The 41,071-nt window shown below is 70.2% G+C and carries 35 protein-coding genes and 7 pseudogenes; 14 read left to right on the forward strand and 28 right to left on the reverse strand.

Annotated features, from left to right (window positions below; translation table 11 throughout):
• Positions 1 to 270 precede the first annotated feature (270 nt).
• On the forward strand, positions 271 to 528 hold the full coding sequence (locus ACIA6T_RS34350) for an HU family DNA-binding protein (protein WP_399450431.1): 258 nt from the start codon (positions 271 to 273) through the stop codon (positions 526 to 528).
• 43 nt (positions 529 to 571) lie between these two features.
• Here ACIA6T_RS34350 and ACIA6T_RS34355 read toward each other — a convergent pair.
• Positions 572 to 1,150 (reverse strand): annotated as a pseudogene (locus tag ACIA6T_RS34355) (Dps family protein).
• A gap of 207 nt (positions 1,151 to 1,357) precedes the next feature.
• Between ACIA6T_RS34355 and ACIA6T_RS34360 the strand changes: the two are divergent.
• On the forward strand, positions 1,358 to 2,236 hold the full coding sequence (locus ACIA6T_RS34360) for an ABC transporter substrate-binding protein (RefSeq protein ID WP_399450432.1): 879 nt from the start codon (positions 1,358 to 1,360) through the stop codon (positions 2,234 to 2,236).
• Between the two features lie 59 nt (positions 2,237 to 2,295).
• Here ACIA6T_RS34360 and ACIA6T_RS34365 read toward each other — a convergent pair whose 3' ends face one another.
• The 3 genes and pseudogenes from ACIA6T_RS34365 to ACIA6T_RS34375 form a co-directional block, all read right to left on the reverse strand.
• Positions 2,296 to 5,061: a SpoIIE family protein phosphatase gene (locus tag ACIA6T_RS34365; protein ID WP_399450433.1), complete on the reverse strand. Its 2,766-nt coding sequence runs from the start codon at positions 5,059 to 5,061 to the stop codon at positions 2,296 to 2,298.
• Positions 5,062 to 5,339: 278 nt separating this feature from the next.
• Positions 5,340 to 6,140, reverse strand: a pseudogene (locus ACIA6T_RS34370) (transposase family protein).
• A 212-nt stretch (positions 6,141 to 6,352) separates the two neighbouring features.
• Positions 6,353 to 6,706, reverse strand: a complete 354-nt coding sequence (locus ACIA6T_RS34375) for a DUF1330 domain-containing protein (RefSeq protein ID WP_399450434.1) — start codon at positions 6,704 to 6,706, stop codon at positions 6,353 to 6,355.
• A gap of 446 nt (positions 6,707 to 7,152) precedes the next feature.
• On the opposite strand from ACIA6T_RS34375, the gene ACIA6T_RS34380 reads away from it, so the two are divergent.
• Both ACIA6T_RS34380 and ACIA6T_RS34385 read left to right on the forward strand, forming a co-directional pair.
• Positions 7,153 to 7,758, forward strand: a complete 606-nt coding sequence (locus ACIA6T_RS34380) for a dihydrofolate reductase family protein (RefSeq protein WP_399450435.1) — start codon at positions 7,153 to 7,155, stop codon at positions 7,756 to 7,758.
• Between the two features lie 266 nt (positions 7,759 to 8,024).
• Positions 8,025 to 8,264 (forward strand): annotated as a pseudogene (locus ACIA6T_RS34385) (transposase family protein); the annotation flags it as partial.
• Between the two features lie 606 nt (positions 8,265 to 8,870).
• On the opposite strand, the pseudogene ACIA6T_RS34390 reads toward ACIA6T_RS34385, so the two are convergent.
• From ACIA6T_RS34390 to ACIA6T_RS34400, 3 genes and pseudogenes are all read right to left on the reverse strand, one after another.
• A pseudogene (locus tag ACIA6T_RS34390) lies at positions 8,871 to 9,337 on the reverse strand (IS630 family transposase); the annotation flags it as partial.
• A gap of 30 nt (positions 9,338 to 9,367) precedes the next feature.
• Positions 9,368 to 10,273: a hypothetical protein gene (locus ACIA6T_RS34395; protein WP_399450436.1), complete on the reverse strand. Its 906-nt coding sequence runs from the start codon at positions 10,271 to 10,273 to the stop codon at positions 9,368 to 9,370.
• A gap of 314 nt (positions 10,274 to 10,587) precedes the next feature.
• Positions 10,588 to 10,923, reverse strand: coding sequence for an EthD domain-containing protein (locus ACIA6T_RS34400; protein ID WP_399450437.1), 336 nt, complete (start codon positions 10,921 to 10,923; stop codon positions 10,588 to 10,590).
• Positions 10,924 to 10,990: 67 nt separating this feature from the next.
• On the opposite strand from ACIA6T_RS34400, the gene ACIA6T_RS34405 reads away from it, so the two are divergent.
• Entirely contained in the window at positions 10,991 to 11,365 is a 375-nt protein-coding gene (locus ACIA6T_RS34405) for a MerR family transcriptional regulator (RefSeq protein WP_399450438.1), read from the forward strand.
• Between the two features lie 92 nt (positions 11,366 to 11,457).
• On the opposite strand, the pseudogene ACIA6T_RS34410 reads toward ACIA6T_RS34405, so the two are convergent.
• Positions 11,458 to 11,763 (reverse strand): annotated as a pseudogene (locus ACIA6T_RS34410) (transposase); the annotation flags it as partial.
• 367 nt (positions 11,764 to 12,130) lie between these two features.
• Between ACIA6T_RS34410 and ACIA6T_RS34415 the strand changes: the two are divergent.
• Positions 12,131 to 14,899, forward strand: a complete 2,769-nt coding sequence (locus ACIA6T_RS34415) for a hypothetical protein (protein WP_399450439.1) — start codon at positions 12,131 to 12,133, stop codon at positions 14,897 to 14,899.
• Between the two features lie 68 nt (positions 14,900 to 14,967).
• On the opposite strand, the pseudogene ACIA6T_RS34420 reads toward ACIA6T_RS34415, so the two are convergent.
• The 6 genes and pseudogenes from ACIA6T_RS34420 to ACIA6T_RS34445 all read right to left on the reverse strand — a co-directional run.
• Positions 14,968 to 15,072: pseudogene (locus ACIA6T_RS34420) on the reverse strand (PPOX class F420-dependent oxidoreductase); the annotation flags it as partial.
• Between the two features lie 13 nt (positions 15,073 to 15,085).
• A complete protein-coding gene (locus ACIA6T_RS34425; protein ID WP_399450440.1) occupies positions 15,086 to 15,598 on the reverse strand; it encodes a hypothetical protein in 513 nt (170 codons plus the stop codon).
• Positions 15,599 to 15,839: 241 nt separating this feature from the next.
• A complete protein-coding gene (locus ACIA6T_RS34430; RefSeq protein WP_399450441.1) occupies positions 15,840 to 16,457 on the reverse strand; it encodes a dirigent protein in 618 nt (205 codons plus the stop codon).
• A 1,489-nt stretch (positions 16,458 to 17,946) separates the two neighbouring features.
• Positions 17,947 to 18,171, reverse strand: coding sequence for a hypothetical protein (locus tag ACIA6T_RS34435; protein WP_399450442.1), 225 nt, complete (start codon positions 18,169 to 18,171; stop codon positions 17,947 to 17,949).
• A gap of 278 nt (positions 18,172 to 18,449) precedes the next feature.
• Positions 18,450 to 19,607 (reverse strand): serine hydrolase domain-containing protein, encoded by a 1,158-nt coding sequence (locus tag ACIA6T_RS34440; protein ID WP_399450443.1) that lies wholly within the window; start codon positions 19,605 to 19,607, stop codon positions 18,450 to 18,452.
• A 34-nt stretch (positions 19,608 to 19,641) separates the two neighbouring features.
• Entirely contained in the window at positions 19,642 to 20,733 is a 1,092-nt protein-coding gene (locus tag ACIA6T_RS34445) for an alpha/beta hydrolase (RefSeq protein ID WP_399450445.1), read from the reverse strand.
• Between the two features lie 161 nt (positions 20,734 to 20,894).
• On the opposite strand from ACIA6T_RS34445, the gene ACIA6T_RS34450 reads away from it, so the two are divergent.
• From ACIA6T_RS34450 to ACIA6T_RS34460, 3 genes and pseudogenes are all read left to right on the forward strand, one after another.
• Positions 20,895 to 23,327, forward strand: coding sequence for a helix-turn-helix domain-containing protein (locus tag ACIA6T_RS34450; RefSeq protein WP_399450446.1), 2,433 nt, complete (start codon positions 20,895 to 20,897; stop codon positions 23,325 to 23,327).
• A gap of 258 nt (positions 23,328 to 23,585) precedes the next feature.
• A pseudogene (locus ACIA6T_RS34455) lies at positions 23,586 to 23,681 on the forward strand (IS5/IS1182 family transposase); the annotation flags it as partial.
• An 873-nt stretch (positions 23,682 to 24,554) separates the two neighbouring features.
• A complete protein-coding gene (locus ACIA6T_RS34460; protein ID WP_399450447.1) occupies positions 24,555 to 24,962 on the forward strand; it encodes a hypothetical protein in 408 nt (135 codons plus the stop codon).
• Between the two features lie 479 nt (positions 24,963 to 25,441).
• Here ACIA6T_RS34460 and ACIA6T_RS34465 read toward each other — a convergent pair whose 3' ends face one another.
• The 6 genes from ACIA6T_RS34465 to ACIA6T_RS34490 all read right to left on the reverse strand — a co-directional run bounded on the left by ACIA6T_RS34465 (position 25,442) and on the right by ACIA6T_RS34490 (position 29,055).
• The gene (locus ACIA6T_RS34465; protein ID WP_355566328.1) at positions 25,442 to 25,684 is read right to left on the reverse strand and encodes a DUF6411 family protein; all 243 of its coding nucleotides are present in this window, start codon (positions 25,682 to 25,684) and stop codon (positions 25,442 to 25,444) included.
• 392 nt (positions 25,685 to 26,076) lie between these two features.
• The gene (locus ACIA6T_RS34470; RefSeq protein ID WP_399450448.1) at positions 26,077 to 26,208 is read right to left on the reverse strand and encodes a hypothetical protein; all 132 of its coding nucleotides are present in this window, start codon (positions 26,206 to 26,208) and stop codon (positions 26,077 to 26,079) included.
• Positions 26,205 to 26,603 (reverse strand): hypothetical protein, encoded by a 399-nt coding sequence (locus ACIA6T_RS34475; RefSeq protein WP_399450449.1) that lies wholly within the window; start codon positions 26,601 to 26,603, stop codon positions 26,205 to 26,207. Before ACIA6T_RS34475 ends, ACIA6T_RS34470 begins: the two co-directional genes overlap by 4 nt.
• Positions 26,604 to 26,606: 3 nt before the next feature.
• Complete coding sequence (locus tag ACIA6T_RS34480; protein WP_399450450.1) at positions 26,607 to 26,933, reverse strand: STAS domain-containing protein; 327 nt, start codon at positions 26,931 to 26,933, stop codon at positions 26,607 to 26,609.
• Positions 26,930 to 28,252 carry a PP2C family protein-serine/threonine phosphatase gene (locus ACIA6T_RS34485; protein WP_399450451.1) on the reverse strand — a complete coding sequence of 441 codons (1,323 nt, stop codon included), beginning with the start codon at positions 28,250 to 28,252 and terminating at the stop codon, positions 26,930 to 26,932. The genes ACIA6T_RS34480 and ACIA6T_RS34485 overlap by 4 nt, the downstream gene beginning before the upstream one ends.
• Positions 28,252 to 29,055 (reverse strand): alpha/beta fold hydrolase, encoded by an 804-nt coding sequence (locus tag ACIA6T_RS34490; protein ID WP_399450464.1) that lies wholly within the window; start codon positions 29,053 to 29,055, stop codon positions 28,252 to 28,254. Before ACIA6T_RS34490 ends, ACIA6T_RS34485 begins: the two co-directional genes overlap by 1 nt.
• A gap of 261 nt (positions 29,056 to 29,316) precedes the next feature.
• Here ACIA6T_RS34490 and ACIA6T_RS34495 point away from each other — a divergent pair, with 261 nt between their 5' ends.
• The gene (locus ACIA6T_RS34495) at positions 29,317 to 29,607 is read left to right on the forward strand and encodes a hypothetical protein (RefSeq protein ID WP_399450452.1); all 291 of its coding nucleotides are present in this window, start codon (positions 29,317 to 29,319) and stop codon (positions 29,605 to 29,607) included.
• Between the two features lie 139 nt (positions 29,608 to 29,746).
• On the opposite strand, the gene ACIA6T_RS34500 is transcribed toward ACIA6T_RS34495, so the two are convergent.
• The gene (locus tag ACIA6T_RS34500) at positions 29,747 to 30,286 is read right to left on the reverse strand and encodes a hypothetical protein (RefSeq protein WP_399450453.1); all 540 of its coding nucleotides are present in this window, start codon (positions 30,284 to 30,286) and stop codon (positions 29,747 to 29,749) included.
• Positions 30,287 to 30,618: 332 nt separating this feature from the next.
• The gene (locus ACIA6T_RS34505; protein WP_399450454.1) at positions 30,619 to 31,206 is read right to left on the reverse strand and encodes a LamG-like jellyroll fold domain-containing protein; all 588 of its coding nucleotides are present in this window, start codon (positions 31,204 to 31,206) and stop codon (positions 30,619 to 30,621) included.
• A 164-nt stretch (positions 31,207 to 31,370) separates the two neighbouring features.
• Between ACIA6T_RS34505 and ACIA6T_RS34510 the strand changes: the two genes are divergently transcribed.
• The gene (locus ACIA6T_RS34510) at positions 31,371 to 31,613 is read left to right on the forward strand and encodes a hypothetical protein (RefSeq protein WP_399450455.1); all 243 of its coding nucleotides are present in this window, start codon (positions 31,371 to 31,373) and stop codon (positions 31,611 to 31,613) included.
• A 97-nt stretch (positions 31,614 to 31,710) separates the two neighbouring features.
• Here the strand turns inward: ACIA6T_RS34510 and ACIA6T_RS34515 are convergent, their stop codons facing one another.
• From ACIA6T_RS34515 to ACIA6T_RS34530, 4 genes are all read right to left on the reverse strand, one after another.
• Entirely contained in the window at positions 31,711 to 32,925 is a 1,215-nt protein-coding gene (locus ACIA6T_RS34515) for a glycosyltransferase (protein ID WP_399450456.1), read from the reverse strand.
• Positions 32,922 to 33,722 carry a MerR family transcriptional regulator gene (locus ACIA6T_RS34520; protein ID WP_399450457.1) on the reverse strand — a complete coding sequence of 267 codons (801 nt, stop codon included), beginning with the start codon at positions 33,720 to 33,722 and terminating at the stop codon, positions 32,922 to 32,924. The genes ACIA6T_RS34515 and ACIA6T_RS34520 overlap by 4 nt, the downstream gene beginning before the upstream one ends.
• Before the next feature lie 181 nt (positions 33,723 to 33,903).
• A complete protein-coding gene (locus tag ACIA6T_RS34525; RefSeq protein ID WP_399450458.1) occupies positions 33,904 to 34,572 on the reverse strand; it encodes an NUDIX domain-containing protein in 669 nt (222 codons plus the stop codon).
• Positions 34,569 to 34,946 carry a DUF4406 domain-containing protein gene (locus ACIA6T_RS34530; protein WP_399450459.1) on the reverse strand — a complete coding sequence of 126 codons (378 nt, stop codon included), beginning with the start codon at positions 34,944 to 34,946 and terminating at the stop codon, positions 34,569 to 34,571. The genes ACIA6T_RS34525 and ACIA6T_RS34530 overlap by 4 nt, the downstream gene beginning before the upstream one ends.
• Positions 34,947 to 35,221: 275 nt before the next feature.
• Here ACIA6T_RS34530 and ACIA6T_RS34535 point away from each other — a divergent pair, with 275 nt between their 5' ends.
• Positions 35,222 to 36,007: a DeoR/GlpR family DNA-binding transcription regulator gene (locus tag ACIA6T_RS34535; protein ID WP_399450460.1), complete on the forward strand. Its 786-nt coding sequence runs from the start codon at positions 35,222 to 35,224 to the stop codon at positions 36,005 to 36,007.
• Between the two features lie 1,073 nt (positions 36,008 to 37,080).
• Here the strand turns inward: ACIA6T_RS34535 and ACIA6T_RS34540 are convergent.
• Entirely contained in the window at positions 37,081 to 38,121 is a 1,041-nt protein-coding gene (locus ACIA6T_RS34540) for an NAD(P)-dependent alcohol dehydrogenase (protein ID WP_399450465.1), read from the reverse strand.
• 242 nt (positions 38,122 to 38,363) lie between these two features.
• Between ACIA6T_RS34540 and ACIA6T_RS34545 the strand changes: the two genes are divergently transcribed.
• Positions 38,364 to 38,648 carry a hypothetical protein gene (locus tag ACIA6T_RS34545; protein WP_399450461.1) on the forward strand — a complete coding sequence of 95 codons (285 nt, stop codon included), beginning with the start codon at positions 38,364 to 38,366 and terminating at the stop codon, positions 38,646 to 38,648.
• Between the two features lie 180 nt (positions 38,649 to 38,828).
• Here ACIA6T_RS34545 and ACIA6T_RS34550 read toward each other — a convergent pair whose 3' ends face one another.
• Positions 38,829 to 39,263, reverse strand: coding sequence for a hypothetical protein (locus ACIA6T_RS34550; protein ID WP_399450462.1), 435 nt, complete (start codon positions 39,261 to 39,263; stop codon positions 38,829 to 38,831).
• 163 nt (positions 39,264 to 39,426) lie between these two features.
• Here ACIA6T_RS34550 and ACIA6T_RS34555 point away from each other — a divergent pair, with 163 nt between their 5' ends.
• On the forward strand, positions 39,427 to 40,527 hold the full coding sequence (locus ACIA6T_RS34555; RefSeq protein ID WP_399450463.1) for a serine hydrolase domain-containing protein: 1,101 nt from the start codon (positions 39,427 to 39,429) through the stop codon (positions 40,525 to 40,527).
• The last annotated feature ends 544 nt before the right edge of the window (positions 40,528 to 41,071 follow it).

Genomic DNA, 41,071 nt, shown 5'->3' on the forward strand with positions numbered 1-41,071 from the left:
ATCGCCGACGGCACCCCGGTCGGATGACCCGGAACAGGGGTGTGCCCCGAGCGGACCTGCCCGCCGGCGGGGCTGTCGTGCTCGGGATGGAGTGGGCGATGTACCCGCTGAGCCTCCTCGCAGAGCCGTTCGGCGCGGCTCCCGCCCGGGTCGCCGTCCTGCCGGGACCTGAGCGGTCGCCGTCCGCGTCGTCTGCCCCTCGGACGGGGCGGCGAGCGGCGGAACACGGTGACGGGAATGTCGTCACACACTGCCCCCGAAGGGGAAGCCATGGACAAGAACGCCCTGGTCGAAGCCGCCGCACGCCGAACCGCGGACACGGATCAGCACCTGGCGGCGGAGCAGGTGGAGCGGGTGGTCGACGCGCTCTTCGGCACCGTGGAGCACCCCGGAGTGATCGCCGAAGGGCTCAAGAGGGGCGGGACCGTCACGGTGCTCGGGTTCGGTACCTTCCACCCCGACGACGACCGCGTCACGTTGTGGCCGGGCCAGGCACTGAAGGAGTGTGTCAGCGGCGCCGTCGGCTGACCACCCACGGGAAGGAACGGGGCGCGGCTCGTTCCCGTCCCGGTCAAGGCTGCTCGCGTGCCTGGTCCGCCGCCTGTCCTGCGGCGCCGGTCTCCGTGGTGGCGCCGCAGGTGCTGAGCCTGCCGCCGCTGGACTCCAGGTGGGCGCGTACGAACGACTGGAACGGCTCCAGCCCCCGCAGTTGCTCGATGTGCATGTCCTGGGTGACCGGGTCGGACGTCTCGGTGGCCTGCATGGCCTCACAGTGGTCCTTGATCACACCCGTGCAGACGAGGTCCGGGGCACCGAGGTGCTCGATGGCTTCGGCCCGCCCGATCGAGTAATCGTTCCAGGTGCGCTCGTCGACCAGGGCACCGGGAGTTCCCTTGGGCTCACCACCGAGGGCGGAGATCCGCTCGGCGAGGTCGTCGGTCATGGACCGCACCTCGTCCACCTGAGGGTCGAGCATCTCGTGGACCGCGATGAAGTGCGGACCGACCACGTTTCAGTGGACGTGCTTCGACGTCAGGTGCGGATAGTTCAGCGCGTGCAGGCGCAGCTGCAGCATCGCCACGATCCGGCTGCTGTCCTGCGTGCTCGTACCCGGCACGGTGTACGAGAGGTCGGAACCCCGAGAGGCCACGGCACCACTCCTCTGTTCGTCCTATGCGGCGGTGAACACAAGAGCAGGCCCGGGACGGCCCGTCGCGTGGCCGCGCACGACAGCCCGCGACTGTCACCGGAGCGGAGCACCCCGCCGGGCTGCGGGCCGCCCTCAGGCTCGGGCGGTCGCATCGTGTGTGGTGATTTATGGTGACGTCAGGAGCATGTCCCTACCGGAGGTGCAATGATGCGCGCCGCGGCAGCGATCGTCTCCGGGGCTGTCAGTGTGGCGCTCATCGCCGTGACGTCGGCGTGCGACCAGGGCGGGTCGGAGCCGTCGAACGTCCGTTACGGTGACTGCCCGATCTCAGGACGATACGGGGAGTTCGACCTGTCGCCCGAGACGGCGGGCGCCCTCACGGTCAAGACGACCCTGCCCGCGCCCGGCTGGTGGAACGGCGACACGCCGGACTCCGTGACGAGCGGATACGAGTACTGCATGGCGGCCAACATCGCCTACCGGGCCGCTCTCGACCGGGTGGCGGTGAAGAACGCCCCCTTCCCGGAGGTCGTGTCCGGCCGGACCAAGGACTTCGACCTGGCCCTGGCACAGATCACGATCACCCCGGAACGGAGCAGGGTCGCCGCGTTCTCCCCGCCCTACCTCTCCTCGACCCTGGGACTGCTCATCAGGGACGGCGAGCAGATCGACGAGGACAACATCCGCGACGTCCGCATCGGGGTGGCCGAGGGCACCACGGGCGAGGAGTTCGTCGCGAACCGCCTCAAGCCGACCAAGCCCGTGACCGCGTTCGCCAACGACCCGGATCTGGTCACGGCGCTGGAGAAGGGGCGGATCGACGCGGTCGTCCACGACACGACGATCCTGCTGGCGTATCCCCAGAAGAAGGAGGACAGGGTGCGCCTCGTGGGCCGGTACAGGACCGGTCAGAGCTATGGCGCCCTGTACCCGAAGGGGTCACCCGACGAGGAGGAGCTGGACCGGATCATCAAGCAGCTGATCGACGACGGGACGCTCGCCAAACTGTCGGCCGTCTATCTCGGGGCCGCCTTCGGCCAGGATCCGGTCAAGATCCCGTACCTCACCGTCGACGACGGCTCCTGAACACCGCCGGGCGGGCGCACCCGTGAGGGGAGCACCGGTTCCGTGACCCCGCTCCCTCCTCACAGCCCGGCCGTCAGGAGACCGCTCAGGCCCCCGGCGGTACCGGTGTCCAGTGACTGCTCAGCCCAGATGATCTTCCCCCTGTCGGTGTACCGGGTGCCCCAGCGGCGCGACAGCTGGGCCACGAGGAACAGGCCACGGCCCCCTTCGTCGGTGATGGCCGCACGGCGCAAGTGCGGGGAGGTGCTGGTGCCGTCGCCGACCTCGCAGATCAGACTGTCGCCGTCGCGCAGCAGTCGCAGGCTGATGGGGCTCGCTCCGTAACGGATGGCGTTCGTGACCAGTTCGCTGAGGATCAGCTCGGTCGTGAAGGCGGTCTCGCCGAGCCCCCAGGACTCCAGCCTGCCGGTCGCCTCGGCCCGGATCCGGGAGACGGCGGCGGGGTCGTCGGGCACCTCCCACTCCGCGACCCGGTCCGGGTCCAGCAGCCGGGTCCGTGCGACGAGCAGGGCGATGTCGTCACTCGACCCGTCGCCCAGCATCGCGTCGAGCACCACGCGGCAGGTGCCGTCCGGGGTGGCTCCGTCCGTACGGAGCAGTGCCTCCCTCAGCATGCCGAGCCCGATGTCGATGTCACGCCCTCGGGCCTCGACCAGCCCGTCGGTGTACAGGACCAGTCGGCTGTCGGCGGCCAGCCGGAGTTCGGCCGTCTCGACCGGCAGACCCCCGCCCACACCGAGCGGCGGGGCGACGGGGATGTCGGGGAAGGTCACGGAGCCGTCGGCCGACACCAGCGCCGGACCGGGATGACCGGCCCGGGCCAGGACACACCGCCCGGAGACCGGATCGTAGACGGCGTAGAGGCAGGTGGCACCGGTGACGGCCTCGGTGTTCCCCTCGGCCGCCGCGTCCTGGTCGATCCGGGTGATCACATCGTCCAGGTGCGCGAGAAGCTCGTCCGGAGACAGGTCCAGCGAGGCGAAGTTGTGCACCGCGGTTCTCAGGCGGCCCATCGTCGCGGCGGCGTGCAGTCCGTGGCCGACGACGTCACCGACCACCAGGGCGACCCGGGCCCCCGGCAGCGGGATGACGTCGTACCAGTCGCCGCCCACGCCCGCCTGGGCGGGGAGATACCGGTGCCCGACCTCCAGGGCGGACAGCTCGGGGAGCGCCCTGGGCAGCAGGCTGCGCTGGAGGGTGACAGCCGTGGTGTGCTCGCGGGTGTAGCGGCGCGCGTTGTCGATGCACACGGCCGCCCGCGTGGCGAGCTCCTCGGCGGGGAAGAGGTCGTCCGACTCGAAGGGGTCCTGCTCCGAACGCCAGAACTCCACGACGCCCAGCAATTGCCCCCGAGCCTGGAGCGGCACGGAAATCATGGAATGGATCCCGTATTCGATGGCCTTCCGGGTCTGCTCCGGGTCCTGGGCGCGCCATCCGTCGGCCATGGCGAGGTGCGGCACCAGGACCGGACGACCGGTGGTCATGCCTACGGACACGGGGTTGTCGGACACGTAGCGCAGGGGCGTCCCGACCGGGTTGAGCGGCGCCTCCTCCCGGATGCCCGCGACTGCGATCCGGCGCATCTCCGTACGCGTTTCCGTCGGCTCGTCACCGAGCAGCACGGGCTCGACCAACTCCACGGTGGCGAAGTCGGCGAAGCGCGGGACCGCCACCTCGGTCAGCTCCTCGGCGGTGCGTTTCATGTCGAGGGTCGTCCCTATTCGTGTGCTGGCCTCGTACAGCAGTTGCAGGCGCCCGCCCGCCACCTCCGCCCGGCCCGCGAGGGCGCGCAGCTCCGTGGTGTCCCGCAGGGTGGCGACGACACCCCCCTTCGGGCCCACCGGCCGCAGGCTGACCGCGAGCAGGAGGTCCCCGGCGAGGAAGACCTTGTCCGTGACCGACCGGGCCGATTCCAGCAGCCTGGCCAGGGCCGGGCTCATCCCGAGCGCCGTGACCGGCTTGCCCTCGGCCTTCGGCGGCAGGGCGAGCAGCCGGCGTGCCTCGTCGTTGACCAGCAGCAGCTTCCCGTCGACGTCCGTGATGATCACGCCTTCGCGCACCGCGTGCAGCACCGCGTCGTGATGCTCGTACATGCGGGTCATCTCCACCGGCAACAGACCTCGGGTCTGGCGTCGCAATCGCCCGCTGACCAGCGCCGACCCGCCCGCGGCAAGGAGCAGCGCGACACCGCCGGCCGCGAAGAGCACAGGGAGCTGGTGCTGCACCACACTGGTCACCTTGTCCACCGTGACCCCCACGGTGACGAGGCCGACCGCGGTCCCCTCCTCGTCGAAGACGGCCACCGTCGAGTCGACCGCCTTTCCCAGACTGCTGTCGAACGTGGTCTGGTAGGGCTCACCTTCGAGCGCCTCGCCGTAGGAGGCGGAGACGTGCTTCCCGATCTGGTCCGGGTCCGGGTGGGTCCAGCGGAAGCCGTAGGGGCTCAGCGCCACGACGTAGTCGACACCGGTCTTCTTGCGCACTGCCTCGGCATGGGGCTGAAGCGCGGCGGTCGGGTCATCGCTCCGCATCGCCTCCGCCGTGCCCGGCGCCTTCGCGAACGACTCGGCCGCCACCAGCGAGCGATCACCGGCCTCCCGGATGGCGCTGTTGCGGCCCTGGATCACGAGCGCCACCACGGCCGTGACGATGAGCAACAGCACGACCACCAGTTGCAGCAGGAAGACCTGACCGGCGACGCTGCGAGGATTCAGCAGGGACAGGACGCGTCGGCCGGCCGAGCCGCGCTGCCCCTCCGGGCCGGCTTCCGACGGCACCCGGCCGCCCCGCCGGCCCACCGGGACGTATTGCCGAAGCTTACCCATTCGTCCAGTATCAGTGACCCATCCGGCGTGCGCGGCTCAGGACGGGCCTGCCGGGCGGTGCCGCAGTGCACAGGGAGAGTGTCCGTCCGGACCCCTCGGCGGGCGAGGCGCGGCAGCCCTGCCCCGCGCGCGGCGCCCGCTCCGGCAGAACCGCACTCCCGGTCCATGGGGCGGGGGCCACCTGCGCTGCGCCAGGGCCGCACCATCCAGGCCCTTGTCGCCGCCGCTTCGGCTGCGGCGTCGCGGCGCGCGTCACCTGGCCGATGGCGCGCCGATCACTACGAGCCTTTTCCCACCTCGGGTTGAGGCTGGTGAAGAACGAGAACGGTCTTCACGACGCCGGTGATCCGATTGGTACTGCAGCGGAGCTTCCGCAGAAGGCACCAGCCCTTCGGGGCAGCCATGGCCTGTTCGCCGAGACAGCGGATCCTGGCGTGGGTGCTGTCGTGCCGCCGCTTCCAGCGTTTGAGTAGACGGCCCCTGAACGGCACCCGGACGAGGCGTCCGGCGTCCTGGTAAGCCTTGTCCACCCAGCGCTTCACGTCGGCCTCGGCAAGCGAGTCAATGATGCCGTGCTACCGCGCGGCGGTCAGGTCATGGGGCGATCCGGGCAATGCCGGTGAGGCCCACAGCGGTCCGCCGAACGGGTCGGTGAGGACCTGGACGTTCGTGCCGTGACGTTTGTGTTTTCCGGAGCAGTACGGGTGTCGGCTGTGTTTCCGGAGCAGTACGGGTGTCGGCGGCGATCCGGTCGATCGGCAGCAGGGTGCCGTCCGGGATCGCGGAGGCTTTCGCCCGTACGGTCTTCATCGCCTCGGGCAGGGTCGGAGCGGCGGCGGCCAGGACGTCGATCACCTCACGTATGTATCGGTACACGGTCACGACGCCGATACCGAACCCGGTGGCGAGCCGTGCGTAGCTGTCCCCGCACCTCAGGTGGGCGAGGGCGAGCAGGGCCTGACGGCCGACAGGCAGCCGTCGCCACCGGGTCCCGATCTCTCGCTGCCGGGACGGAGCCGCGTGGTCAGGTAGCGCAGGGCGCCGCTGGACAGATCGGTCGACGAGGGACAGACGAGCACGCGAAGCTCCTGGCGGACACGGGTGATCTCGATTGAGGACCCGTCTACCAGGGGCTTCGCCGTCCCGTACCGCCGGCAACCTCCAACACCTCGCCGCCGCCGTCAAGTTGGAAAAGGCTCAATGGTTCGTTGAAGTTCGGACCTGACCGCCGGTGTTCGTGCTCGTCGGTGTCAGCGGAGGCGGACGCGGTTGACAGAGCCTGTGCAGCGTATTAGGTATTTCGCCCGGGCGTCCCTGCCTGGAGTTTCTCCGCACGTTCAAACGGGTCGTACCCGGGACCGACGCCCTCGACCAATACGAGGTCTCCGCTGATGTGGTCGGCTCGCAACCGCAGGATCTTCTGGTACTCGGCGGACTCGTACCAAGCGCGGGCCTCGGCCATGCCAGGAAACTCGATCAGCACCATGCTGCCCGGCCAGCTTCCCTCTACCACCGCCGTCGGCGGGCCGTGGATCAGAAAGCGGCCATGGAACGGATCGAGGGTGCCCTGGATCCTTTTGAGGTACTCAAGGATGTCCGGGTGGTGGCGACGGTCACGTAAGTGCGCGAACCCATATGCGGGCATGTCCGACCCCTTCATTCGTTCCGACAGGAGAACGCAAACGTAGCCAGGAGCGTCGCGCGCCTCAATGACTTCAGAGGTAAGCGCCGGTCTTCTGAGTCAGGGATTCTGTTCAAATGTGCAGATTCGCCTGGTGGCACGTATGGGGCGGCCGAAGGCCAGGGCCGCTTCAGGTTCCGGGATCGCGTAGATCGTCGGGGGCGTTCGCGGGTGGGGCTGAGCTGGGGCTTTGACAGAACTCACACCGCTGCTCCCCATCGCGTGGGGATCATTGCCCGACTGTGTGCAGAGCGCAGTCATGCGGGACTCCGGGTCCTCCGAAGCAGTGCCGCCCCGCCGACCTGACCAGCTGCAGCGTCATGGGTTTTCTCGTCACTCCACAGCACGACCGATGAGTTTGTGGCTCCCGGCCGGTCCAAGCTCGTGACATCCCAGGAAAGGACACCGCCATGTCGGAGCTTCTCGTCGACTTCATCACCTCCCTCGACGGCCACGCATCGGGAGAGGGATGGCCCGGGTTCTGGGGCCTCGAGGGCCCGGAGTACCTCGCATGGCTCGGCAAGCAGCCCGGGGCCACCTACCTGATGGGAGCGAACACCTACCGCCTGATGTCGGGTTTCGCCGCAGGCGAGGTCCCGAACGGCCAAGACGAGTTCAGGCCCGAAGAAGAGGCATCCGTCGACGAGCTCACGCAAGCGTCCAAGGTGGTGTTCTCCTCCTCGCTCGAGGAGCCATTGACGTGGGCCAACTCCACGCTCGTCCGCGACGACGCCGTCGAGGCGGTCCGCGCCATGAAGTCGAGTGGCTCGGGGCTCCTCAGCACGATCGGCAGCCTCAGCCTGTGCCGGTCCCTGCTACGAGCCGGACTCGTCGACCGCTTCCGGGTCGTGATGTTCCCGGTGATCACCGGGAACACGGGAAAAGAACGCATCTACGACGGCTATCCGGACGTTGCCCTCGAGATGGTCGAGCACCGTACCTTCGACGGCCGCATCCAGCTGGTCGAGTACAAGCCCCGCGTGCTCGAGCACCCGCCGCTCGGCGTCCCTGCGTGACGTCGCCCCGTCCGCCGGTCCGGACGGCCGCCAGGCCGGCGCCGGCGGGCGCGGAGCAAGACCTCACAGGGGGCGAACGGCCAACGTCAGGACGCCCGCTCCATCGTCGCTGTGCGGCGGGAGTCGACGCCGCAGCAGAACAGGCACGGAGTCAGTGATCTTGTCGGTGTCGAAGCCAGCTGATCACGAAGAGGTCCCCTGCCTGCCCGCTCATCCTTGCCGTCCTGACCGAACTGGGTCCACTCGACGAACACGGCATCGGGTGTCTGCACGCCCAGCTCGAGCGCGTCCCTGACCCGCGCTCGCGCCGCGGCCGTTGGTATCCCCTGGTCAGCGTGCTGCTGATCTGCTCGTGCGCGGTGGCCTCCGGCGCGCGGACCATCGAGGAGATCGCCGAGTGGGGCCGGCGCGCCGCCGTCGGCCTGCTGGCACGGATGGGGGTGCGCCGCCACCTGCCCGGCCGCTGCCGTGCCACCTCTCACCCCACCCTCACCCGGATCCTGGCCGCCGTCGACGCCCTGGACACGGCCGTGGGCGCCCACCTGGCCGAACACAACCACGGCGACATGCAGGCCGCGGCCGCGCCCGGGCGGGCGATCGCGGTGGATGGCAAGGCTCTGGCCGACTCCGCGCATACGGTCCAGCGCCACCGGCACCTGCTGTCGGCCGTCAGCCATGCCCCTGCCACGATCACCCTCGCCTCCCACTCGCTCAAGACGCTCACCCTCGCCGCGTCCACGGGTGGGCCGGCCTTCCCCTGCGGCCGGCAGGCACTGCGGGTGCATCGCCGCCGCCAGGAGAGCGGGCGCAAACAGTCACGCGAGACCGGCTACGCCGTCACCAGCCTGGATGTCCTCCAGGCCACCCCGCTGACCTGGAGGAATTGTCAAGAACTGTGGATGGGGTCTCATCCTGGCTGTCTGCAGCATCAGCGCGTGCCTGGGATATGGATCGGTCCCGACATTGCCGCCCGGTGTAGGAACTGGTGGTGGAGCGGGGTCTTGACGCTGCTGTTCACGGGCATGGCAGTGGCGACGGAGGCGACAGCCACGACGGGTCGCTGGTGGTGGGGCGGCGCCGTTGGCATCCTTTGGCCGGCTTCGCTCTTCTCCCTCGAGGACGGCGAAGAGGGTGGTGGTGCCGGCGCGGACGTAGTCGTGGCCGCGGCGTTCGGGGGCGCCGGGCATCATCGGCAGGGCGGGCTGGGACCGGTCCAGGGCCTGGATCTGCGACTCTCGTCCACGCAGAGGACCAGTGCCTTCTCCGGCGGGTCGGGGGAGAGGCCGACGACGTCGCGGACCTTGTCGATGAACAGCGGGTCGGTGGACAGCTTGAGCCTCTGTGAGCGGTGCGGGGCCAGGGCGAACGCCCGCCAGATCCTCGAGACCGTCGACTGCGACATCCCCGCGGTCTCGGCCATCGATCTGGTCGACCAGTGGGCGGCGTTCTTCGGCGTCTCCTCGAGCGTCTTGACGACGACCCGTTCGACGTCGGCGCCGGTTGTCTTCCGGGGGACACCGGGCCGTGGGCCGTCGCACAAGCCGTCCAGTCTCCGCTCGAGGAAGCGGCGCCGCCAGGTGCGGTGAGGATCGGGGGTGGTCGGGTGGGTTCAGTCGCCCCCGCCGAGGTCGCCGCTGTCCGAGCCGCCGTCATAGGTGTCCGAGTCGGCCGCGTCGTCGAGGTCGTACCGGGGTGTCGTACGGCCGCTGCGGCTGGGGCTGTCCGTTGGGCGTGAGCTTGTCGTCCTGGGCGGTGTGCGCCGGTCGGGCGGGGTGGACGAGCTGACGACGGACACCCGGTAGCGAGTGCGGCTGTCCTCGTCGGCCAGGGCCCGGGTGACGGCGGCGCGGCAGTGACGGGCGAAGCGGGGCCAGGGACGGGATGTGCTGACGGGCCAGATCGCCGCCAGGGCGGCCAGCACGGTCCACAGCGGTATCCAGGCGGTCGTCCATACGCCCGGATCCCTGGAGGGCAGCCCGGGCACCGGACACCGCGTGATCATCGCGTGGAGGGACAGGCCGAACGCCGTGACGAGGGCGGCCGTCAGCGAGGGGGTGCGGTATGTGCCGAACTCGCTGCGCAGCGGCGGACGACGTGCCCGGAGGGCCTTGCGGAACCGCGCGAAGCGGGAGTCCTTCAGCAATTCGTACACCGTGGCGCCCTTGTGCCGGCGCAGGGTCGTCACGAGCGCTGCCCGTACCGGGTCCTTCTGCGTACCGAGGCGTCCACGTGGCACGGTGATCCGACCCGCCTCGTCGACCTCGGCATCGCCGGCCAGGATCAGCAGGCGGACGGCCACCTCCGCGGCGTAACCCTGCTGTTGTGGCGACGCGTCGTCCCACGAGGCGCCGAGCCACCACGCCGCCCGGATCGGATCCACGCCTGCTGCGAGGACGTCCTTCAGGAACGTGCGCTCGTCTCGTGTGCGCCGCCACCAGGTCGCGTACAGTGCCGCGTTGACTCCTGCGAACGCGAGCAGCCAGCCGGTGGCGGTCCATTCCATGCCGCCGCTCATGACAGGGAACCCGCCGCCCCGCTCGATGGGTACGACACCGGACACCACCCCCGTCGGCCGCCTTCTCCTCCCAGTCGGCCACCAACGTGCTTCTACGGCAGCCTACTTGGCGAAGTCTGCCACTATGCCGGGCATCCAGCCCTCTGCGTCCGGCCAAGCCGTTTCGTTCGGATCTCTGATCGCAGGTTCGGGTGTGTCGTTGACTGATGCGCCGTGGGCCCGGGATGTCAACGATGTGACGGGCGTGGACGTCGACGTTTACGCGGGGGTCGGCCGTGAGAGCTGAGTCGGTATCCGTCTGCCGAGCCGGTCCGTCAGATGACCTTCCTCTCCTCGGTGACCGTCACGGCCACCGAGTCCATGTCGATGAAGCGTGCTTCGTCGGGTTTGACCAGCGTCCGGTAGTTCTCGGAGGCGAAGAAGGCGTCGTGGTCCTCCCAGTCCTCGAACCAGATTTCCGTCAGGCCGTCGTAGGCCCGGGGCGGGTAGTTCTCGGCGGGGACCGGGTGGGACACGGTGTACTTGCGCACATGGCGCTCCGCCTCCGGGATGGAGGTGAACAGCGGCGCGTGCCGGTCCCGGTGGTGCTCGACGAAACGCTCGTACGGCATTCCCTCAACGCGGTTGATCATGAAGATGAGCTTCAGCATGGAGTTGACCTAAAAGCTCACATCAATGTCAGGAGCAAGTGAGTCAGCAGCATGTGAGGAGTTCGGCATGCGGATCGGTGAACTGTCCGCCCGGACGGGAGCCAGCCGCCGGTCGCTGCGCTACTACGAGGAGCAGGGCCTGCTCGTCAGCTCCCGCTCGCCCAGCGGACAGCGCCACTACGAGGACGAGCACGTCCAGCGGGTGCGCCTCGTGCAGGCGTTCCTGGCAGCAGGCATGTCCAGCGGCACCATCGCCGAGATGGCGCCCTGTATGTCAGAGCCGACCGAGGACAGGGCGCGGCAGGCACTGGAAATCATGGGCCGCGAGCGGGCCCGGCTGTCCGAGGCCATCGACGGCCTCGCCGCCGCCAGGGCCGCGCTGGACCACCTCATCGAGGACAACCACACGTACCTGGCACGGTCGGCGGACGAGGATCCGTGAACTGAGGACGTTCGAATCAGCGCGCGGACCAGAGGAAGGTGCCTGCGACGTGGAGTCCGGCCAGGCAGATGGCCGCGGTCTTCTCGTAGCGGGTGGCGATGCCTGTAGGCATCGCGGTCGAAGACGGGCGGTCTGCCGCCGACTGGTCCGCGCCGGGTCCGGTCGGCCCTTTCAGGGTTCACCGCTCGGATACCGCGTCTGCGCAGGTGGTCGCGGATCGCGCGGGACGAGTGCGCCTTGTCGGCCAGGACCAGGTCCGGCCTGGTGCTGGGCCGTCCGCGGCGGCGGGGAACGCGCAAGCGGGCCAAGACGTCCGTGAAGGCGGGTGCGTCGTCGGCCTGTCCGGCGGTGAGGACGAACGCCTTCCGTTCACCAAGGACAGTTGCATGGTGGTCTGCCAGTTGAGCAGGGAGTACTCACCGGCAGACGGTGCACTCCAGGGAACGGAACCCGCGCACTCAACCGCGGAGATCATCTACACCACTCGACGGAACGCCATCACCGCTTCCGTCTCAAGTGTCCGCTGGAGCGGGTAAAACCAACTCCCGCCTGGTGATCCAGTTCGTGTTCGAGGACGTGGAAACCAGCATGCTTCGCGACGACGTATCGGAGAGCGATCAGCCGCACTGGCTTGATCGCATCACTCGCCCGCTATCGGCGTCTCCTCACGGACAACCCGCAGACACCCCTCCCCCGTCCTAAGTGACGCGAGGGGCGCCCGAGACCGACGGGACGTCTGCGCACGGAGTTTTGAGGAGAGGACCATTGATCCATGCCCGGCGAATATGCGTGACCGCCGTGGCGGTGCTGGCGGCCCTGGCGGGCTCACCCGGACTGGCACAGGCCGAACAGCCTCACAGATCGGCGCCGTTGAGCACGGCGGACGACAATCCGCTTCCGCCGGGGTGGCGGATCGACGGGGAGGGCGGGGCGCGTGAGCTGGTCTGGCGCACACCGAAGGCCGTGCCCATGGGGGATGCGCGGGTCGAGTTCCGTACCGGGGACCGGCTGCTCGGGGCGCCGAAGCCGGCGAGGGACGGGAGGACTTTCCGGCTCGCCCTCGGCAGGACGCAGCCCGAGCAGTTGACGGACCTCCAAGTGACGGCCGCGGGGCGCCGACTGGACGCGGCAGCCGACGAGACGCACCGGTCCGGATCGCGCGTGGCGCGGATGCCCGCGCAGGCGCCGGCGAACGGCGTTGATCCGGGCAGACCCGGCTCGTACCGCACGGTCACCGGGGAGTACGACCTCGACCCGGTGCGCCTGCCCGGGTTCGACACCCCGGTGGAGATGACCGCCGAGGTGGTGGCGCCGAAGGGGGCCACCGGCAGTCGGCCGCTCGCGCTGTTCCTGCACGGCCGCCACGGCACCTGTTACAAGCCGGGCTCCGAGGACGACGTGACCGGCGACTGGCCCTGCGCGGACGGCTACAAGCCGATCCCGAGCCACCTGGGCTACCTGCGCGACCAGCAACTGCTGGCTTCCCAGGGCTATGTGACGGTGTCGATCTCGGCGAACGGCATCAACGCCCAGGACTGGGAGGCCGAGGACGCCGGCGCGCAGGCGCGTTCCTCGCTGGTACGGCAGCACCTCGCCCGCTGGGCCGACTGGAGCGCCCATCGTTCCTCCGCCCCTGCCGTCGTACGCGAGGCGGCAGAAGCGGACCTCTCCCGTGTCCTGCTCGTCGGCCACTCACGCGGTGGCGAGGGCGTCAACCGGGCCGCCATGGACAGCCTCTACCCGCCGCCGACCGCCGAGGACGGCTACCGGGGCCCGGTGCGCTGGAAGGTACGCGGGACCGTGCTCATCGGACCGACGATCTTCGGCCAGAACCCAGTCGCCGACGTGCCGTCCGTGACGCTGCTTCCTGGCTGCGACGGCGACGTGTCGGACCTGCAGGGCGAGAACTTCGTCGACGGGACGCGCGGGATCAGCCGGGGCACGGCCCTGCACAGCGCGGTCTACATGGTCGGCGCCAACCACAACTACTTCAACAGCGAGTGGACCCCGGGTGAGGCCGTCGCACCGGCCGGGGACGACTTCGGGACCGACCCGGAGCAGCCGGACCCGGTGTGCACGCCGGGTGCCGCGACCCGGCTGACCGCCGCCCAGCAGCACAAGGCGGGCGCCACGTACATCGCCGCCGCGGCCCGGCTCTTCCTCGCCGGGGACGATCGGGTGCGTCCGCTGCTCGACGGTTCCGGCAAGCGGGCCCCGTCCGCGGACCCGGCCCGGGTGCTGACGCACGCGGTCGGCGGCCGTCGCGGCGGTGGTTTCCTGCCGGACGGCGATGTGGAGGTGACCGGAGCCCGGCTGTGTTCGGCGATCGACCCCGACCCGGCCGTGGCCTGTCTGGATCCGGAGGCTCCCGGATCGTCACCGCACTTCGCGTGGTGGGAGACGGAACAGGAGACCGGCCGCAGCGCGGTGGACCTGAAGTGGTCCGCGCCGGGCACGGCCGCGCGCATCACCCCGCCCAAGCCGCTCTCCCTCCGCGGCTCCCAGAAGCTCGCGCTCCGGGTCTTCGTACCGCCGAACACGACCGGCACGAAGTTCGACGTGTCCGTCACCGACTCCTCCAACCGTCGGGTGACGCTGGGCCCGGTCCGGGTGGACGGGCTCCCGGGCTCCGCGAACACCGCCTCCTACTGGGCTCAGGAGCTGCGCGTCCCGCTGTCGGCCGCGACCCGGGCCGGGCTCGATCTCAGGCATGTCAAGTCCCTTGAACTGACGCCCCGTTCGCAGTCCGGGCGGGCCTGGCTGATGGACGCCTGGGGCTGGGCGCCCGGCACTTCGGCGGTGAAGGCGGCCGCACTGCCGCGTGTCGACGTGGGCCGCACGATCGTCGAGGAGGGCGACTCGGGCACCCGCACCTACCGGGTCCCGGTCGAGGTCTCCGGGCACGGCAGCGGGCAGGTCCGCGTGTACGTCCTCGACCCGGACAGCGGCCGGACCGAGGACCGCCTCGTGACCGTACGGCCCGGCAGCGACGCGATCGACGTGCCGGTCGAAGTGAAGGGCGACACGGTCTACGGCTACGACGTAGAGCACGACATCGCCGTCAAGGCCGTCCACAATGCCGTCGTCGGCAAGCACCGGGGTGGGCTCACCGTCGAGAACGACGACCCCGAGCCGGTGATCACCCTGTCGCCGGTCGCGGACCGGGTGACCGAGGGAGAGACGCTGACCTGGCGGTTGTCCGTGGATGCGCCCATGGCCGTGAACATCTGGCAGCCGGTGCGGGTGCTTCCGGTCACCGAGGGCGCCGAGCTGTCCACCAAGGACGTGGACCCGCAGTGGCTCATGGACTGGTCCGGTGACGTGCCCGACCCCGAGCGGCCGCTGTCCGACGCGAACCTGTGGGTGTGGCTGAACGTCCCGCCCGGGAGCACCGGCGTGGACTTCGTCGTGCCGATCGTACGGGACCAGGTCGCCGAGCCGACCGAGTCGATGCGCCTCGCACTGACCGACGACAACGCCGAGCCGCTCCCCGACGGGCCGGTGCTGACGGGGACGGTGCTCGACAAGCCGTAAGCACGATGTACGAGGGATCGTGAGCGCCCTCTTGTGCGGGGTCCGGCCTGTCCGGGCCCCGCGCTCCACAAGGTCACACGGATCCCGACCGTCCCGTCCAGCCCCCGGCGCAGCCTGCTGCCGCAGAGCGTGAGCCGGCCGAGGATGCCGTACTTGCGGGCCAGGAGCCGCCTGCCGAGGCCGTTGTCAGACAGGGACGATCCGGCCGTTGTCGATGCGGAAGTTCTCGGTCGGTGAGCAGCCGATCGATGGCGTGATCAGCACACTGACGGCAACCGGTGCGGGTTCCGCACTGGAGGTGGAGAACTCGCACACCGCGTGGCGGCCGGTCAGCGGGAACCAGAACCAGGAATCCGCCTCGCCGACCAGAGCACGGTCCGATTCCCTCCACGCGCCGTTCTCGAAGGTGAAGACCTGGAGGCGCACGGATGCCGCGAACGGGTCGGTCCGCGACCTCAGAGCGGTGAGTGTGAACTTGAAGTCCCCGTCCAGGACCGATGAGGCGATCCGCCGGCGCTCCGCCGGCCGGGGCTCGGTCTGTGTCTCCTTCCCCTGACCGGCCGTCGGGCGGGCCTGCGGGGCGGTCGGCGACGGGTTCGGAGGGCCACCGGCGGTTGCGCCGATCGTGGCTGTGACGGCCGTGGCGGTGGCCGCCACGACGACACCCCAGCCTGTGAGCGTACGGAAGTTCTTGATCACGACGTCTCCACGTGTGGTGATGGGTACGTGTTCCGAGGTGCTGCGCACCGTCTTCGAACCGGCGCGCCTCACGGCCGACCGGGGCTGTGCCGGCACCGGCCCGAATGACGCCACTCCGCCTGGTGGCTCGGGGAAAGAGGACCAGGAAGGGCCTGTGACGGGACTGTCCGACGCCTGGTGCGGGTCGGAACCGTTGTTCCCGTCACCGCGTCCCGGGCGGCGTCGGTACCACTCGACGCGGCTACTTGCCGGGGAGGGACGGACGCACGGGCGTCGGCACCTCGGCCGGACCGCGACCGTCCTCGGTCCGGTGAGGCCGCACGTCGGAGATTTCGAAGGTGAGTTGCCAGGTCGCCGGCGTCAACACCCGCTGTGTCACCTGACCATGAGCCCGACGGAACTCCCCGCTGCCTCCGGTGATCGCGTTGACGACCGGACCCGGTACCGGAATTCCGGCTTGCTCGCCCTCAACGGTGATCTGACCTTCCGGCAGCACCGCGGTCGACGCGCACTGTCCCGCGTTGCGTTCGAGGTCGGTGATGACGCAGAACCCACCGATGCGCCCGACTACGCGTTCCTCGCGTCCCTCGGTCGACGTCAGGTTCCCGCTGAAGACGAACTGGTCGCCGACACTGCGGCCCGCCGCCCCCAGATCGAGCTCTTCGCCGACCTGCAGCCGGGCTTCTGCGTGGATGGTACGGCTCTTCGCCGAGGAGCCGTCGTCAGGGCGGGGTGCCGCAGCCGGGGCTGTGTCCGGGGGGACCACGTCGGCCGACGCGGGCCCGATGAGGGTGAGCCCGGCAGAACAGCCGAGAACCGCAACGGCGAAGAATGTGAGGGGTCGGCCGGCGAAGCCCATGGTCGCCTCCGTGTCTGTGGGAATGAACAGGGCCAGTGCCGCCAGGCTTCGTCCGAAGTCGACGCGGCCGGACGGTGGCGTGTCGGGTCGGTTGACGGAGGGAGGGGCACCCGGGCGGTTCCCGGGGCCGTGGGCGAGAACGTACGAGAAGACCCGCGGAATCACCGGGAATCCTCGTCACGCTCAGCCTGGTGGTGACGCGTCTCGTCCGAGTTCGTTCATGACGGGCCCTCCGTCTGGCGGAAACGCTAATGGCGGTTGTGGCGACGTGCTCAGCAGAAGGACGGCGATGGGGCCATTGGGGTGCATTTCCCGGGGTGAGGGGGAGAGGCCTTGCGTGTGGCGGGTCCGTCGGGGCACGCGGACGAACGCCGCCCTCGCCCGAGACCGGCTCGCCCTGTCCTGCCCGGTGGAGCAGTTCCTCGTGCGCGTCACGAGGGACGGGTGACCTCCCGGACCGCCTTGATCATCCGGGGACGTCGTCCACCGCGTTTTCCGGACCGGCCGTGTCCTGGGCCGGCGCATGGGCGTCGGTCACGGACCTCGTGATCGTCCGGCAGGCCGTTGTGGTCCGCGGCAGGTCGAGATCGCCGGCGACTCCGAGTGGCGCAGCCTCATCGACTCCTCGTACTCCCGCAGGGCCGGTGACGCGCGGACCGTGCGCCGGACCGGAGCGGCACCGTCCCCCGCGCGATGCCGCAGCAGGGTCTGGACTTCGCGGCGCAGCACGAGGACGAGCGGCTCGTGCGGTGACCGCGCGGGTGAGGCGTTGCCCGAGGTCCTGGTCCTGTCCGAACACCAGGGCCCCTTTCGAGGCGGGCTCCACATGCCGGTCGAGAAGTCGTACCCCTCGCCGAGGCGCGGCCGCGCACATCGAAAGCCGTGCAGGTCACACACGCGGACGCGGGATCCTGATCGTCTGAAAGCCGGCCGGGCGGACAGGCCGGCTGTTTCGGCTTCGGTGCGTCAGGTGGGGAGACCGGCGCGCGTGGCGTCCGGTGCCGCGAACGGCCGGTCCGGACCCAGGAACCGCATCGCGTTCCCCGCGAGTTGTCGCCGTATCTCTTCGTCGCCGAACTCTGCTTCCCTGAGCCAGCCGGGCAGACGGCTGTAGCCGACACCTCTGTACGCCGCCGACTGCGAGCGCGTGCGGACGTCAACGGTGTGGCACCGCAGGCTGATCCCCCGAAAGTGGGACTGCAGCACGTGCCGGAACAAGCCCGGGAGACCGGCGACCGCGGGTGCGGTGAAGGCTCTGGTCCTGCAGCCCGCCAAGCAGAATCCCCGCTGGGGCTGTCGACGGATCCAGGGGGAACCGGTCCGGCTCGGACACCCGGTCGGCCCGGCTCCGTGTGTCCGCCTCGGCCGATGACCGGGCCGCGGCGGTGTGTCCGACGGCGGCCCGGGCTCCGCGTCTTCCGTGGTGGTCGGCTCGGTCATGTCGTTCCCTTCGATCGGTCGGTGTTTCGTAGAGTCGGCAGCCCGTCGCCTACCGCCGGCACGAGGCGATGATCAGGAGCAGGAGGAGCGTGATCCCGATCATCGGGAGGCAGCCGACGGCTTCGGGATTCTTACGGTTGATCTCGACGCTGCCGCCCGGGACGAGTTGGGGATGGCGGTCGGCGTAGTGGGCGACCGAGAGGTCCTCGGCCTCGGACTCGGTGGTCCACCGTGTGGAGAAACCACATTCGCCGCACCGGTAGCGGTATGCCATGTCGGCTCCTTGATGCCGCAGGTAGGGGTGGAGGGGTGGTGTCACGCCTGCCTCGGCGTGGCACGGAAAACGAGCCGGGGGCCGGCCGGCGAGGGTCCGTCCTGAATGACCGGCCCGGGAGCGGCCGTGGCGGGGCGCCGTCTGCGCGGTGTCCGGTCATCGGAGGAGCGGGCCGGGACCTGGCCGGTCGACACCGGGAGCCGGGGGGTGAGGGGCGGGAAACGGCCCGGCCGGGCCGTTCCCCGCCCCGTGCCGTTCTGCGCGAGGCGGACGTGGAGTCAGGGGCGCTGCACCACGTCCTCGCACAGAGCCGTGTCCAGGAGTTCGTGCAGCTGGTCGGCCGGTGGGTTGACCTGGAACAGCGCGTTGGTCACGACGGACGCGTGCCGGCCGTTCTCGGCGACCATGGTCTGCGACATGTAGCCGGGCACCCCGCCGCTGTGGCCCCAGGCCACGATGCCGCAGGACAGCTCCTTCCTGCCGATGCCGAGGCCGAAGCTGACACCGGGTCCGGCCTCCCGCACCTTCTGCATCTCGGCCAGGCCCGCGGCCGAGACGACCCTGCCCGCGAGCAGCGCCTGGTAGAAGGCGGTGAGGTCCTCCAGCGTCGAGATCATCGCCCCCGCGCTGCTGAAGAGGGACGGGTCGTAGGTGAGGACGGGCGTCCAGAAGTAGAAGCTCCCGGCGCGTACGCCGTGATAGCCGTTGACGGCCGGGGCGGGCAGGGCGCGGTCGCCGGGGGCGGGGAAGACGGTCCGGCTCAGGCCCAGCGGTTCGATGACGCGGCTGGTGACGGTCTCGTGCACCGGCTGCCCCGTCACCTTCTCGACGAGCATGCCGAGGACCAGATAGTTGGTGTTGGAGTACGTGAAGCCGGTCCCGGGTGCGGAGACCGGTGCGTAGCTCAGCCCCTTGCGTACCAACTCGGCCAGGTCGTACGTACCGTCCGGGTTGGATACGGGTTTGTCGACGACCACCTGCGGGACGTACGCCGCGAGGCCGCTGGTGTGCTGGAGCAGCTGGCGCACGGTGATGCGGGTGCCGTCGTAGCCGTTGCCGGTGACCACACCGGGCAGGTAGTCCGCGATGGCCGCGTCCAGCGAGATCTTGCCCTCGTCGACCAGTTGCAGCACCACCGCCGCGGTGAAGGTCTTGGTCTGGCTGCCGATGCGGAAGTGCTCGTCCGACCGGATGGGCCGGTCGCTGTTGAAGGTGCCCGTACCGGCCGACAGCGTCCAGGATTCGCCGGCGCCCCCGGCGTGGATCGCGGCGCCCGGGCCCGCGTCCGCCTGGAACGCCTTGAGCGCAGCGAGTGTGGCGGTGTGGTCGTCCTCGGCCGGCCGGGCATGCGCCGCCGGGGCCGTCAGCGTCAGCATCGTCGCGCACACGGCGCCGACCACGACGGGGAGTTTCGTCCTGTTCCGTTTGATCACCATGGTGTCCACTCCTTGGAGAAAGGTCGCTGTGACGTCAGTTCGTTGCCGCTGTCGCGAAGGCGGCCTCCAGGCGCGGGACGTAGTCCGCGAACGCGGGGGCCCAGCAACCGTAGTTGTGGCCGCCGTCGCAACCGGGTGAGAGCGATGCCCCGTTGCCGTAGTCGACGAGCCGGCCGGGGATGCCGAGCCGGTCCAGACGGGCCTTGACGGTGGCGGCGGCAGTCGCGGTGTGGGCGTCGATCAGGCCCCGGTCCCCGGTGTAGAGCGTGACCTCGGTGTCGTGGAGCTTGGACAGGTTGGCCGGAGCGGCGGGATCGTAGGCGTTCCAGAGGTGGTCGGCACCCAGAAACGGGTACGGCGAGCCGAAGACCGCGTCGCTGTCGACGTACGGGCCGTAGCCGGTGCACTTGCCGGTGCCGGACGAGCCGGAGGAACTGCTCACCGCGCACCAGGCGCCCGTGAGGTTGAGCTCTGTGGCCAGGACCGCCGCGCGGACCTCTGCCATGGCGAAGTCGATCCCGCCGGACAGCGAAGCGGTGTGGCCGAACAGGTCGGGCCGGGCCTGGGCGTAGTGCAGCGCGCCGGAGCCGCCCATGGACAGACCGACGACCGCCCGGTGCGCGCGGTCGGGAACGGTGCGCAGGTTGGCGTCGATGTAGGGGATGACCTGCTCCAGGTGGAAGGTCTCCCACCTGGCCGCTCCCACCGCGGTGTTCTGCATCAGCCAGTCGGTGTACCAGCCCCTGAGGCCGCCGTCCGGGACGACGGTGATCATCTCGTCGGAGCGCAGGGCGGGGGCGCCCACCGCGTCGTTCACGCTGCCGCCGCCTCCGTGCAAGAAGTACGTGACGGGCCACCGCTTGTCCGGGTCGGCGGCATATCCGCGGGGCAGGAAGACGCGGATCCTGTGCGGGCCGGACACCTGCGGTGTGGTCACGGTGATCGTGAAGTCGGTGCTGGAGTGCACCTGGGTCGCGTCGGCGACCTCCGTCATGCCGAAGCCGTCGGTGAAGTCGGGGACGACCGGTGTGTCCGCCCGGGCGACGGGGCCGATGAGAGCGTTCGGTACCAGGGCCGCGAGCAGTACGCCGATGGCGCGAAGGCGGCGAGGCGTCAGAGATCTCAACCTGGCGTCTCCTCTGTGTGATGGGACCGGCGAGGCCGCCGGCTCGACAACGGTGGCGTTCGCGCAGCTCAGGGAACAGGCCAGAAGACCGGCCATGTGTGACCGGTCGTCACGCTACGCTCTAGCCGGCCTTTGGTACCCGTGCGAGCTGGGAGCCCGGATTGACGGACGAACTAGGCGCGCTCCTACGCCGGTTGCGCAAGCGCACTCGCCTCACGCAGGAGCAGTTGGCGGAGCGGTCCACGGTGAGTGTGCGCACCATTCGCAGGCTGGAGACGGGCAGGTCCACCGATCACCGGCTGAGGACACTGCACCTGCTGGCGGACGCCCTTGAGGTCGGGGCGGAGGAACGACGGCAGCTCACGGGCACCCTGGACGGGGTGCGGCAGGGAGCGGTCGTCGAGCCGCCGGAACCGGTACCGGCCGAGTCGCCGGGACCGGCACCGGTCACACCGGTCACACCGGTCACACCGGTCACACCGGCCGATCCGCCGGCCGGCGGGCTCGCCGATGCCGCTGCCTCGCTGGCCCGTGAGGTCCGGCGCCGCTGGCAGCGCGAGGAGGGGCACCGCCGCGTCCACGATCCTTTTCCGCTCCCCGTGCGATGGCGGCCGGTTCCGGCCGAGTTGATGGATCGCCCGGAGAACATCCAGCGCCTGCAGCCGGGAGCCACGCCCCAGGGTCTTGATCTGAGCGGCGACCTGCGGAGCGTGGTCGAGACCTACCGGAGCATCGCGTCCAGGAGACTGGTGATACTCGGCCGGGCCGGCTCCGGAAAGTCGGTGCTGGCCATCAAGTTCGCCCTCGGCCTCCTCGCGGCCCCCGCCGCTCCGGCCCGGGTGCCGGTGATCTTCGGCATCGGGTCGTGGGACCCGACCACCACCACGTTGCGCGACCTCCTGGTCGACCGGCTCCTACGGGATCATCCGCACCTGGCCCGCCAGGTCCCCAGCGGCTCGACGCTGGCCGCCGCGCTGGTCGACGCCGACCTGATACTGCCGGTACTGGACGGGTTCGACGAGATCGCGGAAGCCCTGCGCGCAGCGGCTCTCGAAACGCTCAACGCCACCTCGCTTCCGCTGGTCCTGACCAGCCGCAGGGAGGAGTACGCTCGTGCGGTCCGCGCGGTGCACGCACCGTTGGTGTGGGCCGCCGGCATCGAACTCACCGACCTCACCGTCGAGGACCTCGCCGCCTATCTCCCCCGGACCGACCGGCTCGTCGCCCACGGCGGCGAGGAGGGTGGCGGGGGTGTGTGGGATGCCGTCCTGGAGCGGCTGCGGGTCCGTGACGCGCCGGCGAGCATCCGGCTCGCCAAGGTGCTGCGCACCCCTTTGATGGTCATTCTGGCGCGGACGATGTACAGCGAGGCACCCGGGAAGGACCCGGCGGAGCTGCTCGACACCGCACGCTTTCCCACCACGAGCCACCTTGAAGAACACCTGCTGGCAGGCTTCGTACCCACGGTCTACCGACGCCGTGCTCCCGAACGGGTCGACGCCGGCCGCAGGCAGCGGAACCGGGACCCGGGCCAGGCCCAGCGCTGGCTCGGCTATCTGGCGCACAGTCTGGCCCAGGGCGCGCACGACCAGCAGGACCTCGCCTGGTGGCGGCTCGGTCAGAACCTGCGGGTCTCCACACGCGTCCTGCACACCGTGCTGGTCTCCGCGCTGTGCATGGCCATGGCCACCTGGCTCGTGCAGCTGCTCGCCACCGCTTCCGGGCACGTCGAGCCGGCAGGGCCGGGACCGTCCTTGTTGTACGGGGTGCTGGTCGGGGTGTTCTCCGGTACCGCCTTCGGCGTCACGTACTTCGCGCTGGCCGTGTTCGGCCGAACCACCGCCGTTCCGTCCCGGGTGCGGCTCAGACTGTCCGCCGCGGACCGTCGGGCCGGGCGGAGACCCGTCCGCACGTTCTTCACCCGCTTCGGGTTCATGCTGCTGGGGGGCTCGGTGCTGGGGATCGGGTACTCCTGGGCCGTCGCCCTGGTGAGTGTGCTGGACAGCGAGCTCACCCTGTCGCGCACGGAACTGATGAAGATCGTGCTCATCAACACGCTGCTCTACGGGCTGATCATCGGCCTGACGGCCGGGCTGGTCTTCGGGCTCCTGGCGGCGTTCGAAGCGCCCATGGACATCACCGCCGCGGCCACGCCGATCCGGCTGCTGTCCGTCAACCGTACGACGGCGGGCCGGCAGCTCCTCGTGCTCGTTCCGGCACTCGGTCTCGGAGTCGTCCTGTGCGGGTACGCCGTGGTCCACCTGTTCCAGGGGCTGCTGGGAACACTGCGCTGGCCGGTGCAGGGAGCCGTTCTCCTCGGGGCGGCCGGGGGGCTGGGCGGGGCGACGTCCTACGTGCTCGCGTTCACCGCGTGGGGACAGTGGCTGACACTGTCCCGGGTCTGGCTGCCGATGACGCGCAGACTGCCCTGGGACACGGTCGCCTTCCTGGAAGACGCCTATCAACGGGGTGTGCTGCGCCAAGCCGGTGCCGTCTATCAGTTCCGCCACATCAGGCTGCAGCGGCACCTCGCCCGGTCCTACCGTCATCGGCACACCGACCGCACACCGGACGACGCCGGTCAGGCCCGCTGACGGGCACTGCCGCGTTGACTGACCGGGTGGGGCGATCTTCTGGCTGGTCATACTGGGAGGGGTCGTCCGAAACGGTCCCGGACATCAACGACCAGGCCGGTACTGGTCGGCCTGACGGCGGACGCGCTCACAGACGCGGGGCTGCCAGAGGGCGCGGACCGCGTCCTGAAGGCGTCGGGCCAGGTCGGCGCGAGGCCCTTGACCTGCTTGACCAGGTAGCGCGTCTGGACGCTGCACCTGACGTGCCCCGCCGACTGCCGCCTCCACCGCCGCTACGAGCGCAGTTCCGAGCACTTCCTCGCCTTCACGAGTATCGCCCGCACCCTCACCTGTCATCGGCGGCTCGTCCGCTGATGAGGGCCCGCAGCAGTTTCACGGCCAGGTCGCGGCCGTAGTGATCGGCCATGCCCATGGAGGGGGCGGCCGTCTGGGTCTGCGAGCTCCGGATCAGCCCCGAAGGCCGGCAACACGGCCGTGGTGTGCACAGTCAACGGCTGCCCGTCCTGCAGGGAGCCATCGCCCTCGGCGTCGATTGCGTGCCTCAGCACCCTCCTGCTCGACCGCTTGATGCGCGGGTGTCCAGTAGTCGCTCACCACGACATTCAACCGCGATCTCTCGCTTTCATACCAGTGCACAACCTGCACACCTCTCAGCAGAGGACAGCGGACAAGACCGGTTCTCTCACTTCCACAACAGCGAACGCGAATGACAGAACTCCATCCTGACCTGCACCTCAGTCCAGTCCAGAACCGCCACTGTTATTGTCACTGATCCCACTGACACGAAACCGAGAGAGCGCAAACCGGAACCACTCCGGGGTCCTTGCTGTCGACACGGAGCGAACCGGGACCGGCCGGTGGCTGTGTGGACGAAGGTTTTCGCCCTGAGGACAACGTCCTTTCCCTCACGCCCGCGAGGCTGCTCGAGTACGGCACGAAAGAAGCACCTCCCCCAGGCTCAACAGTCCCTGTGTGAAGGGCTTCACGTGATACGACGCAGGCTCGTCTGCTCTGTCGCTCTGAGCGTCCTCGCTCTCGGCACCCCCTCGCCTCCCCGGCCTCCCCTGCTGTTTCACCCTCACAGCATCCGCCGAACAGAAGGAGCAGATACCTGCCGGCACCCGGACGATGACAGACAAAGACATGCGCAGGCTGCCGATGTCCCGTTACCGGCGAACGATGCGCCGGTGACGAGGACGGATTCTGGTACGCCACTCGGACCATGCAGTGCCAGATCGATCCCATGTGCAGTACGCCTGCTTCGACAGCGACGGCAGGATCGCCGGTACCGCGCTGTTCGCCACCGCCCAGCAGATGGTCCTGTCCGCCACGAGCCTGCAGCGGAGCGGACCCGACCCGCTCGTGATGCCGAAGTCGACGGGTTACCTCCCGCCGCTGGCCATCACCTGGACCACCACGTGCGCACCCACCCGCAGTCCCGGCAACACCACGTTGTGGACCAAGCAGCCGATCAGCTGGGACCCCGAAGTACGCTGCGACGACAAGCTCTCCATCACCGACACCTCCGGCTGTGCCGTGCCATGGACCGCCCCCACCCTGTTCGTCTCCCGCGCCGAGTACGGGTCGTCCGCCGACATGATCGAGTGGACGCAGCAGAATCTCTCCGGGCACTGAGGACCATGAAGTCTTCATCAGGAATGCGCGTTTGGCGGACAATGACGGCTTCTGACTGAGGGTGACCTTCTAACCGGCAGCCGCTGCCGACTGGTCAGTCGGCCCGTACGGGAACGACGGCCGGCGGTCGCTCTCATCGATCGCGACGCAGCAGTGGTGGTGGTTCTTTCCTGCGTCGGCGCCGGCCCGGCTCATGACCATGCGGTGCCTCTGGCCGGATCGGCCATACGAAGGGCTCACCGCCCTTCGCCGGCAGGAAGGCGACGAAGGGCGTGAAGAGCAACACCGCGCCGGCGCACCACTAATGGTTATTTCTTCTGTGCAGCGCGAGAGTGGTCATTGTCGCCACGACCGCGCCGATGACGGCGGGGACGAGCCAAGCAGGCAGAAACTCGCCGCTCTTGTAAACGATGGTGCGCATCACATCGGCCGAGTACGTGCCCTCTCCCGGAGTTGCTCACGACGGATCACATCGCCACTCAGAACGGCATGCGGCCACGGGCCCGCCGACCGGCCGAACCGCTGCGGCCAACAGCCTTGGAGCTGCTGCGGAAGGGCTTGCTGAAAGCGCGACCGAGGATACCGGGAGCCTTTCCTCCGGCTCGTGAACCGAGGCCGAGCGTGCGCTGGGTCCCCCGTTGCGGGTGGTGGGAGAGGCGCGGTACGAGGAAAGCAAGAACGGCGAGAACGACGCACACAGCGACAATTCCTACGATCATCATGATGCAGCTCCTAAACGTGAGGCGTGTCTGTCGGTTGCCCTGGAGACGGGAGGCCATGCGTCAAGCCACGCCTGACCCGGGGATCGAGCACCTCCCTCGCGACCCGGGAGCGGTCGGCATCGCCGGTGTTGGCGTGCGAGCCGCGTCGGAGCAGTACGCCTGGCGGTGGTAGGTCCCGTACCGGCGCCGTGGCCAGTAGCGGTGGTCCGTGTTTTCCAGAACGGCGACCTTCGCGGGCTGTGATGTCCGCGAACACGAATCTGCATGACGTGGACGCCGCCGGAGCCGATGCTGCGTCGTACACCATCCACACGGCGACCACGACCAAGCCGCCGTGGACGCTCGCGTAATTCCCCAGACGCTGACATGAGCCGCCGGGGAGGCGGTCCGTTTCAGTCCCACCAGAGCACGATGAGAAACTGCCGTTGGGACGCACCACGGTAGAACTCGCGCAAGGCGTTGAAGTGCCCCAGCAGGTACTTCTCCGGGTCACCGACGATCCTGTCCGCGCCGGTTCCGGTCAAGGAGGCGGACTCTGTTTCGTCGGTCGGCAGGACGGCCGGGAAAATGGCAGTCCCGCCCCCGAGAACCTGCCGTAGAGCATTCGGATGGACGTCATCGAGACCCCCAGCACGCAGACCCGTTCGAGCAGAAAGGGCACCCGGTCCAGGTAGAGGACATCCGCGGCCTTGATCAGCAGATCCGCCGTTGACCGGACGCTCCCTCTCACTGCACAGCCGCCCTCGCCCGGGCCGTCCTGCGCGCCCGCGAGAAGGCCGCACACCGGCAAACGGCTGAAGACGACGATTTCCAGGGCAAGGGGGACGAAGCCGCCTGACCGGACAACACAGCGCCCGTCGACGCGGCGGATACCGCCCGCCGGCCCCTGCGGCACCAGGGCGAACGCCAGCGGGCACATGCTTCAGGCGGGGGCGCTGGAACGGATGGTGAAGATCTGGTCCAGGCCGACCAGGGTGAGGATGCGCATCAGGTTGGGGGGAACGGCGTGCAGGGCGATGTCGGCGCCCGAGGCGTGGGCGTGCTGACGGGCGGCGAGGAGAGCGGTGATGCCGGTGGAGTCGCAGAACTCCAGGCCGGACAGGTCGATGGTCAGGCACTGCCCCGGAGCCAGGGGAAGTTGCTCGGCCCGGTGGCGCAGGGCGGCGGCCTGGACGTAGTCGAGTTCGCCGACCACGTGCAGGACGGGGCCGGTCGCGGTGTCGTCGTGTGTGATGTTCAGCGGGCTCATCGTGGGTGGTTCGTTGCCGGGCGGGTGCGGGGATGGGTGGCGGGGACGCCGAGGGCGAGCAGGGCGGTGTCGTCGTCGAGACCGTCACCGAGGCTTTCCAACAGCCCGGTCAGTGCGGTGATCACTTCCTGAGGTGCGGCGGGGGCATGGCCGGCGGCGAAGGCGTGCAGGGCTTCTTCGCCGTACAGGTCGTCGCGGCGGGGGCCGGTGCGGGCCTCGGTGAGGCCATCGGTGTAGAGGAGGATCGTCTCGCCGGGGGCGAGGGTGGTCTGGACGGTGCCGGTCGGGGCGGTGGGCAGGACACCGACGAGCAGTCCGCCGGGGGTGGGCAGGAAGTCGGCACGGCCGTCGGTGCGCAGTACGAGAGCCGGCGGGTGGCCGCCGGAGGCGAGGCGGACGGTGGCTTCGCCGGTTCCGGGATCCGGTTCGATGGTGCCGAAGATGCAGGTGCAGTAGCGGGGATCGCCGCTGGCGGCATACCGCTCGTGCAGGACGGCGTTCAGCGTGGTCAGCGCGGCGGCGGGCTCGGGGTCATGAAGGGCTGCGGCGCGCAGGGTGTAGCGGGTCAGCGAGGTCAGCGAGGCGGCCTCGGGCCCCTTGCCGCACACGTCACCGAGGAAGAACGCCCAGCGCTTGCCGTCGATGGGGAACAGGTCGTAGAAGTCGCCGCCGAGGCGGTCCGGAGCGGCGGTGTGGTAGCAGGCGGCTGCCTCCAGTCCCGGCACAGCAGGGAGGGTGTCGGGCACGAGGGATTTCTGGAGCACGGCGAGCGCGTCGGCCAGCCGTTCCCGGTCGGCCTCGGCCTGCCGCCGGGCCTTTTCGGCCTGGGCCCGCGCCTGCTCGGCCTCCTCGCGTCGGCGCAGCAGCTCCTCTTCGTAGGCGCGGCGGTCGGCGGCGTCGAAGACGGTGGTGCGGATCAGCAGCGGATCGCCCCCGCTGCCGTGCTTGACGACGGAGGAGACCAGTACCGGCAGCCGGCCGCCGCCCGCCGTCTTCATCTCCAGGGCGATGCCGCGCAGCTCGCCCTGCATCCGCAACAGCGGAGCGAAGTGAGTCTCGTGATACAGCTTCCCGCCCACGGAGAGCAGGTCCACGAACCTTTGGCGTCCGACCACGGCCTCCCGCTCCAGGCCCAGCCAGTCCAGCAACGTGGTATTGATCTTGGCGATGGTGCCGTCCATCAGCGTGGAGAGGTAACCGCAGGGCGCCGCGTCGTACAGTTCCTCGGCACTGTCCTCCAGCAGCGCGGTGAACGCCGCGTCCGTACGCTCCTCGTCTCCTGTGCCGGTCGGCTCCTGCCCACCGTCCGTGCGGCACATCACGACAGCTCCTGCAGAAAGTCCAACAGCGCTGCCGTGGTGGCTTCCGGGGCGCTCAGCTGCGGACAGTGCCCGGTCGCCTCAAGGGTGACCAGCCGGGAGGAAGGAATGGCGGCCTGTACGTAGGCACCGACCTCCCGCGGCGCGATGACGTCCTGCGAGCACTCCAGGACCAGTGTCGGCACATCGACGCGCTTCAGGTCGTCGCGGCTGTCGGACAGGAACGTGGTCCGGGCGAAGACCCGGGCGATGGCGGGATCGGTGGCACAGAAGCTGTTGGTCAGCTCCTGCCCCAGCTCCGGCCGCTCCGGATTGCCCATGATCACCGGGGCCATGGCCGAGGACCAGCCCAGGTAGTTCGACTCCAGCGAGGCCAGCAGCTCGTCGATGTCCTCCGTGGTGAACCCGCCGCGATACCCCTCGTCGTCGATATAGCAGGGTGAGGGGGCCACCATCACCAGCGCCCCGATCCGCTCCGGCGCGGCCTCGGCCGCCAGCACCCCGACCATGGCACTGACCGAATGCCCCACGAACACGGCCCGCTCGAGACCCAGCTCCTCGCAGACCTCCACCACGTCGCGGGCGTAACCGTGCAGGGAGGAGTAGCGCTCCTCGCTCCAGGCGGACGGGTCCGAACCGCCGGAGCCCACGTAGTCGAACAGCACCACCCGGTACCGCTCCGCCAGCGCGGGCACCACCAGGCGCCACATGTTCTGATCACAGCCGAACCCGTGCGCCAGCACCACCGCCGGTCCATCGGCACGACCGGTGGCCAGCACGTTGTTCCTGCGGCGGATGTCCATGTCCATACCCGGCATCCTCACATCCGGCCCAGCGCGCCCGGAAGGCGGTTCACGATCACCTCACACATCCGCGCACGCCACGGGAGCGGACCAGGTCCACGATGTGCTTGTCCGCGTCCGGTGCCGGCAGTCGGCCCCACTCCCGGTGAGTCGTTTCCGACCTGCCGGATGGTTGGACCGGTGGTCCCGGCGGTGGGCATGAGGAAAGCTCCTGGTGGACGGGTTCACGACCAGGATCACCAGTCCGCCAGGACCTCTCGCGTGCTTGTCCACCCGTCCAGTATCGATGTCGGGATCGCGACGGTCCACCGGTGCGTACGCGAGGCCGCCGGCCTCCTGGTCGCTCCGGCGCCCACGCTGGAGCAGATGATGCGGACCGGGCGGAAGAAGACGTACGTCATCCTCGACGGCACCGCGCTGCCGATCGACCGCGTCGCCGCCGACCGGCCGTACCACTCGGGAAAGAAGAAGCACCACGTGATGAACACGCGGATCCGGCCGGCCGTCCGATCCGGGCCCCGGACGAACTCCCCGGAGCCGTGCACGATCTGACCGCGGCCCGGACCCACGGCATCCCCACCGCCCTGACCGCCGACAACGTCAAGCGCTGGGCGGACAAGGCCCGCCAAGGCGCTGGCGTGGCCGTCCGCGCCCCGTTCCGGGGCAGGAACCTGCGCGGTCGGCGCCGGCGTCACAACCGGGACCGCGCCAAGATCCGCACCTCGGCGAACGCGCCATGGCCGCCCTCAGATGCCGGCGGCTCTTCGCAGCCGGGGTGCTCGTAGGTGATCGGTTCGATGTCGGCGGTGAACCGCAGGAGGTGCGGATCCGCCTCACAGGAGGTCCTCGGGCCGAGGAGGGCGGCGGCGGAGAGGACGGCGGCCGCGAACCGAGTCGATGTGGTCGAGCTGTTCCGCGGCCTCGCTTGGTCAACCGATGAAAAGCGACGCGGCGGCTGACGAAATGCGTTCCCCGCCGGGTTCGCAACAAGATCGTGAACCCGGGCCGGAGTGCCGAGCGGGCCGGGAACATCCGGAGGATGCTCCCGCGGACCTCGGTAGAGGTAGGCAGACGATTTCGTCTGGGACGCGGTGAGGGCTCCGCCGAAAACGCGGAGGGTGTCCACTCCGCCGTGGAAGTACTCACCCCAGCCGCCGTCGGCGGTGTGGCCGCGGCCGATCTGAAGCGGGTCGGGGGCGTTCCAGGAGGCGTTGAACTCCGTGGTGGTCATGGCCTCCCCCGACGTGCAGGGTGGTGTGACCCTCGGAGTCGTCGTACACCACGACCACTTCGTCGGAGTAGGCCGTGGGCGCTCCGGGCCCGGCGACAACGGTCTCCGCGGTGCCCGGTCCGCTGCTGTCGGTGACGACCAGCTGCCACTCGGACGCGGCCGGATCGTGGCGGACCCCGAAGGCGTCGCTGTCGGCGTCGCCCTGGGACGGGACGGTCATCGGCCGGTCTGGGATGGTGGCGGCGAAGCGGACCCGTAGGCCGACGCTGTAGCTGTCGGCGGTGTCGACGAGGGGGCCGCTGGTGGCGGCGTAGTCGTCCGTGCCGTCAGGGTCAGGTGGTCGTTGCCGTCGAGGGCGCCCGCCGGGAAATCGACGCACTCGGGGTCTTCGAAGCGGGCATCGTAGTCGGGGGTGTAGAAGCCGGCGCCGCCGTGCGGGGTGAGCGGCTCGTCGCCGTCCCGGTCGGGGATCGCGCCGTCATCGGTCCGCTCGATGTCCCAGGCGGCGGCCAGTTCGGCGGGGCGGGAACCAACTCCTCGATCTCCTCGCGGGGCACGACCCGGTCCCAGACGCGGACGTCGCCGATTTCGCCCTGCCGGCGCGCGCCTCCATCACCGCGGTCGCGGCCGATCTGGAAGGCGCCAGGGGCGTCCACCGGGGCGACGCCGGTTTCGGAGGCGGCCTCCTTGCCGTTGACGTAGAGGCGCAGGGTGTTGTCCTCGGTGTCGTACAGGCCGGTCAGGTGGGCCCAGCCGCCGGCGGAGGCTTTGCCGCCGGTGAGGGTGGTGGCGCCGTAGCGGAAGGCCCAGGTGGCCGGGGAGTCCGCGGTCGGGCGCAGGCCGAGGGTGAAGGCGGAGGTGCCGTCGGCGGCGTCCTGGCCGGCCACCGTCATCGGGGTGTCGGTGGCGGCGGGGCGCACCCAGGCGGAGAGGGCGGCTGGAGTCGCACGTCCTGCCGCTGGACTCTGCCGGCCGCCCGGCCGGAGAACCGGAGGCGCCCGGCCACTCGCTGCCGGGCCGTGCGCGCGTGACCGGCGTGGCCGGAAACGACGTCTCCCTGAGCCCTTGCCGGTCGCGGAGCCACATGGCCGTCGCAGTCCCGGCCGGCCGCCCCCGTTCGTGGGACACGCCCCGGCCGGGCCGGCTCGTGGAGGTCCGCCCGTACAGGACGGGCCGGCTCTCCACCCGGGCCGCACTCCCCCGGGTCGGTATGGGGCCGATCCTCGCCACCGACGCCCCGCCCGGGCGGAACACCGAACTGCTGACGGACACGGCCCACGAGGTCTGCACCATCTGGGCCGCACAGGCGACGTCGGAAGGCCCCTGACTCACGCGGCTGCCCTGGTGGACCAGCCCTTCACCAGGAATCTCTCCGCCTCGGCAGCGCAGTCAGGTCGGAAGAGGGACCAGTGGATCGTTCGGCATCACGCGTCGGTCAGCTGCCGGATGGCTTTGAAAACTTGGCCCGCTCCGTCCTCGGCCGCCATGTGATGCGCCGCGGCCGCAGGGGCTCGTGTGTACGTCTGCTGCTTCACCACACGGTCGAGGGCGTCGGCGAGCCGTTCGGCGGTGAGGGACCGGAAGGGAATCGGGCCGGCCGCGGCGCCGAGGGCGGCAAGCCGTTCCGCCCAGAACGGTTGGTCGGCCGTCACCGGCACGGTGACCGCCGGCACCGCGGCACGCAGTGCGGCGGCCGATGTGCCGGCACCGGCGTGGTGGACCACCGCGGCCAGCCGCGGGAACAGCAGGGCGTGCGGTACGTCCCCGATGGTGAGCATGTCGTCGCCGTCGGCGGTGAGCCCGGCGCTGCCGGTCTGGAGGATGCCGCGCAGCCCGGCGCGGCGCAACGCGTGCGCCGCGATGTCGCTCAGTCGTTCTCCGTGGCCGGCCGCCATGCTGCCGAAGCCGATGAGGACGGGCCGGGGCCCGGCGTTCAGGAAGTCCTCCACCTGTGGAGGGAGTCGTTCGGTCGCCTCGTGATGGGGCCACCAGTTGCCCACGACCTGCAGCCCGGAGCGCCAGTCGGAGGGGCGGGGTACCAGTGCGGTGCTGAAGCCGTACAGGACGGGCCAGTTCGCCTGCTCCTGCCGTCGGCGCATCCGGGCGGCGGAGAGGGGTGGCAGTTGGAGTCGGTGGCGCAGTTGTGCGACGGCCTGTTCGTAGAGGCGGTCGGTCATGTGCAGCGCGAAGCGTGCGGCCGCACGGTTGGCGAGGCGGCCCAGCGAGCGTGAGCCTGTGACGACGGGCGGGAAGTCGCCGGTGGGTGCGGTGGGCTGGAGGTACACCCCCAGGCTCGGCGTGCCCGTGGCCCGGGCCAGATGCCAGCCGAGGGGGGCCGTGGTGGTCGACAGCAGGAGCAGATCCGTGCCCTCGGCCAGCGCGTCGGCGAAGCCATGGCCGAGTTCGGTGACGAAGGCTGCGGCACTGCGCATCAGCTCACGCTTGCCGGTGACGGCGCCGTGCCCGCGTGGGTCGGTGGGCAGGGAGCGGAAGGCCAGCCCGGCATCGCGTACCAGGGGTGCGAAGGCGTCCGTAGTGGCCAGGGTGACGTCGTATCCGGCGTGGCGCAGGTGGGCGCCCAGACCCGTGTAGGGCGCGACGTCGCCGCGCGATCCGGCCGCGGCGATCAGAATCCTCATTGCTTCTCCTCGGAATCGGTACGGCCGCCTGTGCGGCGGGCGGCGTTGGCGTGGACCGCCTTGCACAGGTAGGAGGCCAGGCCTGGGCGCTGCTGTGAGGGCGGCACGACCAGGGCGAAGGCGCGCGGGTCGGCGGCGAAGTCGTCCGCGATACGGCGGTGCATGTCGGGCGGGCAGGAGGTGAACCAGCGCGAGATGTGCAGACGGTGCTCCTCGGCGAGGTCCATGGCCCGCTCGCCGTCACTCGGCTCCCTCTGGTCGAAGGCCGTGAGCAGCTCCGCGCGCCAGGCGGCGGCCTCGCCCATGAGCCGGCGCCAGTCCTCCTTGGTGTGGGCGGCCGCGCGTTCCATCGCCTCGCGCTGCCCTGCCGAGTGCGCCCACTTCAGCTCCGCCTCGGTGGCATAGCTCAGGTCGAAGGTGATCTCACCGAAAACCTCGAAGCGTTCCCGGGGAGTCATCGGCACCCCGGTCCGCTGGACCTCGATCGCCCGCTGCGCGACCTCGGCCAGCCGCTGCAGCCGGGCGATCTCCTCCTCCAACTGCCGCTTCCGGGCCTGCAGATGGTCCAGGGCGTTGGCCTGCGGGTCCTCGAAGATGACGGCGATCTCCTCGAGGGAGAAGCCCAGTTCACGGTAGAAGAGGATCTGCTGCAGACGCACCAGGTCGGCGTCACTGTAGAGCCGGTACCCGGCCGGACTGCGGTCGCCGGGCGAGAGCAGCCCCGCCTTGTCGTAGTGGTGCAGCGTCCGCACCGTCACCCCGGCAAAGGCCGCGACCTGCCCCACGGAATAACTCACCCACCTGCCCCTTTCATCGGCCCGCAGTCTCAAGCCCGACGTAGGGGAAGGGTCAACCCGTCACGCTCCGCGCGTCTCCCGGTTCCGGGCACCCACCGCCACATCCAACGCCTTGCCAGGACCTCTGAGCCCCGCGGGAGTGTCGGCTGGCAACGTCGCCGTCGAACGGCAGAGGGGTGTGTCAACGGCTGGTGTGCCGGAAGGGCCCGTCCAGCGCGGCCCACTGCAAGAGCATGATCGTCTTCGCGTCGACGATCTCTCCGCTGCGGATCATGGCGAGGGCCGCGGGAAAGGGGAGGTCCAGGACCTCGATGTCCTCGCCCTCGCCGGCGACTCCTCGCGTTCCCTCCTCAGGGGTGGTGGCACTTTCGTAGGGGGCGGCGAAGAAGTGCAGGCGTTCGGTGACCGAGCCGGGGCTCATGTAGACGTCGAAGACGTGCTCGACCGTGCCGACCGTCCGGCCCGTCTCCTCGGCCGCCTCCCTGCGGATCGCCTCCTCGGCCGTGTCCCCGTCCAGGAGGCCGGCCGCTGCCTCGATGAGCATGCCGTCGGGATGACCGTTGACATAGGCGGGCAGCCGGAACTGACGGGTCAGCAGAACGGTGCCGCGGGAGGCGTTGTGGAGGAGAAGGGTGGCGCCGTCGCCGCGGTCGTAGGTCTCGCGTTGCTCGCGGCTCCAGTGCCCGTCGCTGTGCCGGTAGTCGAAGGTCGTCCTGCGCAGGACGTACCAGTCGCACGACAGGACCTGCACGTCGAGGACACGCACCCGCGGGTTGGCGGTCAGATCGCGGCCGTGCCGGTCGAGACCGGTACGGCCGCGCCGGTCGGGTACGTCGATCCCGGCGGTCACCGGGCGGCCGGGATGTCGTCGAGGCCGGTGTAGACGGCCTTGCCCCAGGCACGCGCCCGGGCGACCATCAGGTCGGCGCCCTCGGAGGGGCCACCGATGCGCAGGACCGCGTCGCAGCGGGAGAGGAGCTGCTCGGCGACGGGGTGGAATATCTCCTCGTAGGCGGCGTCGCCGGGGCCGGTGCTGCCTGCGGCCTCCAGCAGCGGCAGGGCGAGTGCCTCGCCGGTGACTCCGAGGTGGCCGGCGCGGAAGAGCGCCAGGGCGGTCTCGTTCATCGCGCGGACGTTCGCCTCCAGCTTGCGCGGGTCGTCACCGGTGCCCGATCGGTACGGTCCGGCGACGAGGATCACCAACGAATGCGGGCGGGTGTTCACAGGATGCTCCCTACACGAGATCTGACACTGGGCGGCCTCCGACAGGGAAGGCCTGTCGGAGGCCGGGCCGACCGCAGGGGTCAGGTTCCGTCGGTCGGCGACACCCGGGAATCATTTCTAACACGCAGAAGTCCATTTGAACATTTTCACGTTCGATAAACGTCGTCTGCGGCTCCTTGCGGGAGCGTCCCCTCTGACGCACTCCCACGTCTGACATGCCTCCGCGACGGAGCCATCAAATGTTCAAGTGAACAAAAATATGTTAGAAACGCGTCATGAGTGTCGCCAATCGTCTCGATCTGACCCTGCGCCTGGTCCAGGGCTCGGGCACCTTGTCCGTCTCGGAGCTCTCCGAGCGTCTCGGGGTGTCCGAGATGACCGTGCGCCGGGACCTGAACGCGCTGGAGCGTCAGGGCCTGGTGCGCAGGGTCCACGGCGGTGCGGTCGCCACTCGCCAGCGGGAGGAGGGCGGAGGTTTCGCCGCCCGGGAAGAATGGCAGACCGCCACGAAGGACCGGTTGGGTGCGGCCGTGGCCGCGATGGTGGGACCCGGCTCGCGGGTCCTGCTGGACGCGGGGACCACCACGGTGCACGTCGCGGAGCATCTGGCGGAGCGGGCGCCGCTGACGGTCGCCGTGCTGAGCCTGCAGACGGCGACCGTCCTGGCGGACCGGCCGGGGATCGAACTCATCGTCGTGGGAGGGCTGTCCCGGCCCGGCGAGCGTTCTCTGGTGGGCCCGTTGGCCCTGCGCACCCTGGAGTCGCTGAGCTTCGACTGCTTCGTGATGTCCATCGGAGGGGTGCACGCCGAGCGCGGCTGGTCCGAGTTCTCCCTGGACGATGCGGCCGTCAAGCAGGCCGGGCTCGCGCAGTCCGCCCGCACCGTCACCGTCGCGGACGCCACCAAGCTCGGTGTCCGGGCGTTCAGCCAGGTCGCACCTCTTGGCGCCGTGGATCACTTCGTCACCGATGCCGCCGCCGCCGACCCGCAGACTCATCCCAACGGCCCGTCCACTCTGCAGGCCTTGCGTGAGTCCGGAGTCGGGATCCACCTGGCCTGAGCGTCCACCAGGGGTCCGGCGCGACTCCGGTCCGTCGACACCGTCCTGGGTGCGCCGCCCGGCCCGGTACATCGGAAGGATCACCATGATTGGCCCGGTCCGGCCCGTACCGTCCCGGCCGGGACGGGACGGTACGGGCCGGGGCGGTGAAGCGTCTTCGGCAGCGCCCCGGCTCGTCAACGACGAGGGACCTGCTCGTCGAAGGCCGACCGGTCGGCGGTGGCATTCCGTTTTCTCCCCGACGCGAGCGCCGGGTGGGTCCCGAACCCGTCGAGACCCGCACCTTCAGCTCGGGAGTCGTCCACCTCCGCTACCGCGTGGCCCGCTGGACCGGGTCCGAGAAAGCCGCTGCCTCGGCTTGCGGCGGAACGGTCCGTGGACCGTCCGGTTGTGCCTGACGCCGCCGACCGGCGTCCGCGGATCGCCGCCGGAGCGGACCCCGGCCCCTGCTCGGCCACCACGACGCGGCGTATCCTGCGCCCGTGGGACTGCGGTCCGAGACGCGCCGGTCCGGCTCGCCGTGGGTCGAAACCGTGTGGACATACACGAGCGAACAGGTCGCGGCGATGACATCCGTCGCAGGAGCGCGCCTGGGCCTGGTGTTCCGGGAGCTGGACGGCCGGGCGTACGCGGACGCCCGGCCCCGACGACGCCGAGGCCCTGGTCGAGCGTCTCGTCCGCGCCGGGACCGTGGTCCGCGACCCACTGGTCGTCCAGGTGCTGCGCGGTCACCGCCCGGCCGTTTCGGGACGCACGGTCGAACGTCGGTTCCGGGCCGCGACCGGGCTGACCCGGGGTGCCGTCAGACAGATCGAGCGGGCCCGCACGGCGGCGCGGCTACTGGCGGCCGGCGGTGACGGCCGTCCTGGACGGAACCGGCAGTCGGCACACGACGCCTACCGCGACACCGCTGCGTGGGACACCGCCGGGTTCCGCCGGCCTTCGACCGCCGACACCAGCGGACCGGCCGCCCTCCACCACCTCGTCGGCACCCGTCCCGCCCGTGCGTACCTACGAACCCGCCGCCTGGATCACGTGACGCCGGTACCGGTTCGCGGGGCCGCAGTCCGACGTCACCCGTGGGGGACGATGACGGCCCGGCCGTTCACCTCACCGGCGTGCAGACGTTCGTAGGCGAGTGGTGCCTCGTCGAGGGAGTACGTCTCGGTGTGGACGGCGACGACGCCGGCCCGGGCGAGGCCGATGACCTCGATCAGTTCGCCGCGTGAACCCCAGTAGGGGGCGTTGACCGACACCTCGAAGGGCAGCGTGCCGAAACCGACGGGCAAGGCGCCCCCGCCGATGCCCACGATGCTGATCTCGCCCTCCACGGCGGCGACGGCCCCCGCGGTGCGCACGGTCGGCTCCACGCCGACGAAGTCGAACACGGCCTGGGCGCCGATCCCGCCGGTCAGGTCCCGCACCTTCCCGGCCGCCTGCGCGTCGGAGAGCACGGTCTCGTGCGCGCCGACGGTCCGCGCCAGGGCCAGTTTCTCCTCGCTGACGTCGAGGGCGATCACGCGGGTCGCGGACATGGCCCGCAGGAGCTGAACGGCGACATGACCGAGCCCGCCCGTTCCGATGACCACCGCGGTGGAGCCGGGCACGAGTCGCGGCAGCGCGCGTTTGACGGCGTGGTACGGCGTGAGCCCGGCGTCCGTCAGCGGCACCGCGGCGACCGGATCCAGACCGTCGATGGAAACGAGGTGGCGGGCGTCGTCGACGAGCAGATACTCGGCCATCGCTCCAGGTGAGCCCAGTCCCGGCGGGAAGATGCCGAGCTCTCCCGCGCGCAGGCAGTAGTTCTCCTTCCCCTCCGCACACTTGGCACAGGTACCGCAACCCCACGGGCCGTACACGACGACGGCGTCCCCCTCCTTCAACCCGCTCACACCGGCACCGAGCGCCTCGACCCTCCCCGCACCCTCGTGCCCCAGGGTCAATGGCAGCTCGTAGGGGAAGCCCTCGGCGGGCCAGCTCATCACCGCGATGTCCGAGTGGCACACGCCGGCCGCCGTGACCTTCAGCAGGACCTGGCCCGGACCCGGCTCCGGGTCGGGGACGGTGACGACCTCCGGGGAAGCGCCGATGCGGCGGTACTGAAGCGCCTTCATCACGGTCAGTCCCTTCCTCCGCGCCCCCGGCTCGGGATCGTGGACCCGCTCCCGCCCCATGGCACGTCGTACCCTCATGGTCGCTCCATCGGCCGGACCGCGCTCGCCGAGTGCGTCGCCCACGGCGGGACCGGGGCCGATGGGGTACCCCAGCGCTCCTGGAGCAGTCGAAGCCGGCCCCTGTGGCCCTCCCCCGTCGAAGGTCCGGGAAACCAAGACCGAGGACGGGGTAGACGACAGTCATGGACGGCACACAATCCCAGCAGGACGAGCGGGACCGGCAAGAAGCCCATGCCCGATGGACCATGTGGACCTGGCAATGGGCCAGGTGGCCGGCTCTGATCCTCGCGGTCAGCTGGGCGGTCGGCTGGATCGGCGGTCTCGGCCGGGGTGAGCGGGGAGAGGATCTGTGGTGGCCCTTGGCCAATACCGTCATCTGGACAGCGGTGACCGTGAACGGCTTCGTGACCTGCCGCCGGATCAGGACGACGATTCTGCCGTCCATCACCGGTCGGCCGTCCACCTGATCACCTCGCCCGGTCCGGTGACAGCCGGACCGCCGACGAAGACGACGCCGGCACCGGTCAGGGCCGCGAGGGCGGGCGCGATCGGTTGAGGTGACGGTCATACCCTGGCGGGCGACCGGGCGAGGCCGGCCTCCACGAGCCCGGGGACGGTGGTGCGCGGGGCGGTGGACCCGGGCCTGATCAGGCGGCACGGGTACACACGTGGACCGACTCACCGCCGCTCCGCTCCGTGTGGACGATGCGCAGGACGTCGTTCTTGTAGGTGACCTTCAGTTGCTGGCCGTCGCCGGTACCGCTGTGGCCCGGCGGCTGCCAGGGAAGCAGGAGGAACGCGCCTTCCCCGACCTCCTTGGGAACGGTGAGGGCCTCCCCGCCGGTCAGCCGGTCCACGTCCTGAGGAGCGTCGTACACATCGATGCGCAGGTGGCCGCCGCGCAGCAGCCAGCCACCGGACCAGGTGACCGGGGCGCCTTCGCCGGCCCAGACGATGGTGAAACCGCCGTTGCCGCCGCCGTCCGCCATCACGGTCGCCGTGCCCTTGACCGTCTCGTTCCCGGGAGTCGTGGACTCCACGGTCCAGCCGCCCTTGACGAAGGCGTCGAAGGCCCGGCCCATCACGCCGGCCGTGGTCGTCGGTCGAATACCGCCCGTGTCAAGGGGGTTGGCCGCAGTTCGGTCCGGGTCCTGGGCGTAGTGATCTCGGGGCGGGGGCCTGGCAAGGTCATCGATGAGCACGTGATCCGGCCGCTCCGGCCGGCCATGACAAGGGGGAACACACATGCATCGCAAACGCTTCGCCGTCGCAGTCCTGCTCGCCGCTGTGCTCACCGGGACCCTCGCCCCGGCAGTGGCGGCCCGCGAGTCCGACCCGGTGCAGCGGCAGTTGGATCTGCTCATCGAGGAGGACGGGGTGCCGGGCGCCCTCGCGTACGACGGCAGGAGGACGCGTACCGCCGGCGTCGCGGACCTGGAATCGGGCCGTGCGATGGTCGGTTCGCAGGGCCGGTTCCGGCTGGCCAGCAACACCAAGGCGTTCACCGCGACAGCCGTGATGCGTCTGGTGGTGGACGGACGGATACGGCTCGACGACCGCGCGGGCACCTACGTACCGCAGCTCGCCGGGCGCACCGTCACCGTACGGCAGTTGCTCAAGCAGACCAGCGGCCTGCCGGAGTACTCCGGACTGGTCGACTGGAGCCGGCCCGGCACGTCCGAGGACTATCTGGCCCTCGCGCTCAAGGAGGAACCCCTCTTCGAACCCGGCACCGACTGGGACTATTCCAACACCAACTACCTGGTGCTGGGCATGGTGATCGACAGGGTGTCGGGGACCGACTTCCGCACGTACGTCGAACGCACGATTCTGCGCCCGCTGAGCCTGGACGACACCTACTGGCCCGCACCCGGTGAGTTCACCCTGCGCGGACCGCACGCCCGCAACTACGGCGTCCACCCGGCCTACCCGCAGGCGGGCCGGGTGGACGTGACCGAGCTGCCGGGGTACGAGTTCGGCGCGTCCGGCGGACTCGTCTCCACGCCCGAGGACCTCAACGCGTTCTGGGACGGCCTGTTCGGCGGGCAACTGCTGCCCGGCTGGGCGGTGCGCCTGATGGCCCGGGACACCACCGACGTCAGCGGCCGCGACGTCTATCCGGCGGGCAGTCGTTACGGCTATGGCGTCGCCTCGATCCCGCTCAGCTGTGGCGGTTCCTATTGGGGCCACGGCGGCGATCTGCCGGGCAACTCGGTGGGCGGCGGGAGGGCCACGGGCGGTCGCGGCACCGTGACCGTCTACACCACGACCTGGGCGGCTGAGGGAGACAGCCTGCGCCATCTCCAGCAAGTGGTGGACGCGACCTTGTGCGCCAAGGGCCGGTAGGGCCCCGCAGTCGCCCCGACCGGCCGGCCGGCCTGGTTCGCCGCACGGCGGTGAGTGCGGCAAGCCCCGTGCCGACGGCCACGATCGTCAGTCCGCGCAGCCACACCCGGGCCTCGATCCGCGTGGCAAGCACGGCACAGGACGCGATGCCCAGTACCGGCAGTGCGGTCGGGGTGTGGAAGTGGTCGGCTTCGCCCGGGTCCCGGCGCAGTACCAGCACCGCCGTGTTGACCAGGAGGAAGACGACCAGCAGCAGGCCATGCCCACCAGCACGTACACGGCCCCGGCGGTGGCGAGGGCGCCGGCCAGGACGTATACGCCGGCGCCGAGCACGTCACCCAGGATGAAGAAGTACAGCAGCGGGGTGGTCAGCGCGCTTGAGCGCCGTTGTCCCTGTGCCCCTCCCTGCTTCCCCGTCTCCGCCGACGCCCTGTTCCCGGCTCTTCTCGTCATGCCGGCCCGTGTCCCCGTGCCGCGGGATGCGCGCTCGGCCACCGGTCGCCGCACGGATGTGCCGTGTCACACCGGCTTTTGACCGTGCTTC

The sequence above is a fragment of the Streptomyces sp. NPDC051740 genome (assembly GCF_044453165.1).
GTDB lineage: Bacteria > Actinomycetota > Actinomycetes > Streptomycetales > Streptomycetaceae > Streptomyces > Streptomyces atrovirens.

What these genes read in the sequence shown, in the direction of transcription:
- ACIA6T_RS34350 (WP_399450431.1), top strand. Translation starts at nt 271, where the DNA reads ATGGACAAGAACGCCCTGGTCGAAGCCGCCGCACGCCGAACCGCGGAC.
- ACIA6T_RS34360 (WP_399450432.1), top strand. Translation starts at nt 1,358, where the DNA reads ATGCGCGCCGCGGCAGCGATCGTCTCCGGGGCTGTCAGTGTGGCGCTC.
- ACIA6T_RS34365 (WP_399450433.1), bottom strand. Translation starts at nt 5,061, where the DNA reads ATGGGTAAGCTTCGGCAATACGTCCCGGTGGGCCGGCGGGGCGGCCGG.
- ACIA6T_RS34375 (WP_399450434.1), bottom strand. Translation starts at nt 6,706, where the DNA reads ATGCCCGCATATGGGTTCGCGCACTTACGTGACCGTCGCCACCACCCG.
- ACIA6T_RS34380 (WP_399450435.1), top strand. Translation starts at nt 7,153, where the DNA reads ATGTCGGAGCTTCTCGTCGACTTCATCACCTCCCTCGACGGCCACGCA.
- ACIA6T_RS34395 (WP_399450436.1), bottom strand. Translation starts at nt 10,273, where the DNA reads ATGAGCGGCGGCATGGAATGGACCGCCACCGGCTGGCTGCTCGCGTTC.
- ACIA6T_RS34400 (WP_399450437.1), bottom strand. Translation starts at nt 10,923, where the DNA reads ATGCTGAAGCTCATCTTCATGATCAACCGCGTTGAGGGAATGCCGTAC.
- ACIA6T_RS34405 (WP_399450438.1), top strand. Translation starts at nt 10,991, where the DNA reads ATGCGGATCGGTGAACTGTCCGCCCGGACGGGAGCCAGCCGCCGGTCG.
- ACIA6T_RS34430 (WP_399450441.1), bottom strand. Translation starts at nt 16,457, where the DNA reads ATGGGCTTCGCCGGCCGACCCCTCACATTCTTCGCCGTTGCGGTTCTC.
- ACIA6T_RS34435 (WP_399450442.1), bottom strand. Translation starts at nt 18,171, where the DNA reads ATGGCATACCGCTACCGGTGCGGCGAATGTGGTTTCTCCACACGGTGG.
- ACIA6T_RS34440 (WP_399450443.1), bottom strand. Translation starts at nt 19,607, where the DNA reads ATGGTGATCAAACGGAACAGGACGAAACTCCCCGTCGTGGTCGGCGCC.
- ACIA6T_RS34465 (WP_355566328.1), bottom strand. Translation starts at nt 25,684, where the DNA reads ATGATGATCGTAGGAATTGTCGCTGTGTGCGTCGTTCTCGCCGTTCTT.
- ACIA6T_RS34475 (WP_399450449.1), bottom strand. Translation starts at nt 26,603, where the DNA reads ATGTGCCCGCTGGCGTTCGCCCTGGTGCCGCAGGGGCCGGCGGGCGGT.
- ACIA6T_RS34480 (WP_399450450.1), bottom strand. Translation starts at nt 26,933, where the DNA reads ATGAGCCCGCTGAACATCACACACGACGACACCGCGACCGGCCCCGTC.
- ACIA6T_RS34485 (WP_399450451.1), bottom strand. Translation starts at nt 28,252, where the DNA reads ATGTGCCGCACGGACGGTGGGCAGGAGCCGACCGGCACAGGAGACGAG.
- ACIA6T_RS34490 (WP_399450464.1), bottom strand. Translation starts at nt 29,055, where the DNA reads ATGGACATCCGCCGCAGGAACAACGTGCTGGCCACCGGTCGTGCCGAT.
- ACIA6T_RS34500 (WP_399450453.1), bottom strand. Translation starts at nt 30,286, where the DNA reads ATGACCACCACGGAGTTCAACGCCTCCTGGAACGCCCCCGACCCGCTT.
- ACIA6T_RS34510 (WP_399450455.1), top strand. Translation starts at nt 31,371, where the DNA reads ATGGCCGTCGCAGTCCCGGCCGGCCGCCCCCGTTCGTGGGACACGCCC.
- ACIA6T_RS34515 (WP_399450456.1), bottom strand. Translation starts at nt 32,925, where the DNA reads ATGAGGATTCTGATCGCCGCGGCCGGATCGCGCGGCGACGTCGCGCCC.
- ACIA6T_RS34535 (WP_399450460.1), top strand. Translation starts at nt 35,222, where the DNA reads ATGAGTGTCGCCAATCGTCTCGATCTGACCCTGCGCCTGGTCCAGGGC.
- ACIA6T_RS34540 (WP_399450465.1), bottom strand. Translation starts at nt 38,121, where the DNA reads ATGAAGGCGCTTCAGTACCGCCGCATCGGCGCTTCCCCGGAGGTCGTC.
- ACIA6T_RS34545 (WP_399450461.1), top strand. Translation starts at nt 38,364, where the DNA reads ATGGACGGCACACAATCCCAGCAGGACGAGCGGGACCGGCAAGAAGCC.
- ACIA6T_RS34550 (WP_399450462.1), bottom strand. Translation starts at nt 39,263, where the DNA reads ATGGGCCGGGCCTTCGACGCCTTCGTCAAGGGCGGCTGGACCGTGGAG.
- ACIA6T_RS34555 (WP_399450463.1), top strand. Translation starts at nt 39,427, where the DNA reads ATGCATCGCAAACGCTTCGCCGTCGCAGTCCTGCTCGCCGCTGTGCTC.